This window comes from Nocardioides sp. URHA0020, from assembly GCF_000620705.1.
In the GTDB taxonomy this organism is placed as follows: domain Bacteria; phylum Actinomycetota; class Actinomycetes; order Propionibacteriales; family Nocardioidaceae; genus Nocardioides.
Genome location: NZ_KK211166.1, coordinates 719708 through 775270 on the forward strand (window position 1 = coordinate 719708; position 55563 = coordinate 775270).

57 protein-coding genes and 1 tRNA gene (2 of these 58 only partly in view) are annotated in these 55563 nt (G+C 71.9%); 22 read left to right on the top strand and 36 right to left on the bottom strand.

The features are described 5' to 3' along the window. The 6 genes from N542_RS0107980 to N542_RS0108005 all read right to left on the bottom strand — a co-directional run. A protein-coding gene (locus N542_RS0107980; protein ID WP_028643481.1) for an SDR family oxidoreductase crosses the window boundary here: on the bottom strand, positions 1-634 show its 5' portion. 173 nt of this gene lie to the left of the window's left edge; the window shows 634 of its 807 coding nt (coding positions 1-634); the start codon lies at positions 632-634; its stop codon lies off the left edge, out of view. Beyond that, a complete protein-coding gene (locus N542_RS0107985) occupies positions 631-1716 on the bottom strand; it encodes an NAD(P)H-dependent amine dehydrogenase family protein (protein ID WP_036506674.1) in 1086 nt (361 codons plus the stop codon). The genes N542_RS0107980 and N542_RS0107985 overlap by 4 nt, the downstream gene beginning before the upstream one ends. Before the next feature lie 39 nt (positions 1717-1755). Then, the gene (locus tag N542_RS0107990; protein ID WP_051551493.1) at positions 1756-2928 is read right to left on the bottom strand and encodes an oxidoreductase; all 1173 of its coding nucleotides are present in this window, start codon (positions 2926-2928) and stop codon (positions 1756-1758) included. Between the two features lie 39 nt (positions 2929-2967). Beyond that, positions 2968-3372 (bottom strand): hypothetical protein, encoded by a 405-nt coding sequence (locus N542_RS0107995; RefSeq protein WP_028643484.1) that lies wholly within the window; start codon positions 3370-3372, stop codon positions 2968-2970. 122 nt (positions 3373-3494) lie between these two features. Then, a complete protein-coding gene (locus N542_RS0108000) occupies positions 3495-3956 on the bottom strand; it encodes a hypothetical protein (protein ID WP_036506678.1) in 462 nt (153 codons plus the stop codon). Beyond that, positions 3953-4309: a hypothetical protein gene (locus N542_RS0108005; RefSeq protein ID WP_036506682.1), complete on the bottom strand. Its 357-nt coding sequence runs from the start codon at positions 4307-4309 to the stop codon at positions 3953-3955. Before N542_RS0108005 ends, N542_RS0108000 begins: the two co-directional genes overlap by 4 nt. Here N542_RS0108005 and N542_RS0108010 point away from each other — a divergent pair. Further along, on the top strand, positions 4308-5087 hold the full coding sequence (locus N542_RS0108010) for a putative protein N(5)-glutamine methyltransferase (protein ID WP_028643487.1): 780 nt from the start codon (positions 4308-4310) through the stop codon (positions 5085-5087). The genes N542_RS0108005 and N542_RS0108010 overlap by 2 nt on opposite strands. Before the next feature lie 247 nt (positions 5088-5334). Here N542_RS0108010 and N542_RS0108015 read toward each other — a convergent pair whose 3' ends face one another. Beyond that, positions 5335-6189, bottom strand: coding sequence for an SDR family oxidoreductase (locus N542_RS0108015; protein ID WP_028643488.1), 855 nt, complete (start codon positions 6187-6189; stop codon positions 5335-5337). 125 nt (positions 6190-6314) lie between these two features. Here N542_RS0108015 and N542_RS0108020 point away from each other — a divergent pair, with 125 nt between their 5' ends. The 4 genes from N542_RS0108020 (at position 6315) to N542_RS23895 (ending at position 8418) form a co-directional block, all read left to right on the top strand. Next, entirely contained in the window at positions 6315-6647 is a 333-nt protein-coding gene (locus N542_RS0108020; protein ID WP_028643489.1) for a winged helix-turn-helix transcriptional regulator, read from the top strand. After that, positions 6644-7411 carry an MBL fold metallo-hydrolase gene (locus N542_RS0108025; RefSeq protein ID WP_028643490.1) on the top strand — a complete coding sequence of 256 codons (768 nt, stop codon included), beginning with the start codon at positions 6644-6646 and terminating at the stop codon, positions 7409-7411. Before N542_RS0108020 ends, N542_RS0108025 begins: the two co-directional genes overlap by 4 nt. Positions 7412-7505: 94 nt before the next feature. Further along, positions 7506-8006, top strand: a complete 501-nt coding sequence (locus N542_RS0108030; protein ID WP_028643491.1) for a thioesterase family protein — start codon at positions 7506-7508, stop codon at positions 8004-8006. 4 nt (positions 8007-8010) lie between these two features. Then, the gene (locus N542_RS23895) at positions 8011-8418 is read left to right on the top strand and encodes a DUF6314 family protein (RefSeq protein WP_051551494.1); all 408 of its coding nucleotides are present in this window, start codon (positions 8011-8013) and stop codon (positions 8416-8418) included. A gap of 7 nt (positions 8419-8425) precedes the next feature. Here the strand turns inward: N542_RS23895 and N542_RS26515 are convergent, their stop codons facing one another. Both N542_RS26515 and N542_RS0108045 read right to left on the bottom strand, forming a co-directional pair. Beyond that, positions 8426-8911, bottom strand: a complete 486-nt coding sequence (locus N542_RS26515; RefSeq protein WP_197025890.1) for a response regulator transcription factor — start codon at positions 8909-8911, stop codon at positions 8426-8428. A gap of 265 nt (positions 8912-9176) precedes the next feature. Then, positions 9177-9356, bottom strand: a complete 180-nt coding sequence (locus N542_RS0108045) for a hypothetical protein (RefSeq protein WP_028643492.1) — start codon at positions 9354-9356, stop codon at positions 9177-9179. A gap of 307 nt (positions 9357-9663) precedes the next feature. Between N542_RS0108045 and N542_RS28275 the strand changes: the two genes are divergently transcribed. Both N542_RS28275 and N542_RS0108055 read left to right on the top strand, forming a co-directional pair. Next, positions 9664-9792, top strand: a complete 129-nt coding sequence (locus N542_RS28275; protein ID WP_269319766.1) for a hypothetical protein — start codon at positions 9664-9666, stop codon at positions 9790-9792. After that, positions 9789-10436, top strand: a complete 648-nt coding sequence (locus N542_RS0108055; RefSeq protein ID WP_197025891.1) for a PaaI family thioesterase — start codon at positions 9789-9791, stop codon at positions 10434-10436. Before N542_RS28275 ends, N542_RS0108055 begins: the two co-directional genes overlap by 4 nt. On the opposite strand, the gene N542_RS23905 is transcribed toward N542_RS0108055, so the two are convergent. After that, complete coding sequence (locus N542_RS23905) at positions 10431-11651, bottom strand: flavin-containing monooxygenase (RefSeq protein ID WP_036506688.1); 1221 nt, start codon at positions 11649-11651, stop codon at positions 10431-10433. The genes N542_RS0108055 and N542_RS23905 overlap by 6 nt on opposite strands. Further along, on the bottom strand, positions 11644-12207 hold the full coding sequence (locus tag N542_RS0108065) for an OsmC family protein (RefSeq protein ID WP_028643494.1): 564 nt from the start codon (positions 12205-12207) through the stop codon (positions 11644-11646). Before N542_RS0108065 ends, N542_RS23905 begins: the two co-directional genes overlap by 8 nt. An 80-nt stretch (positions 12208-12287) precedes the next feature. Here N542_RS0108065 and metX point away from each other — a divergent pair, with 80 nt between their 5' ends. Genes metX through N542_RS0108080 form a run of 3 tightly spaced genes read left to right on the top strand, consistent with a single transcriptional unit; the run spans position 12288 to position 15279 of the window. Beyond that, positions 12288-13487, top strand: coding sequence for a homoserine O-acetyltransferase MetX (gene metX, locus N542_RS0108070; protein WP_028643495.1), 1200 nt, complete (start codon positions 12288-12290; stop codon positions 13485-13487). Then, complete coding sequence (locus N542_RS0108075; protein WP_028643496.1) at positions 13484-14797, top strand: O-acetylhomoserine aminocarboxypropyltransferase/cysteine synthase family protein; 1314 nt, start codon at positions 13484-13486, stop codon at positions 14795-14797. Before metX ends, N542_RS0108075 begins: the two co-directional genes overlap by 4 nt. Further along, positions 14794-15279 carry a CoA-binding protein gene (locus N542_RS0108080; RefSeq protein ID WP_081795062.1) on the top strand — a complete coding sequence of 162 codons (486 nt, stop codon included), beginning with the start codon at positions 14794-14796 and terminating at the stop codon, positions 15277-15279. Before N542_RS0108075 ends, N542_RS0108080 begins: the two co-directional genes overlap by 4 nt. A gap of 19 nt (positions 15280-15298) precedes the next feature. Here the strand turns inward: N542_RS0108080 and N542_RS23910 are convergent, their stop codons facing one another. Continuing rightward, positions 15299-16324 (bottom strand): zinc-dependent alcohol dehydrogenase family protein, encoded by a 1026-nt coding sequence (locus N542_RS23910; protein WP_051551496.1) that lies wholly within the window; start codon positions 16322-16324, stop codon positions 15299-15301. Positions 16325-16440: 116 nt separating this feature from the next. Between N542_RS23910 and N542_RS0108090 the strand changes: the two genes are divergently transcribed. Beyond that, positions 16441-16938, top strand: a complete 498-nt coding sequence (locus tag N542_RS0108090) for a nuclear transport factor 2 family protein (protein ID WP_036506691.1) — start codon at positions 16441-16443, stop codon at positions 16936-16938. 15 nt (positions 16939-16953) lie between these two features. Here the strand turns inward: N542_RS0108090 and N542_RS0108095 are convergent, their stop codons facing one another. Together N542_RS0108095 and N542_RS23915 are read right to left on the bottom strand one after the other, a co-directional pair. Next, the gene (locus tag N542_RS0108095) at positions 16954-18387 is read right to left on the bottom strand and encodes a hypothetical protein (RefSeq protein ID WP_028643499.1); all 1434 of its coding nucleotides are present in this window, start codon (positions 18385-18387) and stop codon (positions 16954-16956) included. 117 nt (positions 18388-18504) lie between these two features. Beyond that, on the bottom strand, positions 18505-19941 hold the full coding sequence (locus N542_RS23915) for an MFS transporter (protein WP_051551497.1): 1437 nt from the start codon (positions 19939-19941) through the stop codon (positions 18505-18507). Between the two features lie 116 nt (positions 19942-20057). Here N542_RS23915 and N542_RS23920 point away from each other — a divergent pair, with 116 nt between their 5' ends. From N542_RS23920 to N542_RS0108115, 3 genes are read left to right on the top strand one after another with little or no spacing between them, the layout of a single operon-like run. Further along, on the top strand, positions 20058-20522 hold the full coding sequence (locus N542_RS23920; RefSeq protein WP_051551498.1) for a MarR family winged helix-turn-helix transcriptional regulator: 465 nt from the start codon (positions 20058-20060) through the stop codon (positions 20520-20522). Positions 20523-20550: 28 nt separating this feature from the next. Then, on the top strand, positions 20551-21015 hold the full coding sequence (locus N542_RS0108110; protein ID WP_028643500.1) for a PTS sugar transporter subunit IIA: 465 nt from the start codon (positions 20551-20553) through the stop codon (positions 21013-21015). 44 nt (positions 21016-21059) lie between these two features. Next, positions 21060-21413: a LapA family protein gene (locus N542_RS0108115; protein ID WP_028643501.1), complete on the top strand. Its 354-nt coding sequence runs from the start codon at positions 21060-21062 to the stop codon at positions 21411-21413. 512 nt (positions 21414-21925) lie between these two features. Here N542_RS0108115 and N542_RS26520 read toward each other — a convergent pair. The 12 genes from N542_RS26520 to N542_RS0108175 all read right to left on the bottom strand — a co-directional run bounded on the left by N542_RS26520 (position 21926) and on the right by N542_RS0108175 (position 34671). Continuing rightward, entirely contained in the window at positions 21926-23173 is a 1248-nt protein-coding gene (locus N542_RS26520; protein WP_028643502.1) for an HNH endonuclease signature motif containing protein, read from the bottom strand. A 492-nt stretch (positions 23174-23665) separates the two neighbouring features. After that, positions 23666-24286 (bottom strand): alpha/beta hydrolase, encoded by a 621-nt coding sequence (locus N542_RS23930; RefSeq protein WP_036506694.1) that lies wholly within the window; start codon positions 24284-24286, stop codon positions 23666-23668. An 85-nt stretch (positions 24287-24371) separates the two neighbouring features. Continuing rightward, positions 24372-24908, bottom strand: a complete 537-nt coding sequence (locus N542_RS23935) for a flavin reductase family protein (protein ID WP_036506697.1) — start codon at positions 24906-24908, stop codon at positions 24372-24374. Then, the gene (locus N542_RS0108135; RefSeq protein WP_036506700.1) at positions 24905-25693 is read right to left on the bottom strand and encodes an alpha/beta hydrolase; all 789 of its coding nucleotides are present in this window, start codon (positions 25691-25693) and stop codon (positions 24905-24907) included. Before N542_RS0108135 ends, N542_RS23935 begins: the two co-directional genes overlap by 4 nt. Before the next feature lie 4 nt (positions 25694-25697). Next, on the bottom strand, positions 25698-26735 hold the full coding sequence (locus N542_RS0108140; RefSeq protein ID WP_028643504.1) for an LLM class flavin-dependent oxidoreductase: 1038 nt from the start codon (positions 26733-26735) through the stop codon (positions 25698-25700). A 10-nt stretch (positions 26736-26745) separates the two neighbouring features. Next, complete coding sequence (locus N542_RS0108145; RefSeq protein WP_028643505.1) at positions 26746-28095, bottom strand: LLM class flavin-dependent oxidoreductase; 1350 nt, start codon at positions 28093-28095, stop codon at positions 26746-26748. Between the two features lie 26 nt (positions 28096-28121). Further along, complete coding sequence (locus N542_RS0108150) at positions 28122-28946, bottom strand: ABC transporter ATP-binding protein (protein WP_028643506.1); 825 nt, start codon at positions 28944-28946, stop codon at positions 28122-28124. Then, the gene (locus N542_RS0108155) at positions 28943-29821 is read right to left on the bottom strand and encodes an ABC transporter ATP-binding protein (protein ID WP_028643507.1); all 879 of its coding nucleotides are present in this window, start codon (positions 29819-29821) and stop codon (positions 28943-28945) included. The genes N542_RS0108150 and N542_RS0108155 overlap by 4 nt, the downstream gene beginning before the upstream one ends. Then, complete coding sequence (locus N542_RS0108160; RefSeq protein WP_028643508.1) at positions 29818-30717, bottom strand: ABC transporter permease; 900 nt, start codon at positions 30715-30717, stop codon at positions 29818-29820. Before N542_RS0108160 ends, N542_RS0108155 begins: the two co-directional genes overlap by 4 nt. Position 30718: 1 nt before the next feature. Then, a complete protein-coding gene (locus tag N542_RS0108165) occupies positions 30719-31720 on the bottom strand; it encodes an ABC transporter permease (RefSeq protein ID WP_036506703.1) in 1002 nt (333 codons plus the stop codon). Next, on the bottom strand, positions 31720-33261 hold the full coding sequence (locus tag N542_RS0108170; RefSeq protein WP_036506705.1) for an ABC transporter substrate-binding protein: 1542 nt from the start codon (positions 33259-33261) through the stop codon (positions 31720-31722). Before N542_RS0108170 ends, N542_RS0108165 begins: the two co-directional genes overlap by 1 nt. A gap of 48 nt (positions 33262-33309) precedes the next feature. Then, positions 33310-34671 carry an LLM class flavin-dependent oxidoreductase gene (locus tag N542_RS0108175; protein ID WP_028643511.1) on the bottom strand — a complete coding sequence of 454 codons (1362 nt, stop codon included), beginning with the start codon at positions 34669-34671 and terminating at the stop codon, positions 33310-33312. Between the two features lie 332 nt (positions 34672-35003). Between N542_RS0108175 and N542_RS23940 the strand changes: the two genes are divergently transcribed. Both N542_RS23940 and N542_RS0108190 read left to right on the top strand, forming a co-directional pair. Next, positions 35004-35882 carry a LysR substrate-binding domain-containing protein gene (locus N542_RS23940; protein ID WP_036506707.1) on the top strand — a complete coding sequence of 293 codons (879 nt, stop codon included), beginning with the start codon at positions 35004-35006 and terminating at the stop codon, positions 35880-35882. Then, positions 35882-36418 (top strand): cupin domain-containing protein, encoded by a 537-nt coding sequence (locus N542_RS0108190; protein ID WP_081795063.1) that lies wholly within the window; start codon positions 35882-35884, stop codon positions 36416-36418. Before N542_RS23940 ends, N542_RS0108190 begins: the two co-directional genes overlap by 1 nt. A gap of 4 nt (positions 36419-36422) precedes the next feature. Here the strand turns inward: N542_RS0108190 and N542_RS0108195 are convergent, their stop codons facing one another. Further along, complete coding sequence (locus N542_RS0108195; protein ID WP_028643513.1) at positions 36423-36752, bottom strand: hypothetical protein; 330 nt, start codon at positions 36750-36752, stop codon at positions 36423-36425. 1 nt (position 36753) lies between these two features. Next, the gene (locus N542_RS0108200) at positions 36754-37044 is read right to left on the bottom strand and encodes a YiaA/YiaB family inner membrane protein (RefSeq protein WP_028643514.1); all 291 of its coding nucleotides are present in this window, start codon (positions 37042-37044) and stop codon (positions 36754-36756) included. A gap of 74 nt (positions 37045-37118) precedes the next feature. Between N542_RS0108200 and macS the strand changes: the two genes are divergently transcribed. From macS to N542_RS0108220, 4 genes are all read left to right on the top strand, one after another. Further along, on the top strand, positions 37119-38252 hold the full coding sequence (macS, locus tag N542_RS0108205) for a MacS family sensor histidine kinase (RefSeq protein WP_155992891.1): 1134 nt from the start codon (positions 37119-37121) through the stop codon (positions 38250-38252). A gap of 10 nt (positions 38253-38262) precedes the next feature. Then, positions 38263-38925, top strand: coding sequence for a response regulator (locus N542_RS0108210; RefSeq protein WP_028643516.1), 663 nt, complete (start codon positions 38263-38265; stop codon positions 38923-38925). 161 nt (positions 38926-39086) lie between these two features. Continuing rightward, positions 39087-39482 carry an SHOCT domain-containing protein gene (locus tag N542_RS0108215; protein ID WP_028643517.1) on the top strand — a complete coding sequence of 132 codons (396 nt, stop codon included), beginning with the start codon at positions 39087-39089 and terminating at the stop codon, positions 39480-39482. A 94-nt stretch (positions 39483-39576) separates the two neighbouring features. Continuing rightward, complete coding sequence (locus N542_RS0108220) at positions 39577-40152, top strand: DUF1269 domain-containing protein (RefSeq protein WP_028643518.1); 576 nt, start codon at positions 39577-39579, stop codon at positions 40150-40152. A gap of 92 nt (positions 40153-40244) precedes the next feature. On the opposite strand, the gene N542_RS0108225 is transcribed toward N542_RS0108220, so the two are convergent. The 3 genes from N542_RS0108225 to N542_RS0108235 form a co-directional block, all read right to left on the bottom strand. Beyond that, complete coding sequence (locus N542_RS0108225) at positions 40245-40787, bottom strand: LURP-one-related/scramblase family protein (protein WP_028643519.1); 543 nt, start codon at positions 40785-40787, stop codon at positions 40245-40247. 649 nt (positions 40788-41436) lie between these two features. Then, positions 41437-41509, bottom strand: a tRNA-Thr gene (locus tag N542_RS0108230). A gap of 206 nt (positions 41510-41715) precedes the next feature. Beyond that, complete coding sequence (locus tag N542_RS0108235) at positions 41716-41898, bottom strand: hypothetical protein (protein ID WP_028643520.1); 183 nt, start codon at positions 41896-41898, stop codon at positions 41716-41718. 132 nt (positions 41899-42030) lie between these two features. On the opposite strand from N542_RS0108235, the gene N542_RS0108240 reads away from it, so the two are divergent. Continuing rightward, positions 42031-42948, top strand: a complete 918-nt coding sequence (locus tag N542_RS0108240; RefSeq protein ID WP_028643521.1) for a LysR family transcriptional regulator — start codon at positions 42031-42033, stop codon at positions 42946-42948. 4 nt (positions 42949-42952) lie between these two features. Here the strand turns inward: N542_RS0108240 and N542_RS0108245 are convergent, their stop codons facing one another. The 4 genes from N542_RS0108245 to topA all read right to left on the bottom strand — a co-directional run bounded on the left by N542_RS0108245 (position 42953) and on the right by topA (position 49138). After that, on the bottom strand, positions 42953-44497 hold the full coding sequence (locus tag N542_RS0108245) for an alpha/beta hydrolase (protein ID WP_028643522.1): 1545 nt from the start codon (positions 44495-44497) through the stop codon (positions 42953-42955). Continuing rightward, complete coding sequence (locus N542_RS0108250; RefSeq protein ID WP_028643523.1) at positions 44494-45648, bottom strand: DNA polymerase III subunit delta'; 1155 nt, start codon at positions 45646-45648, stop codon at positions 44494-44496. The genes N542_RS0108245 and N542_RS0108250 overlap by 4 nt, the downstream gene beginning before the upstream one ends. Beyond that, complete coding sequence (gene tmk / locus N542_RS0108255) at positions 45645-46298, bottom strand: dTMP kinase (protein WP_028643524.1); 654 nt, start codon at positions 46296-46298, stop codon at positions 45645-45647. The genes N542_RS0108250 and tmk overlap by 4 nt, the downstream gene beginning before the upstream one ends. A gap of 122 nt (positions 46299-46420) precedes the next feature. Beyond that, positions 46421-49138, bottom strand: a complete 2718-nt coding sequence (topA, locus tag N542_RS0108260) for a type I DNA topoisomerase (RefSeq protein WP_028643525.1) — start codon at positions 49136-49138, stop codon at positions 46421-46423. A 229-nt stretch (positions 49139-49367) separates the two neighbouring features. Here topA and N542_RS0108265 point away from each other — a divergent pair, with 229 nt between their 5' ends. Further along, positions 49368-54338 carry a beta strand repeat-containing protein gene (locus tag N542_RS0108265; RefSeq protein WP_028643526.1) on the top strand — a complete coding sequence of 1657 codons (4971 nt, stop codon included), beginning with the start codon at positions 49368-49370 and terminating at the stop codon, positions 54336-54338. On the opposite strand, the gene N542_RS0108270 is transcribed toward N542_RS0108265, so the two are convergent. Then, a protein-coding gene (locus N542_RS0108270) for a DUF7059 domain-containing protein (RefSeq protein ID WP_051551500.1) crosses the window boundary here: on the bottom strand, positions 54325-55563 show its 3' portion. Its footprint extends 234 nt past the window's final position; the window shows 1239 of its 1473 coding nt (coding positions 235-1473); its start codon lies beyond the right edge, outside the window — the gene reads right to left on this strand; the stop codon is at positions 54325-54327. The two genes, N542_RS0108265 and N542_RS0108270, sit on opposite strands and share 14 nt — an antisense overlap.

Here is a 55563-nt window from a genome sequence, read left to right on the forward strand (position 1 = left end):
GGCCCATCAGCTCGGGCTGACCCGCGACGAACTCCAGCGCGCTGGTCAGGATCGAGCCGACGTAGATGCCGTTGACCCGGATCCGGGGCGAGAGGTCCTGCGCCGCCATCCTGGTCCAGTGCGCGAGCGCGGCCTTGGCGGTGCCGTAGGCGACGAACCCGCGGTCCGCCGTGCGCCCCATCATCGAGCTGATCGTGACGACGCTCTTCTGCCGGCCGTCGTCGTCGGCCAGCATCAGCGGGACGGCGGCCCGGGTCAGCGCGTGCGCGGTGGTCACGTTGAAGCTGAACGACTCGTTGAGGAAGCGGGCACTCGTCTTCATGAACTCCCGCGGGAAGGTGCCGCCCACGTTGTTGACGACGGTGTCCAGGCGGCCGAGCTCGTCGTACGCCGTCTGCGCCAGCCCGGCGACGGCGTCGAGGTCGCTGAGGTCGGCGGGCACGACGACGCAGCGGCGACCGGTCGCGCGGACCTGCTCGGCGACGACGTCGAGCTGCTCGGCGGTGCGGGCGGAGATCAGCACGTCGGCGCCGGCCTCGGCCAGCGCGACGGCGGTGGCGGCCCCGAGGCCGCGGCCCGCGCCGGTGACGATGGCGACCTGGCCGTCGACGGAGAAGCGGTCGAGGATGCTCACGTGGTGCTCACCAGCCCCCGGCCGGTGACCAGCGGGAGGTCCAGCGCGGTGATCAGGCCGCCCCTCGCCTCGACCACCGCGGGCAGCGCGTTGACCAGCCGCTGCGCGGTGGTGATCATGCCGGAGACGTTGTGGTCGCCGTGCTCGCCGTGGTGGGTGAGGTCGAGCCGCATCATCGGCTCGCCGGTGACGATGACCCGGTAGCCACCACCGCCCTCGGCGGGCTGCGGCCACTCCGGCGCCTGGTCCTCGGCGGTGCGGGTGACGTGCTCGAGCACGACGCGCGCGATGCCGTCGACGTTGCCGATCAGCTCGAAGCGGACGGCGCCCATGGTCCCGGCCGCGACATCGCCCGAGACGCTCGGTGTGTCGACCTCCGCGGCGCGCCGCTCGACCCTCTCGACCAGCGGCTCGTCGAGCACGATGTCGAGGCCAGCCGCGATCTGGCGCACGACGCTGCCCCAGGCCATGGTCAGGATGCCCGGCTGCCAGAGCAGCGGCTCGAACTCCATCGGCCGGCCGAAGCCGAACATGTCGCCCATCACCACGGGCTGGTAGTACGTCGAGTAGTCCGCGATCTCCATCACCCGGACCTCGTCGATGCGCTGGCTCAGGCTGGTGAGGGCCAGCGGCAGCAGGTCGTTGGCGTAGCCGGGGTCGATGCCGTTGACGTGCAGGCTGGCACCCGTGCGCCGTCCCGCCTCGGCGAGCCGCTCGAGCATCTCGTCGGGGAGGATCCGCTCCGGCCACTGCAGGAGGACGGGGCCGCTCGAGACCACGTTGATGCCGGCCTCGACGAAGCCGAAGAGGTCCTCGATGCACTCGAACACCCGGTCGTCGGCCATCGCGGTGTGCAGGATCGCGTCGGGCTTCAGCGCCACGAGCGCGTCGCGGTCGGTGGTGGCCCGGATGCCCAGCTCGCGACCCAGGTCGGCCAGGATCCCGGCGTCCTTGCCGTCCTTCTCGGGGTTCGACACCCACACCCCCACCAGCTCCATGCGGGGGTGCGCGTCGATCCCGGCGATGGCGTGCCGCCCGATGGTGCCCGTGGACCAGACGACGACCTTCAGCTTGTCTCCCATGCGCGCCAACCTAGAACACGTTCTAGTTGTTGGGAAGGGTCAGGCCGGCGCGATCACCGGGCACCGCGTGCCCGAGTAGATGGTGGGCACGCACCGGTTGCAGTGGACGCACACGCCCTCGGTCGCGCGGCCGGCCGCGAGCCTGTCGACCAGGTCCGGCTCGCGCAGCAGCGCACGGCCCATCGCGACGAGCTCGAACCCGTCCGCCATCGCCTGCTCCATCGTGTCGACCCGGTTGATCCCGCCGAGCAGCATCAGCGGCATCGTCAGCGCCGCCCGGAAGCGCAGCGCCTTCTCGCGGAAGTAGGCCTCCTCGAAGGGGTACGTCTTCAGGAAGCCCTTGCCCACCGGCGTCTTCATCCCGAGGCGTACGACGAGGGGCATCGTCGCGGCGAACTCCGTCAGCGGCGCCTCGCCCCGGAAGAGGTACATGGGGTTCATCAGCGACGAGCCGCCGCTGAGCTGCAGGGCGTCCAGGGTGCCGTCGGACTCGAGCAGCTGGGCGTACTCGAGCCCCGCGTCCGTCGTCACGCCGCCCTTGAACCCGTCGGAGAGCGACACCTTGGCGGTCACCGCCACCGCGTCGCCGACCTCGTCGCGCACGGCGCGCGCCACCTGGCGCCCGAGCCTGGCCCGGTTGGCCAGCGAGCCGCCGTACTCGTCCTTGCGGCGGTTGAGGCCCGGCGCCAGGAACGACGAGATCAGGTAGCTGTGCGCCATGTGCAGCTCGAGGACGTCGAAGCCCGCGTCGACCAGCGTGCGTGCGGCGGCGACGTACGCCCGGGTGACGCGGGTCAGGTCGGCCTCGGTGGCCGAGCGGATCATCTGCATCGACAGCGGGCTCGGCATCCGCGAGGCGCTGATCGCCCGCACGCCGTTGGAGCGGCCGTTGGCGACCGGTCCCGCGTGGCCGACCTGGCCGGCGATCGCGGCCCCGGTCGCGTGGATGGCCTCGGCCATCCGCGCCAGCCCGGCGCGGGTGTCGGGTCCGACGACGATCTGCTCACGATGCGTCCGTCCCTCCGGCGCGACGGCGAGGTAGGCGACCGTCGTGAGTCCGACGCCGCCGCGCGCCACGGCCAGGTGGTAGTCGATCAACGCGTCGGTCACCTGGCCGTCGGGCGCGCGACCCTCGAAGGTCGCCGCCTTCACCGTCCGGTTGCGGAGCCGGACGGGGCCGAGCTGGGTCGGGGCGAAGACGTCGGGGGGCACGTCCCGCAATCTAGAACACGTTCCAGATCGGCGACAGGCCTAGGCGGCCAGCTCGAACAGCTCCGGGGTGCTGAGCCGGGCCAGCAGCCGGGCCTCGCGCTCGTCGTACGTCGTCTGGTCGCGCAGGATCCGCAGCACGCCGGCGTAGCCCTGGCCCGAGGCCAGCGCGAGCACCAGGGCGTCGGCCCCGAACCGGTCCAGCCACGCCCACAGGGTCCGGGCGTCGATCCCGTGCTGGGCGACCCGGGCCAGGACGAAGTCGACCTGCCGACCGGGCAGCTCCCGGTCGAGGCGGAGCCGGACGTCGCCGAGGTTGGCCAGCGCCGGGTGGCGGCTGACCCGGTGCGCGCGGCGGGCGGCCTCCCCGGCGGGCGAGGCGGGCCGGGTGGCCAGGTAGGCCAGCAGGGCGGCGACGGGGACTCCGAGTGCGATCAGGGTGTTCACGATGGTTCCTCAGGTGGGGGGTCCGGACCGCGTTGTCCGGTGGGACCACCCTGCTGGTCACCACTTGAAGATGACTGGGAGAATGCTTGAATCGCGCTTGCAAGCGCGATCCGACGACTGATTCAGTCGTCAGCCGGCATTCCCGCGGCGCTTTCGCGGCGCTTCCAGCGGTGCAGCCAGAGGAGCCCGGCGATCGGTAGGACGGCCGGCACGAAGCCGTAGCCGATGCCGAAGTCGGACCAGACCGAGGCGTCCGGGAACCAGTGCCGCTCGACCAGGCTGAGCGTGCCGACGGTGAGGACCCCGGCCAGCTCGATCCAGAGCATCACGCTCGCGAACCCGGTCCGGCCCGCCGAGGCCTCCCGGATCGCGTACCACCCCAGCGCGTAGGTCACCGCCGCGGCCAGCGAGAGCCAGTAGGCGACGGGCGCCTCGTCGTACTGCGTCGTCAGCTGCACCAGGGCACGCGCGCCGGCGGCCAGGGCGAAGAGCGCGTAGAAGGCGAGCAGCACCTTGTGCGGCCCGCTGCGCGGAGCGTCGGCGGGCTCGGTGACGTCGGTGGGGCGAGTAGGGCCAGTGCTCATGCCGTCATCTCCAGTCGTACGGCGACCACGGCGATCGCCAGCGCGGCGACCGCGACCACCCCCGACGACCAGACCGCGCGGTCGTCCCTGATCGACTGCATCGCGATCGGCAGCACGCACACCGACGCGATCAGGTAGCCGACGTACGTCGACGTCGAGTCGGGGCCGTCGCCGCTGAAGGCCCCGAGCCCCGCCAGGGCGCGGACCACGAGCAGCGCCTCCAGCATCCAGACCATCTGGTCCAGCCAGCCCGGCCGCTCCCCGTGGCGCAGCGCCACGACCAGGGCCAGGACGACGACCAGCACGGCGTACCCGACCACGATGACGGTGATCTGGGTGGAGACGCTCGGCATGGGAGCATCATCGACCATGCCGTACGCCGAGCTCGTCGCCACCCTCCGCTCGGCCGGGTGCGTCTTCGCCGAGGACGAGGCCCGCGTGCTGACCGAGGCGGCTCGTGACGACGCCGAGCTGGCGGCGATGCTCGCGAGACGGGTCGCGGGCGAGCCGCTGGAGCTGGTGGTCGGGTTCGCGGCGTTCTGCGGGCTCCGGATCGCGGTCGCGCCGGGGGTCTTCGTGCCGCGACAGCGCTCGGCGGCCCTGGTCCGAGCGGCCGCTGCCGGGCTCTCCTCCGGCGAGGTCGCCGTCGACCTGTGCTGCGGCACCGGCGCTCTGGGCGCGGCGCTGCTGGCCGCCGTACCCGGGCTCGAGGTGTACGCCGCGGACGTCGACCCGGACGCGGTCGCCTGCGCGCGGCGCAACCTGCCCGCGGAGCGGGTCTTCCTGGGGGACCTCTACTCGGCCCTGCCCGACGGGCTGCGCGGACGCGTCTGCGTGCTGGTGGTCAACGCGCCGTACGTGCCGACCGACGACATCGCCCTGATGCCGCCGGAGGCTCGCGACCACGAGCACCGCGTCGCGCTCGACGGTGGGACTGACGGGCTCGACGTGCAGCGCGGGGTCGTTGCCGGAGCGACCGACTGGCTGGCACCGGGCGGGCGGCTGCTCATCGAGACCAGCGCCGCGCAGTCGTCCCGGACCGCCGGGCTGATGACCGCCGCCGGCCTGGCCGCCGAGGTCGTGCGCGACGAGGACGTCGACGGCACCGTGGTGGTCGGGACGCTGCGCTGAGGGTCGACCGAGGGTGGTTTCGAGGCTCGCTCCGCTCGCACCTCAACCACCGTGGTCGGGACGCTGCGCTGAGGGTCGACCGAGGGTGGTTTCGAGGCTCGCTCCGCTCGCACCTCAACCACCGTGGTCGGGACGCTGCGCTGAGGGTGGTTCCGAGGCTCGCTCCGCTCGCACCTCAACCACCGTGGTCGGTGGTTGAGGTGCGAAGGCGCCCTGGCGCCTGAGCCTCGAAACCACCCGCACGGACTCAGCTCCAGGAGCCGACGGTCTCCGCGAGCGGGACGGTGGGGCGACCGATCAGCTGGGAGAGGTGACCGGTGGTCACGCCGAGCACGCCCTCGGCCGCGTTCTGGTCGAGCGCCACGACGAAGCCGGCGGTCCCCTCGTCGAGGCCCGCACCGACCAGCGCCGCGTGGTGCTCCGCCGGCGTGAGCCGCTGGTAGGCGACCTCGCGGCCGAGCACGTCGGTGAGCACTGCGGCGAGCTCGTCGAAGCTCCACGCCACGTCGCCGGAGAGCTCGTAGACCGCGTTGTCGTGGCCGTCGGTGCTGAGCACGACCGCTGCCGCGTCGGCGAAGTCCGCTCGCGGCGCACTCGCGATCCGGCCGTCCCCGGCGCTGCCCGCGACCACGCCCGTGGCGCGCGCCTGGTCGACGGTCGGGACGTAGTTCTCGGTGTACCAGCCGTTGCGCAGGAACGTGAACGGCAGGCCGCTGTCGCGGATCACCCGCTCGGTCGCGGCGTGCTCGGGCGCGAGCACCAGCGTGGTGTCGTCGGCGGCCGGCGCACTCGTGTAGACGATGCGCGCGGCACCGGAGCGCTTGGCCAGCTCCACCACCGCGGTGTGCTGCGGCACGCGCTGGCCGACCTCGCTGCCGGACACGAGCAGGACGACGTCGCCGGCGGCGAGCCACGGCGCCGACTCGGGGACGTCGTCGAAGTCGAGCGTCTCGACCCGGACGCCGCGCTCGGCGAGGTCCGACAGCCTCTCCACCGAGCGACCGGTCGCGACGATCTCGGCCGGGTCGACCCCGCGCTCCAGCAACGACTCGACGACGAGACGGCCCAGCTGGCCGGTGGCTCCGGTGACGACGTACGACATGACAACCTCACAGTTCAGGGGTGGTGCGGACGTCCACTGGAACGACCCCACCGGGCCACGCCTTCCCGATCGGGGGTACCCACTTCAAAGTGGGGTACCCACCTCCAGGTGAGTACCCTGGCCCCATGAGTGCCGCCCGCGAGCTCCAGCTCGACACCGCCTGTCCGGACACCCGCGCGCTGGTCGAGCACGTCACCAGCAAGTGGGGCGTGCTGGTGCTGCTCGCGCTCGACGGTCGGACGCTGCGCTGGAGCGAGCTCAAGCGCGAGATCGCCGGGGTCAGCGAGAAGATGCTGATCCAGAGCCTGCAGACCCTCGAGGCCGATGGGCTGGTGCGGCGCGAGGCGCTGCCCGTCGTACCCCCTCATGTCGAGTACTCGCTCACGCCCGCCGGTGACGACGCGGTCGCGCTGCTCGCCCCCCTGGTGCACTGGGCGTCCCAGCGGGTGCGCGCTTGACCAGCGACCTCGCCCTCACCTGGTGGGGCCACGCATCGGCGACCGTCACGCTCGGCGGGGCCCGGGTCGCGGTCGACCCGCTGCTCAGCGACCGGCTCTTCCACCTGCGCCGCTACGCCGCCCACCCGACGGACGAGGCGACCGAGGCGGACGTCGTCCTGATCTCGCACCTGCACCACGACCACCTGCACCTGCCCTCGCTGCGACGGTTCGGCCGCGACGTCCCGATCGTGGTGCCACGCGGCGGCGAGTCGCTGCTCCGGCGCCTGGGCGCCGAGCGGGTGCTGCCGGCGGATCCGAGTGACGTGCTCGAGGTCGGCGGTACGACGATCCGCGTGCTCGCCGCCACCCACGACGGCGGTCGTGGCCCGCACACGAAGGTCACCGGCCCGCCCCTCGGCTTCCGGGTGGACGCCGCCGGCCGCTCCCTCTGGTTCCCCGGCGACACCGAGCTGCGCGAGGACATGTACGACGTGGGCCGGGTCGACCTGGCCCTCATCCCCGTGGGCGGCTGGGGGCCGACGCTCGAGGACGGGCACATGGACCCGGTGGCCGGCGCAGCCGCGGTCGCGCGGGTCGGCGCCGACGTCGCGGTGCCCGTCCACTGGGGCACGTTCTGGCCGATCGGGCTGCGCCGGCTCGCCCGGGCCAACCACCAGCGGCTCTTCGTCACGCCCGGGGACCGGTTCGTCTCGGCGCTCGCGGACCTCGCCCCCGGCGTACGCCCGGTCCTGGCGACGCCCGGCGTGACCCTCACCTGCTGACGCGCGAGTGCCGGACCCGGCCGCGCTCTGTCACGGCGCCCCGGGTCGTGGGCCGACGTCCGGGCGGATGCCGCGGGCCAGTACCGTCGCGGTTGTGACCACTGCTTACCCGTCGTACGACGAGCTCGTCGCCCTGCCCTCCTACGCACCGCAGGCCGTGCCGACGGCGTTCGAGGACATCAACGGCCACCTCAACATCCGGCACTACGTCGGCATCGCGAGCGAGGGCCTCGACGAGTCGCTGCTCGAGGTCGGCATCGCCCAGAACTGGCCGACGGTCGCCGGGCACGGCGTCTTCACCGCCGAGCACCACATGACGTACCTCTCCGAGCTGCGCACCGGCGACCGCATCTCGGTGCGGGTCCGGCTGGTGGGCCGCTCGGCGCGCGCCGCCCACGTCGTCGCCTACCTCCTCGACGACAGCCACCAGAAGGTCAGCTACGTGATGGAGGAGATCTTCCTCCACATCGACATGGCCAGCCGGCGCACCGCGGACTGGCCCGACGACGTCGCCGCCGCCCTCGACAAGCGCGCTGCCGCCGACGCCGAGCTCGCCTGGCAGCCGACGTTGTCCGGCTCGATGGCCCTGCGCTGAGTCGTTGCTCCCGACCGACCTGCTCGGCACCTGGGCCCTGACCCGGGTGGTCGACGACCACAGAGCGGGCGAGCGACACGACGTGGTCGGCACCGCCGAGCTCACCGCGGTGTCGCCCGACCGGGTGCGCTGGACCGAGAGCGGCACGATGACCTGGCCCGGCCACGCGGTGCCGGTCAGCCGCACCCTGTACGTCGTACGCGAGGACGACTGGTGGGTGCAGTTCGAGGACGGCCGGCCCTTCCACCCCTGGACGGTCGGTCGGCAGGTCGACCACCCGTGCGCGCCGGACCACTACCGCGGCCTCATCGAGGTCGACGCGGGGCCGGCGCTGACGTGGACGGCGACCTGGGACGCGATCGGGCCCGAGAAGGACTACCGGATGGTCACCGTGCACTCCGGGCGCTGTTGAACGCCGTTCAACGCCAGCCGGTGCCGTGCCGGTGCCACCACACGGCCGCCTGGGCGCGGCTGGTGACGCCGATCTTGCGGTACGCCGAGCGCACGTAGGTCTTCACCGAGTTGATGCTGACGTAGACCCGGTCGGCGATCTCCTGGTTGGTCAGGCCCTGCCCGATCAGGACCAGCATCTGCACCTCGCGGGAGCTCAGCCCGAGGGGGTGGCCGGGACCCGCCTGCCGACCCGCGGCCGCCGACTCGACCAGCGACACGAGCTGCTCGACGCCGAGCCGGAGCGGCACCCACCCGACGGCGCCGGTACGACGCAGCACCGTCTCGGCGTCCTCGCTCTCCCCGTCGGCGTCGTACAGCACGACGTCGACCGCCTTGGCCGTCTCGTCGACCACGACGACCCGGTGCGCCTGCTCCGAGAGCATCCGGCGGAGCCCCTGCGTGACGGCGTTGTCGGGACTGGCGATGGCCAGCCGCACAGGGGCCCCGGGCATGGTCCGATCCTCCCGAGGAGCCCCGGGTGTCAGCCACCGGGACTCACCACCCAAAGGGGTGAAAATTCAGCCACCGTGCACGAGAGCCCCTCCTCCGCGGTCGCGGAGAGGGGCTCTCGAGGTGGTACTTCTCGGCCTCTCCCGTCACTTCTCGGCCGTTGCAACGCCCGAGAAGTGCGGCAATCCCCGGTGAACCGGGGATTCCCGCACTCGGGATCCCCGGCTGGAGATGCCCGGCACCGGCGGTCCCCGCACGGGGGCCCGATCACGCCGCGCGACTGAGCTCGCGCTCGGCCGGGCCGGCGACGGTGACGAGGTCGTGGGCGGTCGTCGTGCGCCCGGAGTCGCGCAGGGCGACGACGACGGCGGCGACCGCCGCGCTGGCGACGAGGGCCGCGAACACGACGAAGGCGTATCCGAAGGCGACGAGGGTGGTGTCGATCATGGCTGTTCTCCTGGGTCGGCGGGCCGGGGGTGGTGGCCCGTGGTGGGTGGTGCCGGGGTGTTCCCGGCAGGCACCACCGTGCCGCGGTGTCCTTGGGGCCGACTGGGAGCCGACTGGGAAGCCGACCGCAGCCGACCGGGCCCCTGACCGCGCAGCCGACCGCGAAGCCGACCGGACCGAGGCATCGAGCCTCTATGCTCTGGCGCACGACGACGGACGGAGGCGTCGTACCGCCTCGCCGAGGTGGGCACCGGCTCCACCGCCTGGGGGCGCTCCTCTCCCCGGCCGGCCCGACCTCGGCGACCTGATGTTCGCGGCGCTGCGCGGCCTCGCGCTCGACCAGATGATCCTGGTCCGCGAGATCGACAGCCGCCGCGAGCGGGCGCTGCTGGTCGACGTCCTCACCCACCACCTCACCGACAGGAGCACCCCGTGAGCGACTTCGGCGGGTTCGTGCACGACGAGATCCCCAACCACGAGGTGGACCGCATCGAGGCGGCGTACGCGCCGCTGACGGCCGCGGTGCGCGAGCTCGTCGACGCCACGATCCGGACCACGGTCTCGCCCGAGGAGGCCGGCCTGGCGCTCGCCGAGGTCGAGGCGGTGGTGGCGCGGCTGCGCAAGGAGCAGCTGCCCGGACCGGCCGGGGTGCGGTTCAACTCCGAGGGTCGCGGGTGGAACTGGGGCAACGCCGCGGTCGGCCTGCGCAACGCCATCGCGCCGCCGCTGGAGATCACCCACGTGCGCTCCGGGCTCTCCCACGCCTCGGCCGACCTCGGCGCGGCCTACGAAGGACCCCCGGGACTCGTCCACGGCGGCGTGACCGCACTGCTGCTCGACCACCTGATGGGCGAGACCGCCGCGGCCGCCTTCACCCGGATCACCTTCACCGGGACGCTCACGCTGGTCTACCGCCGGGGCACTCCCCTCGGCCCGGTGCGCCTCGACGCGCGCATCGACCGCGAGGAGGGTCGCAAGGTCTGGGTGGTGGCCTCGATCGGCGACGCCGAGGGCCCCACCGTCGAGGCCGAGGGCCTCTTCATCATCCCGAGGTGGGCGGTCCCGGAGGAGCAGTCATGACCGACCCAGCCAGCCGGCGAGGTGATCCACCACCTCACGGGCGTCGTCCTCGATGCCGTGGATGAAGGTCGACTTGCGGCGCCGCAGCACCGGCAGTCCCAGCGCGTAGAGCCCCGGGCTGTCCACGACTCCGCCGTCGTGGCGCAGCTGGCCCTTGCCGTCGACGACGGGCACGTCGAGCCAGGAGTAGTCGGGTCGGTAGCCGGTCGCCCAGACGACGGTGCCGATCTCCCCGCTGGTGAGGTCGAGCTGCAGGCGGCTGGTGGCCGGGGCCCGGGTCGGCTCCGGCCGCTCGCCCGTGGCGCCGTCCGCCGCCCACGCGTCGAAGCCGTCGAGCAGGCGCTGCTGCTTGAGGTCCGCGAGCGCGAAGACGTTGCGCAGCCCGCCGGAGAAGAGTGCGGTGCCGTCGCGGAGCGCCGACCAGCGACCGACGAGGTCGACGCCCAGGTCGGTGAGCGCGTTGAGGTCGAGGGTCGCGCGCTCGGGGGTGCCGACGAGCTGGGGCGAGGGCAGCCTGCGGGCCCGGACGAGGTCGTCGACCTCGTCGTACCTCTGGCCCCAGATGCCCGACTCCTCCATCCACCAGAGCACGTCGCGGCCTTGGTAGGTGCGCGGCATCCGGGTGTGCTCGCCCACCGACAAGGTGACCGGCCGCCCCGAGCGCCGGATCTCGGAGGCGAGCTGGACGCCGGTCGCGGACGCGCCCACGACCAGCACGCCGCCCTCGGCGAGCCGGTCGGGGCTGCGGTAGTCGAACGCCGTGACCTGCTCGACCGAGGCGGGCAGGCCGGCCGCCAGGCCGGGCACCGACGGTCGGTTGCAGGCACCGGTCGCGAGCACCACGGATCCCGCGCGGATCGCGCCCTGGTCCGTGGCGACGTCGTAGCCGGCCTCGGTACGGCGTACCGAGGTCACCGTGACGCCGGTGCGGACCGGGGCCTGTGACCCGACCGCGAAGTCCGCGATGAAGTCGCCCACCTCGGTGGCCGACATGTAGCCGTCGGGGTCGGCTCCGGAGTACGCGTGCCCCGGCAGTCGGCTCAGCCAGTTCGGGGTGAGCAGCCGCAGGGACTCCCACCGCTCGCGGCGCCACGAGTTCGCGACCTCGCCGCGCTCGACGACGACGTGGTCGATCGAGCGCTCGGTGAGGAAGTGGCTCGCCGCCAGCCCCGCATGGCCGGCGCCGATGACGACGGTGCTGGTGACCTCAGACAACCTCGACGGTCACATCAGTCGGGTTGGTGAGCGCGTCGAAGACCGCCGAGCGCTTCTGCGACTGCGCCACCAGCGCCTCGATCTCCTGCTGCGACGCGTCCGCGTCAATCTTGAAGGTCACCTTGATGTCGTTGAAGCCGTTGCGGACGTCGCTGTCGGCGCCGAGGATGCCGCGGATGTCGTGGTTGCCCTCGACCGACGCCTCGACCGAGCGCAGCTGGATGCCGCGGTTCTGCGCGACCGACGCGACGCCGGCGCTCAGGCAGCTGGACAGCCCGACCAGGAGGTACTCGATCGGGGTGATGCCGTTGTCCTCCGCGGCGAAGACCGCCGGGTGGTCGGCGTCGAAGACGTGCTCGGCCGCGTGGCTCTGCTCCTCCCCGAGGCCGAAGAAGGGCTGGACCTTGACCTGGGTGTGCACGCCGTTCTGCCACTGCGACGTCGCGCGCCAGGTGAACTGCGCGGCCTCGGGGGCGCCCTTGAGCACCTCGCGCGCGTCGAGCAGTGCCTGGACGTTGACGCCGTTGTCGGCGACGGGGCTCTCGGTGGTGGTCATGTCGCCACACCTCTCTGCAGTCGATTTTGTCTAGCGGACTTATGGACAATGAAAGCAGGTACAGGTCTAGCATCGCCAGCATGTCAACGGTCGAGACGCGTGCGGGATCCGTGGGGGTGGTCCGGACCCGGCACCTCGACCTCCCGGGGCCGGTCCAGCTCGACTGCGGTCGCACCCTCGAGGGGGTGCGCGTCGCCTACGAGACGTACGGCGAGCTCTCGGCGGCGCGCGACAACGTGATCCTCGTCTGCCACGCGCTCAGCGGCGACGCCCACGCCGCCGGGACCAGCGCCACCCGGGTCGAGGCGAGCACCCGCGACGGCTTCGTCGCCGAGGACCGTGACGGGTCGGCGCCGTCCGGCTTGGGCTGGTGGGACGGGATGATCGGTCCCGGCAAGGCCTTCGACACCGACCACTACTACGTGGTCTCGACCAACCTGCTCGGCGGCTGCAGCGGCACCACCGGGCCCTCGTCGACCGACCCGGCCACCGGCGCGGCGTACGGCGCGGACTTCCCGGTCATCACCGTGGCCGACATGGTGCGCGTCGAGCGGGCCTTCCTCGACGTCCTCGGGATCGAGCGGCTGGCCGCCGTCGCCGGCGGGTCGCTCGGCGGGATGCAGGCGCTCGAGTGGGCGGTGTCCCATCCCGACCAGGTCGACTCGATCGTCGTCATCGCCAGCACCCACGCCCTGCACCCGCAGGGCGTCGCCTGGAACGCGATCGCGCGCGAGGCGATCCGGGCCGACCCCGACTGGCAGGGCGGCCGCTACTACGGCACCGGTCGCCGGCCCGACGCCGGGATGGGCGTCGCCCGCATGGTCGGGCACATCACCTATCTCTCGGCGCCGGCGCTCGAGGAGAAGTTCCACCGGCGCCTGCAGTTCTCCGACGACCTGCGCTACACGATCACCGAGCCGGAGTTCGAGGTCGAGAACTACCTGCGCCACCAGGCGGACTCGTTCGTACGCCGCTTCGACGCCAACACCTACCTCTACCTCTCCCGGGCCCTGTCGTACTTCGACCTGGCCCGCCAGTACGGCGAGGGCTCGCTCGAGCGGGCCCTCTCCGAGGTGACCGCGCGGACGCTGCTGATCGCCTTCAGCTCCGACTGGCTCTACCCGCCGGCCGGGTCGCACGAGATCCACGACGCCCTGCAGGCCCTGGGCAAGCCCGTCGACCTGCAGGTCATCGACGCGCCGTACGGTCATGACTGCTTCCTGCTCGAGGAAGCCCGACAGACTCCCCTGATCCGCGACTTCCTGAGAGTTGGCACATGAGCGAGCCCCGGGTCGAGGACGACCACGACTTCGGCTTCGAGACCCGGCAGCTGCACGCCGGGCAGCGTCCGGACCCCAACACCGGCGCCCGCGCGGTGCCGATCTTCCAGACGACGAGCTACGTCTTCGAGGACCCCGAGTCGGCGGCGGCGTACTTCAACCTCCAGGAGTACGGCAACACCTACTCCCGGATCATGAACCCCACGGTCGCGGTGCTCGAGGAGCGGGTGGCCAACCTCGAGGGCGGCGCCGGTGCGGTGGCCTTCGCCAGCGGCATCGCGGCCCAGGCGGCCGCGCTCTTCACGCTGCTCGAGCCCGGCGACCACCTCGTCTCGTCGCAGGCGCTGTACGGCGGGACGGTCAACCAGCTCAAGCACCTGCTGCGCAAGATGAACGTCGAGCTCACCTGGGTCGACCCCGACGACCCGGAGGGATGGCGGGCCGCCGTGCGCCCGACGACGAAGGCGTTCTTCGCCGAGACGATCGGCAACCCCGCCGGCAACGTGCTCGACATCGAGGTCGTCGCCACCATCGCGCACGAGCACGACCTGCCGCTCATCGTCGACAACACGTTCGCGACGCCGTACCTCTGCCGGCCGATCGAGTGGGGCGCCGACATCGTCGTCCACTCGGCGACGAAGTTCATCGGCGGCCACGGCACGAGCATCGGTGGCGTCGTGGTCGAGGCGGGCACCTTCGACTGGTCCAACGGCCGCTACCCGGTGATCGCCGAGCCGTCGCCGGCCTACCACGGGCTGAAGTTCCACGAGACCTTCGGCACCTACGGCTACCTGATGAAGCTGCGCGCCGAGACGCTGCGCGACCTCGGCGCTGCGCTCTCGCCGTTCAACGCGTTCCTGCTGCTGCAGGGACTCGAGACGCTGTCGCTGCGGATGGACCGCCACGTCAGCAACGCGCTCGAGGTCGCGACGTTCCTCGAGTCGCACGAGCTGGCGTCGAGGGTCACGTACGCCGGCCTGCCGAGCAGCCGCTACCGGACGCTGGTCGAGAAGTACCTGCCGGCCGGGCCGGGCGCGGTCTTCTCCTTTGACTGTGCCGGCGGGAGGGCGGGCGGCACCGGCCTGATCACCGGGCTCACGCTGTGGTCGCACCTGGCCAACGTCGGCGACGCGAAGAGCCTCGTCATCCATCCGGCCAGCACGACGCACCGCCAGCTCAGCGACGAGGAACTCAGCGCCGCCGGTGTCGGGCCCGGCACGGTGCGGCTCTCCGTCGGCACCGAGTCGGTCGCGGACCTGATCTGGGACCTCGACACCGCCCTCGCCCGCGTCGGGAAGGTGATCGCGTGACGACCGACCTCGCCCGCTACCAGGACCCCCTGACGATCCAGCGGGTGCTGCACGGCGCCAGGACCATCGCCGTGGTCGGACTCTCCGGCAACGAGCTCCGCGCCAGCTACTTCGTCGCCTACTACCTCAAGCGGCACGGCTACCGGGTGATCCCGGTCAACCCGCGCGAGACCGAGATCCTCGGCGAGACGTCGTACCCGACCCTGCGCGACGTGCCGGAGCCGATCGACATCGTCAACGTCTTCCGCGCGCCGGACGCCCTGCCGGAGATCGCCCGCGACACCGTCGCGATCGGCGCCTCGGCCCTGTGGTGCCAGTTCGGCGTCATCAACGACGAGGGCAACCGGATCGCCGAGGACGGCGGCGTCACGGTGGTCGTCGACCGGTGCCTGAAGATCGAGCACGCGCGGTACGTCGGCCGGATGCACTGGCTCGGCTTCAACACCCAGCGGATCACCTCGGTGCGCACCGGGCTGCAGTAGGCCGCTCCCGGTCGGAGGGTCAGCCGGACGGGGGTACGACGAGCCCGACCTTGCCGACGTGACCGGCGGCGGCGACCAGCGCGATGGCGTCCTCGGCCTCGCGCCAGTCAAAGGTGTGGCTCAGGTGCGGGTGGATCCGCGCGTCGGCGACGGCCGCAGCCATCGCCCGGTGGTCGGCGACGCTGCCGACGGTCACCCCCGCGACCCGGATGTTGCGCAGCATCACGTGCGTGATCGGCAGCTCCGCCGAGCCCATGCCGCTGACGACACCGACGACCGCCACGGTCCCGCCGTACCGCACGGCGCGGATCGATGTCGGGAGCGTCTGCTCGCCGGCGACGTCGACCACGAGGTCGGCGCCGACGTCCCCGGTCAGCTCGCGGACGCTCAGGTGCCAGTCGGGGTGGGTGTTGTAGTTGACCATCTCGTCGGCGCCGAGTCTCCCGGCGATCGCGAGCTTGTCGTCCGACGAGCTCAGCACGATGACCCGAGCGCCGCGGGCCTTGGCGAGCTGCAGCACGAAGAGCGACACACCGCCGGTACCCATCGCCACCACCACGCTGCCCGGCCCGATGCCGGCGAGCTCGAGCGCGCTCCACGCCGTCGTTCCCGCGCAGGGCAGGCTCGCGGCCTCGACGTCGTCCAGGTGCGGCGGCGTGGGCACCAGCTCGTCGGCCCGGCAGATCCGCTGCTCCTGCAACCACCCGTCGCCGGTGTCGCCCGGCACCTCGGTGACGAGGTCCTCGTCGATGGGGCCGGCCTGCCAGCGGGGGTAGAAGCTGCCGATCACCCGGTCCCCGACCGCCCAACCCTCGACGCCGGGCCCGGTCTCGGTGATGACGCCGGCGCCGTCGGTCATGGGCACCCGAGGCAGCGGACCGGGGATGAACCCGAGCGCGTTGGCGTAGTCGTGGTAGTTCACCCCGACCCCACGCACCTCGACCCGCACCTCCCCCGACCCGAGCGGCGCGGCCTCGCGCGAGACCTCCACCCACGGCTCGCCGGGCTGGACCATCGTGAGTGCGCGGTGTCGTACGGCGGTCATGGACGTCCTCCGGAGCCGATCGGTGAGCGGGCGACCCGCGTCGCGGCGCTCGTTGTCCTGGTCCCGGTATTAGAACAGGTTCCACTTTCGGCGGCAGGCCCCTACAGTCCCTGGACATGAGCGCTTACTCCCGCGAGGAGCTCGAGTCCGCCTTCCGGGACTACCAGGCCGAGGTCGACCGGATCGCCGGGTCCGGCGACTGGGCGAGGTTCGCGGACCTCTTCACCGCGGACGCGACGTACGTCGAGCACGCCTACGGCAGCTTCAGCGGGCGCGAGGCGATCCGCGACTGGATCACCAGCACCATGACGGCCTTCCCGGGTCGCGAGATGCCGCACTTCCCGATCACGTGGCACCTGGTCGACGAGGAGCGCGGCCGCATCGTCTGCGACGTCTACAACCAGCTGCACGACCCCGGCGACGGGCAGGACCACGGCGCCAGCAACATCACGATCCTGACGTACGCCGGCGACGGTCTCTGGTCGTGCGAGGAGGACATCTACAACCCGGCGACGTTCCTCCGTGCGGTCACGAGGTGGTGCCGGGTCGCGCAGCAGCACGACCGGATGACCCCGGAGGCCGACGCCTGGATGGAGATGTTCGGGGGCCGCTGAGCTCCGCCCGCGCCGTCAGCGCACGCGCAGGGTAACCCGAGCGCTGGCATAGCCGGAGCGGACCGCCGTCGCCACCAGGCGCCCGGCGTGGACCGACCTGCGGAACGTGATGACGCACTTCCCGCGGGACCCGGTCGTGCAGTGCCGGGCACCGACCCGGACCCGGGCCCCGGACACGGCCTCGCCGGCGTCGCGGACCGTGAAGGTCACCGTCCTGCGCACGCCGTGACGCCACCTCGCCGGGCTGGCCGCCAGCGTCAGGCCGGCGAGCACCTGGCTGTGCCAGAAGCCGTTGCCGACCTGGATGACGACGTCACCGCGCCCGGTGCTGCCCTCGAGCGACAGGTCGTGGACGGCGGCGCTCCCGCGCGGCATCCCCAGGGTGCGCCACGGACCCTGCAGCAGCGCGCTGCGGCTGGTGCGCATGGCCCGGACCCGCGGGATGTTGTCGGCCCAGGCCGTCCACAGCCGGCCGGCGGGACCGGCGCTCAGCGCGATGGCGGTGGCGTACCGGCTGGCCGTCACGTTGAGGACCCGGCTCGTGCCCACCTTCCACAGCCGGACGTAGCTGCACGTGGGGTAGCCGACGCAGTACGCCGCGTAGACGCCGCCACCGACGCGAGCCGCGAGCGCGACGCGGCCGGTCGCGAGCGAGTCGGCGCCGCGACTCGACGCAGGAGCCTTGCGGATCGGACCGAGCGACGGATGGATCTGCCGCACGAAGGTCCCGTTGGTGCTGGCCGAGCCGCCGTTGGCGTACCAGCCCAGCCACACCTTGCTGCCGTCACGCACCATCGCCAGGTTGTAGACGCAGCAGCCCGCGACCTCGAAGGACTGGTCGGGATCGCCCTCACCCGTGCCGACGTGCCAGGTGATCGTCGAGTTGAGCGGGTACGCCGCGATCGGCGTGCCGTCCGCCAGCGTGGTCGCCGCGGTGCCGTAGCTGCCGTACGCCTCGTGGCTCTGCCCCACCGCTGCCGTCGGCAGCGCCCACGAGGCCCCGGTCGCGGACGAGGTCGCGGTGTACATCCGCCCATCGGACCAGTAGCCCGCACCGGTGGTGCGCTGTCCACCGAACACCACGCGCAGCCCACCGCCGGGTCCCCCGATCACGGCCGGGGTGGAGTCCACGACCGACCACGGCCCCGCGAGCACGTCCTGCCTGCTGGCCACCGTGCCGTTGGCCCGGATCGCGGTGTGCCCGAGCTGCTGGGCGCTGCCCACGCCCTTCGGGTAGACGACGTGCAGGACGCCGTTGGGCGTGCGGTAGAGGCTCGAGTGGTACGTCGTACCGCTGCCGCCGGTCGAGATCTTGGTCCAGGTCCCGGGACCACCGCGGTCACGGTCCGGTGGTGCCGCGGAGGCCGCGCTCCCGGCGGCACTCAGGCCGCCGGTGAGCACGAGCGACGCCACCGCGACGCCGTAGAGAGCACTCCGCTGCAACCGCATGACGAGACCTCCGGGATCGATGGATCAACCGGTCCCACGATGCGCTCGACCCCCGCCGGGCGCATGACCCACGCGGGTCACTCGTCCTGGCGGGTGCGACGCCTCAGCGTGAGGCGCTCAGGCGGAGGGACGCTCCGACCTCGGGATCGTCAGGGCGACCGCGGCACCGAGGAACGCTGCGAACGTGGCCACCAGGAAGCAGATCTTGAACGCGCCCTCGGTCGGGATCTCGAAGCCGCCGATCAGGGACGTCTGGCCGGTCAGGATCACCGCCATCACCGCCGCCGCGACCGTCGTGCCGATCGAGCGCATCAGCGAGTTGATGCCGACCGCGGACCCGGCCTCGGTCATCGGCACGGCGTCCATGATCAGGGTCGGCATCGCGGCGTACCCGATGCCGACTCCCGCGGAGCAGACCAGCGACGCGACCAGGACCTGCCAGGGGGCGCTCATCAGGAAGAAGGAGAGCAGGTAGCCGGAGCCGAGGACCGCGGCGCCGAGTGCGAGGGCGTACTTCGCGCCGAACGTGCGCATCAGCCAGCTCGCGACCGGCGCGAACGCCAGCATCATCAGGCCACCGGGCGCCATCCAGAGCCCGGCCGCCAGCAGGGTCTGGTCTAGCCCGAAGCCGGTCTCCGCGGGCAGCTGGAGCAGCTGCGGGAAGACGATCGCCTGGGCCATCATCCCGAACCCGATGGCGATGGCGGCGATGTTGGTGAGCAGCACCGGCCTGCGGGCGGTCACCCGCAGGTCGCACAGCGGCTCGCTGCGGCGCAGCTCGAACCAGCCCCACGCCAGCAGCACGACGATGCCGAGGGCGATGCTGGCGATCGTGCGCCCGGAGGTCCAGCCCCAGGTGTTGCCCTTCGTGATGCCGACGAGCAGGGCGACCAGGCCGACCGCGAGACCGACCGCGCCGCCGAAGTCGAAGGTGCCCTCGTGGCCGTCGTGCACGTGCGGCACGATGAAGACGGAGCCGAGCCCGACCAGGACGGCGAGTCCGGTGGCCACCCAGAAGAGCGCGTGCCAGTCGCCGGTCTGGACGATCCACGCCGACAGCGGCAGCCCGATCGCGCCGCCCACACCGAGCGTCGCGCTCATCGCGGCGACCGCGGTCGTGGCCATGGCCGGCGGGACGACCTCGCGCATCAGGCTGATGCCGACGGGGATGAAACCCATCGCCAGGCCCTGCAGCCCGCGGCCCGCGAGGACCGGGACCAGCGAGTCGGACAGCGCGCAGACGAGCGAGCCGGCCAGCATCAGCAGCGAGCTGCCGACGAGCACCCGCTGCTTGCCGAAGAGGTCGCCCAGGCGTCCGGCGATCGGCATCGCGACCGCGGCGCCGAGCAGCGTGATCGTGACGACCCAGGACGCGTTGGCGGCGGAGGTGTTCAGGAGCTGGGGCAGCTCGGTCTGGATCGGGATGACGAGCGTCTGCATCAGCGCGACGCTCATGCCGCTGAAGCACAGGAAGATCACCGTCAACAGCGCCGAGGAGCGCTCCTGGACGACGAGCGGCTCCACGTCGTTCGCGGTCTTCACGGTGTCGGTCACAGATCCTCCAGCTTCGAGCGGCTCCGGTCCTCCGGAGACCCGTGCATCTTACATATGTAACTTGCACATCGCGGGTATCGTCGGTCACACCGAGAGGTACGGCGGCGAGGAGCGACATGGCTGGCAAGGTCGGGACAACCACGGTGGAGCCCACCCTGCTGTCGGCGCTCGCCGACGAGCTGATGCGCCTCGGCCGCCGGCGGCACGTGAACGTCGACGGGACCGAGCTCGACATGTCGGCGTTCAAGCTGCTGTGGATCCTGTCCGACGACTCGCCGCGGACGCTCCGCGAGCTCGCGGACGAGCTCGACCTCGAACTGTCGACGATCAACCGGCAGGTCAACGCCGCCGTACGCGCCGGTCTGCTCGAGCGGTTCTCGGTGCCCGACGGCCCCAGCAAGCCGGTGCGTCCCACCGACGAGGGGCGACGCCTCTACCAGCACGACTCCGCCATCCACGCCGACCTGCTGCGGTCGGTGCTCGCCGAGATGGGGGCCGACCCGGCGCGCGAGCTGATCCAGGGCATGCGCTCCTTCAACGACGCCTACGAGCGCCGGGCCCCCCGGCGGACTCGGGCCTGAAACACGCGTGCCTTAGGCTCGGGCTGCCATGAACGACACCTCGCCGGTCACCACGCCGACCATCGCCAGCCTCGACCAGGACCTGGGCGCCGACGCCGCTTCGGTCATCCGCTCGCTCGCCGCACTGCTGCACGACGACGGCCGCGTCAGTGACGTCGACGTCTTCGTCGACGCGGCGCTCGCCCGCGAGGCGCTCGGCTCGACCGTGCTCCCCGGCGGCATCGCGATGCCGCACGCCCGCAGCCACGCGGTCGCCACCCAGTCGGTCGCCGTCGCCCGCCTGCCCGAGCCGGTGGCCTTCTCGGCCGGCGCGGAGCCGGTCCGCCTGGTCCTGCTGCTCGCCTCCCCCGGCGGCGACTCCGCGGGCTACCTCGCGCTGCTGCAGAAGATCGCGACCGCCTGCGTGAAGTACTCGTTCGTCGCCGACCTCCTCGACGCCCGCTCGCCGGAGGCCCTCTCCGAGCTCGTCGCCAAGGCCGTCTCCGGCCGCTGACGGCGTCCGGCGTACGCCGGTCCCCGAGGGGGTACCCCCTCCACATGGCCGACCCCACCCCGACTCCGACCGACCCGACGCCGATCGATCCGACGCCGGTGGACCCGACGCCACCCACCACGCCGGGACCGCCTCCGCGTGAGACGAAGGACCCGCTCCGGCGATCGCGCACCAGCGGCGCCTTCGTCGGCGTCGTCCTGCTGGGTCTGCTGCTCCTGCTGCTGATCGTTTTCATCGCGCAGAACACCCAGACCGTGCGGGTCTCCTTCCTCGCCTGGGAGGGCACCACCCCGCTCGCGGTCGCCCTGCTCATCGCGACCGTCTCCGGCATCCTGCTCACCGCCGCCGCCGGCCTGCTCCGGATCTGGCAGCTCCGCCGACGGGTCAAGCACTCCTAGCCGTCCGCGCCCGCGCGTCCGGCGCCCCGGGGCTCGGGCTGGACCTGCGCCGGGGTGCCCGGCCTCCTGAAGGTGGACGGCCCACCGCCGCCTCAGTGGTTGAGGAGGCGCGCCAACGCCGCCTCGAGGGCGGTCGCGTCCGGTGGTTGAGGAGGCGCGCCAGCGCCGTCTCGTGGACGGTCACCCCCCGATGGTTGAGGAGGCGCACCAGCGCCGTCTCGAGGGCGGTCGGCCCCGGTGGTTGAGGAGGCGCGCCAGCGCCGTCTCGCGGGCGGTCGGCCCCGGTGGTTGAGGAGGCGCGCCAGCACCGCCTCCAAACCCCGGCACGCCCGGTGGTTGAGGAGGCGCGCCAGCACCGCCTCCAAACCCCCGCATCCCCGATGGTTGAGGAGGCGCGCCAGCGCCGTCTCGAAACCCCGCGCCCCGGTGGTTGAGGAGGCGCGCCAGCGCCGTCTCGAAACCCCCGCAGCGTAGGCAGGGCAACGTGCGCGCACGTTGTCGGCCTTGTCGGCCTATTGGCGTCGGGTGAAGGTGACCTTGCCGTTGTGGTGCTTTGCCATCTCGTAGGTCGGGTCGTGTGCTCGGGCGTGGTGTCTCGGGCAGAGGAGTCCGGCGTTGTGGAGGTCGGAAGGGCCGCCGTCGGTCCATCTGGTCCAGTGGTGGGCGTGGCACATCCACGGTGGCCAGTCGCAGCCCTCGGTGACGCAGCCACTGTCGCGGAGGCTGATGGCTGTGAGCTGGGCCTTGGTGAAGAACCGTCTGGCTCTGCCGACGTCGAGGACTTGCGAGTCGGCGCCGAGGACGACGGGGATGATCTTGGCTGTGCACGCGAGCCGGCGGGCTGCGGCTGGGCTGATGCGTTCTCCGGTGTCGAGCACTCCGGCGTTCTCGAGCCGGCCGAGGAGGGTGTCAAGGCCGATGGTGACCACGATGGTCGCGTCCCTGCCGCCAACCTGGGGCAGGTCCTTGGCGCTGATCCTTTCGATGAGCTCGGCGAACGCTCGGCCCATCCGCTCGGGTCCGGGTCTGCGTTCGACGCCGGGTCCGTGGGTGGCGGCGAGGTGTTTGGGTGCGGCGAGCGCGAGGAGCATCTTCTTCAGCTCTGCTGCCTGCAGGGCCGGGAGGGTGAAGCGTCCGTGGACCTTGCCGTGCCCGTCGTCGCTCATCGTGAGCCGGCAGGCTTGTGTTGCTTTGGCTTCTTCTCGTTCGAGGAGGTCGGACTCGTGCTGGTCGGCGAGGTCGGGTGCGATGACCTCGAGGAGTCGGCGTCCGAGGATGGTGAGGCGCTTCGCGTCGTGCTCTTCCGCGGCGGTGACGAGGTGCTCCTCGGCCTTGATCAGCAGCCCCGGGTCCAGACCGTCAGGGAGCGCCGTGATCGACCGGATGATCACGTCCGCCTGCTCAAGACGCAGGTCACCGCATGCGAGCGCTGACCGGACCCGGTCGTAGATGGCGAGGTCATGGCCGAGCTGGACCGTGCGTGCCGCTGCCGGACGAGTCTGCCTGGTCTGGTGCGCCAGCCAGTTCGCGGTGCTCGTGGCTCCCACGTCGGTGCCGACCTCCACCTCGTCGGCGTGCGCAGCGACCCGGGTCTTCAGCTCGACGACGCGGGCTTCGAGCCGGGTGATGTCGATGAGCGCAGTGGCCGTCTCGGAAGTGTCCATGGACCACATCGCAGCGTCGACGACCTGGTCGAGATCATGGTGGGCGTGCGCGATCGCCTTGGCCACCTGGTGTCGTGGGGTGGCGATCGTGGTCATGGTTCTAGCCAAGCACTGACCACCGACAGTGAGAGGCTCAGAACCCCTGTTTCCACAGGGTTCTGGGTCACGAAGAGGTCACGATCCGAGGGGCTCATCCACACCGGGATCGAGCGTCTGTGGAGGGTCATCCATCAGCGTTCTAACCACGCGGACGAGGTGTCTCTGGGTGGTGGTTTCGAGGCTCGGCGCTGGCGCGCCTCGCACCTCAACCACCGGTAGGTCGGCGGGCGACCGCAACCACCGCTCGCCGTACCCGCGTAGTCAGCCTGTCGGCGAACGACCCGAGCGGACCTGGATGCCATGCTCGTTGCCCTGTCTTCGCTGCGGGGGTTTCGAGGCTCGGGCCTGGCGGCCCTCGCACCTCAACCACCGGGGTTGAAAGCGCGCTCATCGCCCTGCCTTCGCTGCGGGGGTTTCGAGGCTCGGCGCTAGCGCGCCTCGCACCTCAACCACCGGCACCTCAACCACCGGGCTCCAACACCCGAGCGATCAACCCGCAGGGGCGAGCACGGAGGACAGGACGAAGTCGGTCGCGGCTCGCTCGAAGCTGCCGCCGTGGCTGAGCATCGCGTGCTTGCCGCCCTCGATCGGCAGGAAGGTGACGTCGGTGGTCTCCGCGAGGGCGGAGACGACGGCCTTGGCGCGATCCGGGGAGGCGACCCGGTCCTCGGTGCCGTGCACCACGAGCACCGCGCGACCGGAGAGGTCGGCACGGTCCGTCGGGTAGACCCACGGGTTGAGCGCGACGACGGCGCGTACGCCGTCGAGCCCGCCGGCGAGCAGCGCCGCGCGGCCGCCGAGCGAGTGCCCGACCAGGCCGACGGGGACGTCGCCGTACCGCTCCCGCACCTCGCCCAGCGCCCAGGCGACATCGGCGACCGGCGTCGTCGTGGTGTCCCAGCCGCGGTGGGAGTTCAGCAACCGCAGCACAGCCACCCGTCCACGTCCGGCCCGCGCGATCCGACGTGCCACCGGCACCATCCGCAGCACCGACAGCTGGGCCGGGCTCACCGTCGTGCGGCCCGCCCGGGAGGCACCGCCGTGCAGCACGAGGATCACGGCCTCGGGCCGGGAGGGTGCATACGTCGTGATGAGGTGGGCTGCGGGCACAGACCCAGTCTGGCCGGGCGCCCCAAGCCGCGGCCCGACGATCGTGATCCCCCGACCGACCTCACGACCAACCTCACGGCCGACCTCAGGACGGCCGCTGCAGCCCGAACTTGCTGCGGTGGAAGACCAGGGGCAGCGAGTGGTCCACGTGCTGCACGGCGTGCAGCCGCAGCAGCACGATGGTGTGGTCGCCCGCCTCGAGCTCGCGGTAGATCGTCGTGTCGAAGGTCGCCAACCCCTCGTCCAGGGTGACCGCGCCCTCCGAGGTCACGGTCAGGTCGAGGCCGTCGAAGCGCTGGTCGACCCGGCCCGCCAGCTGCCGGGCGACCGATCCGTGGTGGTCGGCCAGCACGGTGACGCCCAGGTGCGACGCCCGCCTGAGGTCCGGCCAGGTCTTCGAGGTGTTGGCCACGGAGAAGGAGACCAGCGGCGGGTCGAGGCTCACCGAGGTGAACGAGCTCGCCGCGAGGCCGACGTACGAGCCGGCCACCTCCGCGGCGACCGCGACGACGCCGCTCGGGAAGATCCCGAAGGCCTGGCGCAGCTGGGCCGGGTCGAGGTCCTGGTTGGTGGCGAACGTGGTCGGGAGCTGGGTGGGGACGTCGGCAGGATAGGTCGTCACCAGGCACTCGATTCGACAGCGATCACGGGCACGAGCTCCTGGCGCAGTGCCTCCAGGAAGGTGACGACCTCCGCGGCCACCGACCGGTGCTGCTGGTCGTTGAGGACGTCGTGGTGGGCTCCGCGCACCACGGACAGGCGAGCCTGCGACAGCGCGGCGGCCGTCCGGGCGAGCGCCGGGCGGTCCGCCAGCGGGTCGGCGTCGCCGACGAGGATCAGCTGCGGCAGGTCGAGCGAGCCGGCGTACGCCGCGTCGAGCAGCGCGTCGGGCAGCGGGGTGCTGAGCGCGCCCCGCTCGGCGTGCTCGGACAGCACTCCTCGGTGCACCGCGCACGACGTGCGCACCTCGAGCTCGTCGTCCCAGGCCGAGCCGGCGGCGACCGCGGCGCGGCCGGGCAGGCCGGCGAGCACCACGGCGTCGGGCCACCACGACGAGAGCCGGTCGCCCCGGGCGAGCAGGGCGGCCACGGCGGCGGCGCCCGAGTCGGAGGCCACGACGACGAGCGGTCGCGCCAGCCCGTCGAGGGACGCGGCCGACTCCACCGCGTCGCCGAGGGCGCTCGCCAGGGCGGCCAGCGTCGCGGCGAGGTCGTCGGGGTCGATGGACGGCGGGTCCACGACCTGCACCCGGTAGGCGTCGGCGGCGACGCGGGTCGCGAACCGGCGGTACGCCGCGCGGGCCTCTCCTCGTCCCGGCACCACGACGACGGTGCCGCGGGTGCGCAGCCCGGCGGGCGGGTGGTAGTCGGTGTCGGCCTGCTCGATGCGTTCGGTGGTCTGGGTCATCGCTTCACACTCCTGCGAGCTGACGCTCGGTCGCGGGCTGCCAGCCCAGGGCGGGTGCCACCTCGGTCGCGATCAGCTCGAGGGCCCGGATCGCGGCGTCGTGGTCGGGGACGGCGGGGTTGAACTGGGTGATCAGGTCGGTCGCGACCGGCAGCACCTGCTCGCGCTGCAGGGCGGCCACGATCTCGTCGGGGTGTCCGTAGAACGCGTGGAAGCGGCGCAGCGCGTCCTCGACGTCGACGACACCGGGCAGCCCGCGGGCGGCGGCCATCCGGGTCGCAGCGGCACTGACGTCGTCAGCGATCTGCGCGAGCGCCGTCCGTCGGTCCGCGGCCGGGAACACGAACCTGGAGAGCCCCACCCGGGGCCGACGCGGTCGCTGCCAGGCCCCGAGGAACTCGTCGGCCCACGGCCGCTGCACCTCGTCGGTGGGCGCGTCGTAGCCGTAGGCGGCGCGGTTGAGCAGCAGGTTGGAGCCCTCGCCGGCCGCGTACGCCGCACCCGGGCCGCTGAAGACCCCCTGCCAGATCCGGTCGCCGAAGCCGGCGGGCTCGGGCTGGATCCGGAAGCCGGGCGTGCCGACCTCCTCGGCGGCCAGTGCCTGGCGCAGCACGGCGAGGTTCTCGCTCGTCAGCTCCCGCTTGCGACCGAGGTCGCGACCGAAGGCGGCGTACTCGAGATCGCTGTAACCGCTGCCGACGCCGATCTCGACACGACCACCGCTGAGGGTGTCGACCACGGCGACGTCCTCCGCCAGCCGGACCGGGTCCTCGAGCGGCAGGATCGTGATCGCGGTGCCGAGCCGGATGCGGGTCGTCCGCGCCGCCGCGTGGGCGAGGAAGGTCCACGGTGACGAGAGGCCGCCGCCGCCGTCGGGCACGTGGTGCTGGGCGACCCACCCGACGTCGAAGCCGAGCTCCTCGGCGACGACGAAGAGCTCCTGGGCGTTGCGGTACGTCGTGGTCAGGTCGCTGCCGCGTCCCTGGACGTGGGTCAGGAAGCCCAGGCGGAAGCGGGGCTCCTCGGTGCTCTCGTTGCTCATCACGCCCTCCTCAGGCGCCCACGGCGCCGACGTACTCGCGCTCCTGGGTGTGGCGGTTGACCGGGATCGGCAGGCCGAGGTTGCCGCGCAGCGTGTCGGCCTCGTACTCGGTGCGGAAGAGACCGCGCTGCTGCAGGATCGGCACGACCGAGTCGACGAAGTAGTCGAGCTCCTCGTTGGTGCGGAAGGCCAGGTTGATGCCGTCGAACGTGCCGGCGTCGAACCAGGCCTGGATGCGGTCGGCCACCGTCGTCGGCGAGCCGACGAACGGGGACTGGCGGACCTCGGCCGCCGACTCCGCGACCTGGCGCAGCGTCAGGTTGCCCTCGCGGGCCCGCTCGATGATCTTCGTCGCGGCGGTCCGGCCGCCGCGCTGGGCCAGGGAGGCGACGTCCGGGAACGGCGCGTCGAGGTCGTGCTGGCTGAAGTCGTAGGCGCCGAAGGAGCGACCGAGCAGCGCCAGGTGCCGGTCGAGGTCGTTGTCCTCGGCGGCGATCTCGCGCTCGCGTCGCTGGGCCGCCTCGTCCGTCGGCGCGACGACCGGTCCACCATGGATGAAGACCTTGATGTGGTCGGGGTTGCGACCGTACGACGCCGTACGCCGCTTGATGTCCGCGTAGTACTCCTGCGCCGCCGCCAACGAGCCGCCGGGCGCGTAGATCCCCTCCGCCACCCGGGCAGCGAGGTCGCGACCCTCCTCCGAGACGCCCGCCTGGAAGATCACCGGCTGGCCCTGCGGGGAGCGCGAGACGTTGAGCGGACCCGCGACCTTGAAGTGCTCGCCGACGTGGTTGAGCTCGTGCAGCTTCGTCGGGTCGAGGAAGGTGTTGGCGGCCACGTCGGCCGGGAAGGCGTCGTCCTCGTAGGAGTCCCACAGCCCACGCGCGACCTCGACGAACTCCAGCGCCCGCCCGTAGCGGGTCGCGTAGTCGGCGTGCTCGTCCAGCCCGTAGTTGCGCGAGGTGCCGGTGTCGAAGCTGGTGACGACGTTCCACCCGGCCCGCCCGCCGCTGATCAGGTCGAGCGAGGCGAAGCGGCGGGCCAGGTTGAAGGGCGAGTTGTACGTCGAGCTCGCCGTGCCCACCAGTCCGACGTGGCGGGTGTGCGTGGCCACCGCCGAGAGCAGGGTCAGCGGCTCCAGGCGGTTGAGGTAGTGCGCGGGGTAGGTCGAGTTGATGAACTGGCTGTCGACGATGAAGAGCGCGTCGAAGAGGGCGTGCTCGGCAGCCTGCGCCTGCTGGATGTAGTAGTTGATGTCGATGCTCGCGTCCTTGGCGACACGCGGGTCCTTCCACAGGCCGTGCTGGCCGGGGCCGCCGACGCCGTACGGGTGGAGAGCGAGGTGGAGCTTGCGGGACATGCGGGGTCCTCTCGATCGGAAGTGGGTCAGACGCTGAGCAGCGCCCGGAGCTCCTCGCGCTCGGCGCGGGTGGCCGACGCTGCGCGGAGGGTGGGAGCAGAGCTGACGAGCAGGCGCGTGTAGGGGTGGTCGGGCTCGTTGATGACGGCGGCAGCGGCGCCCACCTCGACCAGCTCGCCCTGGTAGAGCACGGCGATCCGGTCGGCGATCCCGGCGACGGATCCGAGGTCGTGGGAGATGAAGACCAGCGCGACCCCCGAGCCGCGGAGCTCCTTGAGGATCTCGAGGACCTGCACCCGGTTGGCCGAGTCCAGCGCGCTGACCGGCTCGTCGAGGACGATCAGCCGCGGCTCGGTCACCAGCGCCCGGGCGACGGCGACCCGCTGCCGCTGGCCGCCGGAGATCTCGCCCGGCACCTTGGGGAGCAGGTCGGCCGAGAGGTGCACCCGGTCCAGGAAGGTCCGGGCCCGGGCCACCGCCTCGCGGCGCGACACGCCCTGGATCAGCAGCGGCTCGACCAAGGAGTCCTCGATCGTGAGGTCGGGGTCCAGGCTGCGCAACGGGTCCTGGAAGACGTACTGCACGACGCCACGGCGACGCAGCCGGCGCCACTGGCGCTCGCGGTAGCCGCTGACGTCCTCGCCGTCGATGACGATCCGGCCGCCCGAGCTCGGCACCAGGCCGAGCACCGCGCGCGCCAGGGTCGACTTGCCCGACCCGGTCTCGCCGATCAGCCCGACCGTCTCGCCGGCCGACACGTCGAGCGAGACGCCCTGGAGCGCCTGCCGACGCCGGCGACGCAGGCCGTAGTGGACGTCGAGGTCGCTGACCTGCAGGACGGGCGCGGTCATGACGCCTGCTCCTCGGGCACGTTCTTCCCCTTCACGAACCGGTGGAGGCCGTACTGCTCGTGCTCGTCGATGAGCAGACGGGTGTAGTCGTGCTCGGGGCGGTAGAGCACCTGCGAGGTGGGCCCGTGCTCGACGACCGCGCCGTCGCGCATCACCAGGACCTCCTCGCACAGCTGGGCGACGACCGCGAGGTCGTGGGAGACCACGACCAGTGCCAGCCCGGTGCTGTCGCGCAGGTCGGCGAGCAGGTCGAGGATCTCGGCCTGCACGGTCACGTCGAGGGCGGTGGTCGCCTCGTCCGCGATCAGCACCTGGGGGTCGGCCGCGCAGGCCGCGGCGATCAGGATCCTCTGCAGCATGCCGCCGGAGAGCTCGTGGGGGTACTGGCTGTAGACGAGCTCGGGCTGGCGCAGGTGCACCGCCTGGAGGAGCTCGATCGCACGGTGGCGGGCCTCACGCCGCTTGAGCCCCTTCTTCACCCGCAGCACCTCGGCGACCTGGGGGCCGACCTGGATCGACGGGTTCAGGTACGACGCGGGGTCCTGGAAGACGGCGCTGATCGTGCTGCCCCGCAGGGCCGTCCACTCACGGCTGCCGAGCGTCGAGATGTCGGCCCCGGCGATCTCGATGCTGCCGGAGGTGACGGCGAGGTTGGCCGGCAGGATGCCCAGCGCCGCCCGGCAGGTGAGGGTCTTGCCGCTCCCGGACTCCCCCACGACGCCCACGACCTTGCCGGGGGTCAGCTCGAGGCTGACGCCGTGCACGATCTCGGCGCCGGTGTGCGGGTTGCCGATGCGTACGTCGCGCAGACTCAGCACCGGGTCGACGGTGGGCGCCGGTCGTACGGCGGCGGGCTTCTCGGACAACAGGGTCATCGGGCACCTCCGGAGTGGGCGGTCGCGTTCTGGTCGGACGCGTCGTGCGCGGACCGCACGTCGCGCCGGTGGGTCACGAACGCCCGGCCGGCCTCGCCGGAGACGTCGCGGATCGTGTCGGCGAGCAGGTTGCTCGCCCAGACGGTGAGCATGATCAGGATCGCCGGGGCGAGCGGCGCCCACGGCTGGTAGTCGAGGTAGCCGAGGTCCGAGGCGAGCAGGCCACCCCAGGTCGGCGCCGGTGGCTGCACACCGATCCCGAGGAAGGTGAGGCTCGAGACGATGATGAAGCCGACGCCGATGGTCTGCGCCAGCGCGATCGCGATCGGCGGCAGCACCTTGGCCCACACGTGCCGGCGCACGACCCAGCCGACGGAGGCGCCGGAGATGATCGCGGCCTCGACGTACTGCGACCGCGCGACGGCGAGCGTCGCCGCCCGCGAGACGCGGTAGAAGAGCGGCGAGACCAGCACGCCGGTCACGAGCATCGCCTGGGTCAGGCCGTTGCCCAGCAGGGCCGTGACCGCGACCGCGAAGAGCAGGAACGGCAGCGCGACCAGGGTGTCGGCCAGGCGCAGCGTGCCCCACTCGAAGACCCGGCCGAGGTAGACGGACAGGATGCCCGGGACCGCGCCGACCCCGAGCGCCACGAGCGCCACCTCGAGCGAGGCCAGCACGCTGACCCGGGACCCGTCGAGCAGGCGGCTGAACGTGTCGCGGCCCAGGTAGTCGGTGCCCAGCCAGTGCGACCAGGACACGCTGGCCAGGGTGTTGTCGCTGGTGGCCAGCGGGTCCTGCGGCGCGAGCACCGGGCCCAGTGCGGCCAGCAGTGCGATCAGGACCAGCAGCCCGACCGCGATCCGGCCGGACGGCAGGGAGAGGACTCGGCGGACCACGTCACACCCCCCGCTGCGAGGCCGGCGTGACGCGGGCCAGCACGAGGTTCACGAGCAGGTTGAAGGAGACGACCATCAAGATCGAGACCACGAGCACTCCTTGGACGGCAGGGACGTCACCGGCCTGGGCCGAGTCGTTGGCGAAGCGGCCGAAGCCCTGGAGCCCGAAGATCCACTCCGTGACCACCGAGGCGCCGACCAGCGACGGGAACTTCAGGCCGAGCGTCGCCACCGCCGGCCCCATGGCGTTGCGGAGCACGTGGACGAAGAAGATCCGGCGCGCGCCGAGCCCCCGCACGAGCGCGCCGGAGACGTAGTTCTCGCGGTAGGCTGCGATCAGGCCGCTGCGCAGCTGGCGCGCGACGTCGGCGACCACGTCGAAGCTCAGGGCGACCGCGGGCAGCAGGATGTGCGAGAGCCACGGCGACACCCCGTCCGCGAGCGGGACGTAGCCCGCCGACGGGAACCAGCCCAGGCCGACCGCGAAGATCGTCACCAGCACGATGCCGACCACGAACGCCGGCATCACCGACACGATCGTCACGAAGCCGGTGATCGCCCGGTCGACCCACGTCGTACGCCGCAGGGCAGCCACCGTGCCGAGCACGAAGCCCGCCACGATGCCGATCCCCATCGCCAGCAGGGCGATGGAGAGGCTGACCCCGAGACCCAGCCCGATCAGGGTCGACACGTCGGCGCCGTTGACCCAGCTGGTGCCGAGGTCGCCGTGCAGCACGCCGGTGAACCAGGTCCAGTACTGCTCGAGGAACGGCTGGTCCAGCCCCCACTGGCTCTCGACGCGCGCGACCGCCTCGGGCGTCGCGTCCTCGCCGAGCTGGATGTGGGCCGGGCTGAGGCCGCTCAGCGAGCGCAGGGCGAAGGTCACGAACGTCGCCAGCAGGAAGACCGGGACGACGATCGCGACCGACTTCGTCACCGTCACCAGGGTGCGGACGGCGCCGTGCCGCACCCTGGCGACGGTGACCAAGGTGGCGACCGCCATCAGTCGTCCCCGATGGTCACGCCGGTCCAGTCGACGTGGCCGGGGATGGGAGTGAGGTCGGAGATCTTCTTGGTCTTGGTGAAGAGGTTCGGCGAGGAGTAGGTGAAGACGAGCGCGCCGCTCTTCAGGCCGGCCCGGGTCGCCGCCTGCAGGACCTGGGGGTAGTCGGCCGCGTCCAGCGGCGTCTGCCGCACCTTGGCGACGGCTGCCTCGAAACCGGCGGGCTCGTACGGCGTGCTCAGGTTCAGCGGGCCGTCCGGGCCGAAGTGGGCCGTGAGCGTCTGGACCGCAGAGTCACGACCGGTGGTGCCGTAGAGCGAGAGCGTCAGGTCCTTGGCGAAGAACGGGGTGGCCCAGTTCTTGTCGACCTTGATGTTCACCTTGATGCCGACGGCACCGAGCTGGGACTGGACGATCTCCGCCTCGGGCGTGGCCGCGGGGATCACCAGGTCGAGCTTGACCTGACCTTGCTTGTAGCCCGCCTCGGTGAGCAGCTGCTTGGCCTTCTCCGGGTCGTAGGGGTAGGGGTCCTCCGACTGCGGGTCGTAGGCGACGTACTCCTTCGGGAAGGGCTGGTCGGTGACCGCGCCGTACCCGAAGGTCAGCTTGTCGACGAACTCCTGGCGGTCGACCGCGTAGCGCACGGCGTCGACGACCTTCGGGTCGGTGAAGGGCTTCTTGTTCACGTTGATGCTGATGTTGGAGGCGTTGAAGCCGGGCTGGACGAAGACGTCGAGCCCGGCCTTCTTGGCCGCCCCCGCCTGGCTCGGGTCGAGGTCGGCGAAGTTGTAGACCCCCGTCTTCAGGCCGTTGACGACCGTCGAGGCGTCGGGGGCCGAGACCAGCTCCACCTTGTCGATGTGGATGTTCTTCGCGTCCCAGTAGTCGGGGTTCTTCTCGAGCACGGCCTTGGTGCCGGGCACCAGCTGGGTGATGGTGAAGGGACCCGCGCCGATCGGCGCCTGGTCGAGCTTCTCCGGGTCGGCGGCGGCCCGGGGACTGGCCACCTGCAGCACGCGCTCGCCGAGGAGCTGCGGGATCTGGTAGTCGACCTGGCTCAGGTCGAGGACCACGTCGAGACCGTCGGCGGTGACCGTCTTGATGGACGTCAGGTCACCGAAGAGCGCCGAGTTCTTCTGCTTCTGCGCCCGCTCGATCGCGTCCTTGATCGCGGTGCCGTCGACCGGCGTCCCGTCGGTGAACTTCAGGCCCTTGCGGAGGTGGAAGGTGACCTGGTCCCCGGCCGCGTTGTAGTCCCAGCTCTCGGCCAGGTCCGGGACGGCCTTGCCGTCCTTGTCGGTGCGCGTCAGCGAGGCGTAGACGAGGGCGAGCTGGCGGAACTGGGCGCCGCTGCCCGAGACCACCGGGTCCCAGTGGGTGGGGAAGTAGGACGAGGCCCACTTCAGGGTGGCGTCGCCACCGCTGGCCCCCGAGGCGCTGCTGTCACCGCCGCACGCGGCGAGGGTGGTCGAGAGCGAGAGGGCGAGCACGGCGCCGAGTGCTGCGCCGCGGAGACGGTGGGTGGTGTGTCGCAGGGACATGATGAGTCTTTCTGTGGAAGCCGAGATGGAGGTGGGTGCGGAGGGAGCTCAGGAGACGAGCACGGGCTCGTCCTGGGGTGCGGCCGCGCGCGCCGCGGTGTAGCGGTTCTCGGGCTCGGGGAGGCCGAGGTTGCCGCGCAGGGTGGTCGACTCGTACTCGCTGCGCACGACACCGCGCTCGCGCAGGATCGGGAGCACCCGGTCGGTGAAGAGCGCGAACTCGCTCGCGGCGTTGACCGAGATGCTGATGCCGTCGAACGCGCCGGCGTCGTACCAGGTCTGGATGGCGTCGGCGACCGTCGCGGGCGAGCCGACGAACGGCGAGCTCCACGACTGGCTGAACCGCTCGACGACCTGGCGCAGCGTCAGGCCCTCGTCGCGGGCCAGCTTGGTGATCGCGTTGGCCTGGGTGCGGAAGCTGCGCTCGCCCGCGTCACCGACGTCGGGGAAGGCGGCGTCCAGGTCGTACTGGCTGAAGTCGTGCCAGCCGAACGGCCGGCCCAGCTCCTTGAGGCCGCGCTCGAAGCTCTTGCTGCCCAGGATCGCGTCCTGCTTGGCCCGAGCCTCCTCGTCGGTCTCGCCGATGATCGGGAAGATGCCCGGCATGATCAGGACGTGGTCGGGGTTGCGGCCCTTGGCCGCGGCCCGCTCTCGCAGCTCGGTGCGGAAGGCCTGCGCCTGCTCCAGGGTGGCGGCGTGGGTGAAGATCGCGTCGGCGATCTCGGCGCCCAGGTCCCGGCCTTCCTCGGAGTCACCGGCCTGGAAGATCACCGGGTGCGCCTGCGGTGAGCGCTCCAGGTTGAGCGGCCCGACGACCGAGAAGTGCTCGCCCCGGTGGTCGAGCGTGTGCAGCTTGGTCGGGTCCAGGAAGACCCCGGTCTCCTTGTCGCGCGGGAGGGCGTCGGCCTCGTAGGAGTCCCACAGGCCCTGCGACACCCGCACGTGCTCGAGCGCCCGGCCGTACCTCGTCGGGTAGTCGAAGTGCTCGTCGCGGCTGTAGTTGCCGGCCGTGCCCGCGTCACCGCTGGTGACGACGTTCCAGCCGGCCCGCCCCCGGCTGATGTGGTCGAGCGAGGCGAACCGCCGCGCCAGGTTGAAGGGCGAGTTGTACGACGTGGTCGCGGTGCCCACCAGCCCGATGTGGTGGGTCTGCAGGGCGAGGGCCGAGAGCAGCGTGAGCGGCTCCAGCCGGCTGAGGTAGTGGTGCGGGGAGTCGGGGGTGATGAACTGGCTGTCGACGATGAAGACCAGGTCGAACTTGGCCGCCTCGGCCTCCTGGGCCCGGGCGACGTACCAGTCGACGTCGACGCTCGCGTCGGCCGGGATCTCGGGGTCGAGCCAGGTGCGGTGCTGGCCGGGCCCTCCGACGCCGAGCAGGATCGCGCCGAGCTTGAGGGTGCGACGGGACATGGGGATACCTCTCTGGGTATGACGGCTGGGCGCCGCGGCAGGGTGCCGGGCGCGGGCGACGGACGGGCGACGGACTCGAAGCGAGAGGTCCGGCGTCGGGAGCGGGAGAAGGTCAGGCGGTCGTCAGGTGCGAGTGCTCAGCAGCCGCGACAGCCGGTGGCTCCGTGACGCGCGAGGTCGAGCCACCGACGACAGACCAGCATCAGGCGCTGGTGCGTGGTGTGCTGGTCCATGGTCACAAGCATGATGGCGGCTTCCCGGGAGTGTCCAACGATGTTTCATGATGGCGATCGATCATCAACTGTGATGCTTAGTCTAGTAGCCTACTAGACATGAACCACATACTGGACATCGCGCCGCTGCGCAGCCTGGTCGCGGTCGCCGATCGCGGCGGCTTCCAGCGGGCCGCGACGTCCCTCCACCTCAGCCAGGGCGCCGTGAGCCAGCACGTACGGCGACTGGAGGCCGCGGTCGGCCGGCCCCTGGTGGAGCGGGTCGGTCGGGGCTCGCAGTTCACCCCCGACGGCGAGCAGCTGCTCAGCCATGCCCGCCGCATCCTGGCGACCCACGACGAGGCGCTGCGCAGCTTCGGCGTCGAGACCGAGGAGACGCTGGTCATCGGCTCGACCGAGCACGCCGCCGCGCAGCTGCTGCCCTACCTGGCGGCGGCGCTGGAGGAGACGCTGCCCGACCACAACGTGCGCTTCCGCATCGACCGCGGCACGGCGCTGCGCGAAGGCGTCGCGGCGGGTCGGCTCGACCTCGCCCTGCTGCTCGGTCCCGCGGAGGACCCGCGCGCCACCCCGGTCGGTGAGCTGGAGCTCACCTGGTACGCCGCCCCGGGATGGAGCCGGCCGCCCGATCCCCTGCCCCTGGTGGCCTTTGACGCACCCTGCGCCCTGAGGAGCCGAGCGCTCGAGACGCTCTCGGAGGCCGGCGTCGCGGCCGTGGTGGGGGCCGAGGCCAACCAGCTGGCCGGCGTGCACGCCGCCGTCAGCGCCGGTCTCGGCGTCGCCCTGATGGCGACGCTCGGCCAGACTCCCTCGGGCGTCGAGTCCCGTGCCGACCTCCCGCGAGCGCACCCGCTGCCGCTGGCGGTCTGGGCGCGCGAGGGGCTCGGCGCCGACATCGCGTCACTGGCCGCCGCAGCCCTGCAACGCCTGCTCACCGACCCGCAGATCACCGACCTCACGTACGCCGAAGGAGCCTGATGTCCACCTCACCCCAGCCGAAGCACGTGCCTGCCGGCTCCACCGACTCCGAGCTGGTCCGTACGCCGAGCGGCGTGCTGGTGCCGGCGGTGATCGACCCCTTCCACCGGGCCCTGCACCGGGTCGCGCCCAGCGGCCTGATCGGCCAGACCACCCAGACCGCCGGCATGAGGCGGCTGGAGGCGATCAGCGGCAAGACGGTGGGCGCTCACCATCTCTGGATGGGCCAGACCCACGTGCCGGCGTCGACCGCGTCGGCCAACCACCACCACGGCGCCTCGGAGACCGCGATCTACGTGGTCTCGGGCAACCCGGCGTTCGTCTTCCTCGACGTCGACGGCGAGGAGCCGACGGAGACCCGGATCGAGGCGGGGCCCGGCGACTACATCTTCGTGCCGCCGTACGTGCCGCACCGCGAGGAGAACCCGGACCCGGACGTCGAGGCCGTCGTGGTCATCGCCCGCACGACCCAGGAGGCGATCGTGGTCAACCTCGACGGCCTCGACTGGTCGGGCGTGGACCTCGGCACGACCTGACCGGTCAGTCGACGCGGTGCCAGCCGGCGGGGACGTGGAGGTTGTCGTTGAGGCAGTCCTCCTCGTCGCCGCTGCCGTGCCGGATCAGGGTCCAGCCGCGCTTGTCGCAGTTGTAGGCCATCGGCCGGTTGCCGAGCGGGTCCCAGGTCACACCGGTCGGCAGGGTGGCGTCGACGGGGTAGCACGCGCTGCCGGCCGGCGCCTCACCGTGCGAGCACACCCACTCGTCGCCCATCGGGTCGACGACGTAGAGGAACGCCAGCCCGAGGAGGGGTGCGGCGACGACTCCGGCGACGACCAGCGCGGCCACGAGGATCCAGCGGTTGCGCGTCACGTCAGCCGACCTCCTTGAACGGGTTGTGGTCGGCGAGGATCCGGTCGACACGCGCCTGGTCGAGGCGGGACACGACGTACTGGCTCTCCTGGGCGTCGCGGACGCACTTGGCCAGCGCGAAGGACGAGGTCGTCAGGAAGAGGGTGCCGAGGGCGAGGAAGGCCTTGGGCCAGGGGTCGGCGGGGAGGTAGAAGATGGCGACCATCATGGTCAGCAGCGCGATGCCGAAGGCGAGCGCCGACTGGGCGAAGAAGGCGGTGGTGTTCTTGGCGGCGGGGGTCGGGGTGTCCATGACCGGGAGTCTGGTCGCGGCGCCCACCGCCTGACATCAGCACGGATACTCAGCTTGCTGCGAGACTGCGCCGTGTGAGCTCGTGGACGTCCTCTGCCTCGATCGCCGTCAAGGACCGGATGTTCCGGGCGCTCGCGGCCCTGCGCATCGTCGTCCTCGTCAACTCCGTCGCCCTGAACCTCTACCGCATCGACGAGTTCACCCGACCGGTCGCCGCCGTGGTCTGCCTGTCGGTGATGGTCGCGTGGACCGCCTTCACCACGTGGGCGTACGCCGACCAGGCCCGCCGCGGCTTCCCGCTCCTGGCCGCCGACCTGGCGGTGGCGCTGGCGCTCCTGCTGCTCACGCCCTGGGTCAAGGGTCCGGACTTCAGCACCAGCCTGCCGGGCTTCTGGGTGATGGGCGCCCTCTTCGCGTGGGCGGTGCAGTACCGGCTGGTGGGCGGGCTGGTGGCCGGCGTCCTGCTCGCCGCGGCCGACCTCCTGCGCCAGGACATCATCGACTCCTCCGACTACGGCAACACCTTCCTGCTGGTGATCGGCGGGACGATCGTCGGCTTCATGTGCGACTCCCTGCAGCAGATGGCCACCGAGCGCGACGTGGCCGAGCGCTCCGCGGCGATGGCGGCCGAACGTGCTCGGCTGGCTCGCGCCGTCCACGACGGCGTGCTCCAGGTCCTGGCCCTCGTGCAGCGCCGCGGCCGGGAGCTGGGCGGCGCGGCCGCCGAGCTGGGCCGGCTGGCAGGGGAGCAGGAGCGTGAGCTGCGGGGCCTGATCCACGCGCAGGAGGCCGTGGAGACCGTTGGCGGCGGCGAGACCGTGGACCTGGTCGCGGAGCTGGCCCGGCTCGAGCGACAGTCGGTCACGGTGGCGACGCCGGGCTCCCCGGTCGAGGTCCCGGCCGGTACGGCGTACGAGCTCGCGGCCGTGACGCGGGCCTGCCTCGACAACGTGCGGGTGCACGTGGGCGAGGACGCGGGGGCCTGGGTGCTGCTGCAGGCCTTCCCGGACCGGCTCGAGCTGTCGGTGCGCGACGACGGGCCCGGCATCGCGGACGGTCGGCTCGAGGAGGCGGCGGCGCAGGGCCGGCTCGGGGTCAGCGAGTCGATCCGTGGGCGGATCGCGGACCTCGGCGGCACCGCCGAGCTGGTGACGGGATCGTTCGGGACCGAGTGGGAGTTCGTCGTACCGCGCACGGAGAGGTCTTAGGGTCGTCGCCATGAGCGACTCCGAGGCGCCGATCCGGGTGATGGTCGTCGACGACCACCCGCTGTGGCGCGACGCCGTCGAGCGCGACCTGGCCGCGGCCGGCCTAGACGTGGTCGCCGTGGCCTCCGACGGACGCTCCGCGCTGGCCCGCTTCCCGGCCGCCCGGCCGCAGGTGGTCGTGCTCGACCTGCAGATCCCGGAGCCTGACGGCGTCGCGGTCACCGCCGAGATGGTGCAGGTGGACCCGTCGGTGCGGGTGCTCATCCTGTCCGCGTCCGGCGAGCACGCCGACGTCCTCGCGGCGGTGAAGGCAGGTGCCACGGGCTACCTGGTGAAGTCGGCGTCCCGCGAGGAGCTGCTGAGCGCCGTCCGACGCGTGGCGCACGGCGACCCGGTCTTCACGCCGGGCCTGGCGGGGCTGGTGCTCGGCGAGTTCCAGCGGATGTCGGACGCCCCCGAGCCCGGGCCGCCGGACACCGGGCTGACCGAGCGCGAGACCGAGGTGCTGAAGATGGTCGCCAAGGGCCTGTCCTACCGGCAGATCGCCGAGCGCCTCGTGCTCTCCCACCGCACCGTGCAGAACCACGTCCAGAACACGCTGCGCAAGCTGCAGCTGCACAACCGCGTCGAGCTCACCCGCTTCGCCATCGAGCACGGACTCGACGCCGAGTAGGTGGCGGTGACCCGGGGAGGCGACGTCCCCGACGCCTCGCGCCAGTGAGTCCGGGCAGGAAGACCCCACCCTGTCGCGGGTGAGGTGGAGCAACCCCTCGGCCTGCCACACTCCAGCCACATCCCGGGCGCGACACGCCCCATCTGCGGAAGAGGTACGCCATGGACTCCATGACCAACGACTTCGGAGAGGTTCTCCTCTGGTCGTTCTGGTTCTTCATCTGGATCGCCGCACTCATGGTGTGGTTCCGGTGCCTGTTCGACCTGTTCGGCGACCACACGCTGAGCGGGTGGGGCAAGGCCGGATGGGCGATCCTGCTCATCTTCGTCCCCTGGGTCGGCGCGCTGATCTACCTGATCGCGCGGGGTCGCAGCATGACCGAGCGGCAGATGGCGAAGGCGGCAGAGCTGCAGGCCGCGCAGGCGGACTACGTCCGGGAGGTGGCCGGCACCTCGAACTCCGCCGCCGACCAGATCGCCACCGCCAAGGCCCTGCTCGACTCGGGAGCCATCGACCAGTCCGAGTTCGACACCCTGAAGGCCAAGGCGCTGGTCTGAGGGCCTGCCACGCCGCCCACCCCTACCCGGTGGAGCTGCCCCACCACACGCTCGCCGAGCGTGGGTACCACCCTGGCGAAGGAGCCGCACCATCATGTCTGACGAGTCCACCACCTCCGACCTCGAGGTCACCGCTGCCGCCGTCTCGGACGGCGCCTACTCCCTGATTGTCGCCGACTTCAGCGACACCGACATGGCTTGGGAGGCGTACGAGGCACTCAAGTCCGTCGAGGACGGCCGCACCGTCGAGATCGAGGGCGTCGTGGTCGTGAAGCGGTCCGCCGAGGGCACGCTCGAGATCCTCAAGGCGACCGACCACAGCACGAAGTCGGGTCTCACGTGGGGCCTGGTCGGAGGGATCGCGCTCGGCGTCGTCTTCCCGCCCTCGATCCTCGGCAGCGCCGCTGTCGTGGGCTCCGCCGGCGCCCTTGCCGGCAAGCTGCGCCAGCGCCACCACCACGCCGAGCTCGAGCAGCAGCTCGAGCTCGCGATCCCGCCCGGGCACTCCGGCCTGCTCGCCCTGGTCTCCGACCCCGGCGCGGTCCGGATCCGCCAGGCGCTCGAGCGTGCGGATGCGATCGTCGAGTCCGCCATCGACAAGGTCGAGGCCGACGACATCAAGGCCGCCGCCAAGGAGGCCGAGCGGACCGAGGCGAGCTCCGGCAGCTGACCGGGGCCCCCCGCAGCCGAGGTGCGCGCGGCTGCGGGGTCGCCTCATCCGGCGACGGCCGAGATCTGGTGAGGGGGCCCGGGTCGGCAGGATCAGCCGAGATCGTGCGACAACGAGTCCACCACGACGGCGATCGCCAGCATCAGGGCCGGGTTCTCGCCGGGGCTGATCTCCACACCGTACGTGTCGGCGATCCGGAACCACTTCTTCGAGACCTCGGCGATCTTGTCACCGCCCCGGCTGATCTTGTACTCGTGGTCGACGATGTTGCCCTGGACATCGAGGTCCTCGCCGTTGACCACATCGACCTTGTAGCGGTCCCGCAGGGGCGAGATCATCGCCTTCTTCACGGTGGCGAGGGTCTCGCCGGCGGCGTCCTCGATCGACATCGTGTCGCGGATCGAGAGCTTGCGCTCCTGGATCTTCATCAGCTCGTGACCGGAGGCGTCCTCGATGAGCAGCGTCTTGCGGATCCGCAGCGCCTTGCCGTTGACCTTGAACGCCCGCTCGCCGTGCTCGTCCTCGATCCAGTAGTCATCTCCGATCGAGACGAGCTTCTCCCGCATCCGGTACGTCGTGCTCCCGCGGCCGCCGCGGTCGTCTCGGCGGTCCTGTCGTCGATCCCTGAGTCCCATAGGGACAACCTCGTGCACCTGAGCCCTGCTGTGATCGCCTGATCCGGGTGAGCAGCACGCAGGATGCGCTCCGCGGTCGATGTTGCAGGAATCGAATGGGCCAGATCGGTGACCGAGGACCGTCGCTAACCGATTCGGGTAACCCTCAACAGCGGGAAACTTACTCGCCCCGGCTGACGACGGCGCCTCGTCCTCTCAAAGGGGGGAGGGCGGGGCGTCCCCCACGTCCGGACCTCGCCATCACGCGGTCGTGAGCGCACCCGACGACAGCCGCGGCGCTGCGCAACGGAAGTCGCCCATGTGGAGGATGAGCCACCGGGCCTCCGGCGGTACGTTGGGAGCCGGCGCGCCTCCGTCCTCATTCCCCCGTGGGAGACGGAGGCGCGTCCTGTGAGCTCGGTGTCAATAGTCGAAAGACGTCGTGTTCGAATCCCGCAGCGAGGCGTAGCGTTCCGCGCACGGCCCCTCGCGGGCCGGACGATGGACGCCGGTCGACGAGCTCCTGGTGGGGGAACCAGGTTCGTTCGGGGGACGACGGACGTGGGTTGGTCCGACCGAGACGCTGCCGGCCCGAGATGGCGGCGAGGACGTCGGCACCTGGAGAACGGCCCCTGGCCTGCAGTGCTGCAGGTCAGGGGCCGTTCGACGGAGCCGCCTGTCAGAATCGAACTGACGACCTTCTCATTACGAGTGAGATGCTCTACCGACTGAGCTAAGGCGGCGTGCTGCCCCGGGCGACTGCGAGCGGTCCCCGGGCAACGCCGGGAAGTATACGGAGCGCCGACCTCGGTCGCGAAACCGGCGTCGCCCCCGCCGCTCGGACCCGAAATGCACGATGCCCGGATCGCACAGATCCGGGCATTGCGGGCCCCGTCCGGACGACGAACGCGACGACGTCGTACGGCGGGCAGCGTGGGTGAGCCGGGGCTCAGGCGGCGAGCGCGACCTTCGAGGTCGACACGCTCTTCTTGCCGGTCACCAGGCTCTGGTCGGCGCCGCACCAGCAGGTGAAGGCGACGACGATGCCGTGGTCGGTGTTGGTCATCGCGGTGACCATGCTCGGGAAGATGAGCTGGCGCTTCTCGCACGCGGTGCACTGGTGGTCGAACATGGGGGGACCTCCCTCTCGATGGCCTTGGACGCTTCGTCCGAGCGTCTCCGAGTTCCATGGTTCAACATCTGTATCCATAGGGGTAGCCTTTCTTTCCTTCGGAAACCACAGGCCTCCCCTATGGTTGTGACCGTGCTCTCCCTCCACCAGCTGACCTGCTTCCTCGCGACGTACGAACAGGGCTCGCTGACCGCGGCCGCCGAGGAGCTGGGCTACGCGCAGCCGTCGGTCTCCGAGCAGATCCGGTCCCTGGAGAAGTCCCTCGGCGTCCAGCTCTTCCGCCGGGTCGGGCGCGGCGTCGTGCCCACCACGGTCGCCGACACCCTGCGACCGCACGCCGAGCGGGTGCTCGCCGCGGTGGAGGAGGCGCAGCAGTCGGTGCAGCGGGTGAAGAGCCTCGAGACCGGCACGATCCGGTTCGGCATGTTCGGCACGGCTCGGCTGTACGCCGGCGCGGGGCTCGTCGCCGACGTGCTGTCGCGCTATCCCGGCGTGCGCGTGGAGCTGATCGGGCAGAACTCGATGGACGTGCAGGAGGACCTGCGCCGGGGCCGGCTGGAGGCGGCCATGATCGCCGTGCCGTCGGTCAACAGCGAGGGGCTCGAGGTCACGCCGATCGCGCGCGACGAGCTCGTCTACATCAGCCGCGACCCGGCGCGGCTGGAGACACCGGTGACCGCGCACCGGCTCGCGCTCGCGTCGCTGGTGATGCCGGAGACGACCTGGCGCGCCGACGACTCGACCCGCAAGGTGCTGCGCCAGATGCTGCACGAGACCGGCCGCAACCCGCAGACCCGGATCGAGGTCGAGGACGTCGAGACCGCGGTGGAGCTGGTCGGCATGGGCTACGCCGACTCGGTGGTCCCGAAGGGCGCGGCCCTGCAGCTCCTCCCCCGGCTCGCGCCGGGCGCCGGGTGGGCCTCACTGCGACCGCGGCAGTACGACACGTTCGCGATCGTGCACCGCGCCGGCGCCACGCTGTCCATCGCCGCGCAGCTGATGATCGAGCTCGCGACCGCCCGGATCCGCGCCATCGCCGACCCGCTGTGAGCCGTCAGCAGGAGAGCCCGTCGTCGGGCACGGTGCCGGCCAGGTAGTAGGCGTCGACGGCCCGGTCGACGCACTTGTTGCCCTCCGTGTAGCCGGTGTGACCGTCACCGTCGCGACTGACCAGGACGCCCGAGTCGAGCTCCGCGGCGAGGCTCTTGGCCCAGACGTACGGCGTCGCCGGGTCGCGCGTCGTCCCGATCACCACGATCGGGGCCGCGCCCGTGGCGGTGATCGTGCGGGCCGGCTCGGTCGACCTCGCCTGCATGCCGCCGCAGCTGGTCTGCCCCCAGGCGAAGACGGTGCCGAAGGTCGGGGACGCCTGCTCGAAGTCCGAGAGGCTGGCCGGGACCTTCGCGGCCGGGATCGCCCACGGGTCGTCGAGGCAGCTGATGGCGTAGAAGGCCTCGCTGCCGTTGTCGGTGTAGCCGTTGCGGCCGCGTCCCGAGTAGATGTCGGAGAAGGACAGCAGGGTCGACCCGTCGCCGTCGAACGCCTGCTGCAGCCCCATCGTCAGCGCCGACCAGGAGTCGCGGCTGTAGAGCGGCAGCACCGTGCCGTAGAAGGCGTTGCCGACCTCGAGCCGGCGGTCGCCGGCGGGGATCGGCTGCTCGTCGACGTCCTCGAAGAACCGCTGCATCCGCGCGAGCCCGGCGTCGAGGCTGTCGCCGAGGAAGCAGTCCCCGCCGTCCACGCAGTCCTGGACGTAGGCGCGCAGCGCCGTCTCGAAGCCGCCGGCCTGCCCGAGGCTGAGGTCGCGCGAGCTCAGGGCGACGTCGATGGCACCGTCGAGGACCATCCGGCCGACCCGGTCGGGGAAGAGGTCGGCGTACGTCGCGCCGAGCTTGGTGCCGTAGGAGGCGCCGTAGTACGTCATCTCCGACTCGCCGAGAGCGGCCCGCAGCACGTCCATGTCACGGGCGGCCTCGACGGTGGTGATGTGGGAGGCGAGCTCACCGGACCTCTCGACGCAGCCCCGCCCGAGCTCGTCGGCGAAGCCCACGTAGGTGGCCACCTCGGCCGGGGTGTCCGGGTCGGGGTCCTGCGCGATGTAGGCGTCGAGGTCGCTGTCGGAGAGGCAGTCGACCGGGTCGCTGTCGCCGGTGCCGCGCGGGTCGAAGCCCACCACGTCGTAGGCATCGCTGACCTCGGGCGAGAAGACGAGTCCGGAGCGCGCGTAGTCGGTGCCGGCCGCCCCGGGCCCGCCCGGGTTGACCACGACGGACCCGATCCGCTTGTCGGGGTCGCCGGCCGGGACCTTGAGCACCTCGAGCGCGATCCGGCGACCGGCCGGCTTGCGGTAGTCGAGCGGCACCTCGAGGCGGCTGCACAGCGCGCCGGAGCGGCACGGCTCCCAGGCCAGGCGCTGCGAGTAGTAGGCGGCGAGCGCCGGGGTGGGGGCGTCGGTCGCCCCGGGACCGGGCGTGGTCGTGGGGACCGGCGGCGGCGCGGGCGAGGTGGCGTCACTGCCCCCGAGCACCGCGAGCGCGGCGACCCCGATGCCGGTGATCGCGAGCATGACCACGAGGACGAGCGCGACGATGCGGGTCATCCGGTCCGCACCTCCGGCGCGACCAGCGCCAGCATCATCGACTCCAGGGCGAGCGCGGGTTGCACGTTGAACTCCAGCATCTGCTCGCGGGCCTCGAAGACGGCGGCGATCCGACGCAGCTGGGCCTCCGGCGTGCCGGTGCGGGCCAGCAGCTCGATGTCGCCCCGGATCTCCTCGTTGACCAGTGTGCCGGGTGCCCCCGCGGAGACCGCGATCGCGTCGCGGTAGACCGAGACCAGGTCCATCAGGCCGCGGTCGACGACGTCGAGGTGCCGACGCTTCGCGCGGGTCTTCTGGTCCTTCTCCATGTCGCGCAGGACCGGGGCGTACTCCCGGGGCCGACGGCCGCGCTCCACCACGCCGTACGCCGCGTCGAGGTCGGCCTTGTCGCGCGCGTCGAGCTCGGAGGTGATCGCGTCGGCCTCCTGCTTCGCGACGTCGTTGAGCGTGGTCGCGCGGGTCATGCAGGCGCCGAGCGAGGTGAGCTGGGCGGGGATCGCCACCACCTCGCGGCGCCGGTTGCGGGTGTCCTCGTCGCGCGCGAGCGCCCGGGCGCGGCCGATGTGACCCTGGCTGGCCCGGGCGGCGTACGAGGCCAGCGCCTCGTTGACGCCGGCGGTGCGGACCAGGAAGTCGGCGACCGCCTCGGCGGTCGGGGTCGTGAGCGTGATCAGCCGGCAGCGCGAGCGGATCGTGGGGAGCACGTCGTCGACGGTGGGCGTGCAGAGCATCCACACGGTGCGCTCGGCCGGCTCCTCGATCGCCTTGAGCAGCGCGTTGCAGGCGCCCTCGGTCAGCCGGTCGGCGTCCTCGATGATCACGATCTGCCAGCGCGGGCCGACCGGGCTGAGCGCGGAGCGCCGGACGAGGTCGCGCACCTCCTTGATGCCGATCGAGAGCCGTTCGGTGCGGATCACGGAGACGTCGGCGTGCGAGCCGGCGAGCACGGTGTGGCAGGCGTGGCAGGTGCCGCAGCCGGCGGGGTCCTCCGCGCACTGCAGCGCCGCGGCGAATGCGACCGCGGCGTTGGACCGCCCCGATCCGGGCGGCCCGGTGAAGAGGAAGGCATGGCTCATGCCGTGCCCGGCAGCCGCCGCCTGCAGCGCCTCGACGGCCCTGCGCTGGCCCACCAGGTCGTCCCAGACGCTCATCGGCGCACCGCCTGCGCGAGGAGCGGGCCGACCCGGTCGCGGACCTGCGCGGCGATCTCGTCGATGTCGGCGCGGGCGTCGAGGACCAGGTAGTGCTCCGGGTCGGCCTGCGCCATCGCGACGAACGCCGCACGCACGCGCTCGTGGAACTCCACCGACTCGCCCTCGATGCGGTCGCGCCCGGCGAACCGGCTCAAGCCGTGCCGCGGGTCGAGGTCGAGCACGACGGTGAGGTGGGGACGCAGGTCGTGGGTGGCCCACCGCGCGACGTGCTCCACCTCCTCGACCAGCAGGGACCGGCCGGCGCCCTGGTAGGCCAGCGTGGAGTCGACGTAGCGGTCGGTGATCACGACGTCACCGCGACCGAGGGCGGGCACCACGACGGTGTCGACGTGCTCGGCCTTGTCGGCGGCGTAGAGCAGGGTCTCGGTGCGGTCGGCGAGCTGACCGGTCTCGGGGCTGAGCACGATCCGGCGCAGCTCGCGGCCGACGATCGTGTCACCGGGCTCGAAGGTGAGGAGCACGGCGTACCCCTGCTCCTGGAGCCAGTCGCGCAGGATCCCGGACTGGGTCGACTTGCCCGACCCCTCGCCACCCTCGAAGCACACGAAGACCCCGGTGTCGGCGTACGTGCCGGGCCAGGTGCTCATCTCGGGGTCCCCGCGGAGGCGTGGGCGAAGCGAGCGGCTTCGAGGGGTGGGGTCACGGCGTACAGAGTAGGCGGCGCTGCCGACCTCGCCCCGCCGACGCCCGCTCCCGGGCCGACGCGACGTCAGGCCTTCTTGGCGGCAGCCTTCTTGGTGGTCTTCTTCGCGGCCGTCTTCTTCGCCGTCGTCTTCGTGGCAGCAGCCTTCTTGGCGGGCGCCTTCTTCGCGCCCTTCTTGGCCGCCTTCTTGGCGGGACCCTTGGCCCGGCGCTCGGCGAGCAGCTCGGCGGCCCGCTCGAGGGTGAGCGCCTCGATCGAGTCGTCCTTGCGGAGCGTGGCGTTGTACTCCCCGTCGGTGACGTACTCGCCGAAGCGACCCGCCTTGACCACGACCGGCTGGCCGGAGACGGGGTCGTTGCCGAGCTCCTTGAGCGGCGGGGCCGCGGCGGCGCGGCCGCGCTGCTTGGGCTGGGCGTAGATCCGCAGCGCCTCGTCGAGGGTGATCGTCAGCAGCTGGTCCTCGGAGGTCAGCGACCGGGAGTCGGTGCCCTTCTTGAGGTACGGGCCGTAGCGGCCGTTCTGCGCGGTGATCTCCTCGCCGGACTCGGGGTCGGCGCCGACGACGCGCGGGAGCGACAGCAGCTTGAGCGCGTCCTCGAGGGTGATCGTGTCGAGCGACATCGACTTGAAGAGCGAGCCCGTGCGCGGTCGGTCGTTCTTCTTCGCGTCCTCGGGCAGCACCTCGGTGACGTAGGCGCCGTACCGACCGTTCTTCGCCACGATCTGGAGGCCGGAGTCCGGGTGCACCCCGAGCTCGATCTCCTCGCCCGCCGGGTTGGCCAGCAGCTCCTTGGCCTTCTCGAGCGTGAGCTCGTCCGGCGGCAGGTCGTCGGGCACGTTGGCACGCACGGCGAACGGCGTGCCCTCGTCGTCGGGACCCTCGAGGTAGGGGCCGTAGCGGCCGACGCGGAGGTTGATGCCGTTCTCCGGCACGCCGACCGGGAAGGTCGCCAGCTCGCGCGCGTCGATGTCGCCGAGCCCGTCGACGAGCGGCTTGAGACCGGTCACGGTGTCGGAGCCGTAGTAGAACTCCGAGAGCTCGGTGCTGCGGTCCTTACGACCGCCCGCGATCTCGTCGAGGATGTCCTCCATCCCGGCGGTGAACTCGTAGGACACCTGCCGCGGGAAGTGCTCCTCGAGGAGCCGGATGACCGAGAAGGCCAGCCAGGCGGGCACCAGCGCGGTGCCCTTCTTGTAGACGTAGCCGCGGTTGATGATCGTGCCGATGATCGAGGCGTACGTCGAGGGACGCCCGATCTCGCGGTCCTCGAGCTCCTTGATGAGCGAGGCCTCGGTGTAGCGGGCCGGCGGCTTCGTCTCGTGGCCGTTGGCGCCGAGCGAGGCGGCCGAGACCGGGTCGCCCTCGTGCAGGTCGGGCAGCGGCACCTGGTCGTCGTCGCTGCGCTTGCCGCCCTCGGTCCCCTCGACGTACGCCTTGAGGAACCCGTGGAAGGTGATCACGCGACCGGACGCACCGAAGACCACGTCGCGCCCGTCGGCGGCGGCGCCACCGAGGCGCACCGTGACCGACTGGCCGACCGCGTCCTTCATCTGCGAGGCGACGGTGCGCATCCAGATCAGCTCGTAGAGCCGGAACTGCTCGCCGGTCAGGCCCGTCTGCGCCGGCGTGCGGAAGGTCTCGCCGGCCGGACGGATCGCCTCGTGCGCCTCCTGGGCGTTCTTGACCTTGCTGGCGTACGTGCGGGGGGCGTCGGTCAGGTACTCCGCGCCGTACAGCTCGCGCACCTGCGCCCGGGCCGCGCCGACGGCGCCACCGGACAGCGTGGTCGAGTCGGTGCGCATGTAGGTGATGAAGCCGTTCTCGTACAGCCGCTGCGCGACCGACATCGCCGCCGACGTGGTCATCCCGAGCTTGCGGCTGGCCTCCTGCTGGAGCGTGGTCGTGCGGAACGGCGCGTACGGCGAGCGCCGGTAGGGCTTGGCCTCCACCGAGCGGACGTCGAACGTCGTGTCGCCGAGCGCCGCGACCAGCGCCTCGGCGCCGGTGCGGTCGAGGTGGACCCGCTCGCCCTTCTTGCTCTTGAGCAGCCCGTCGGGGCCGAAGTCCGAGCCGCCGGCGACCCGGCCGCCGTCGATGGAGTAGAGCTTGGCCGGGAACATCCGGGGCTCCTTGGAGGCGCCGGCGTCGAAGGTGCCCTCGAGGTCCCAGTACGACGCCGCCCGGAACGCCATCCGCTCGCGCTCCTTGGCGACCACCAGGCGGGTGGCCACGGACTGCACGCGTCCGGCGGAGAGGCCGGACATGACCTTCTTCCACAGGACGGGGCTGACCTCGTAGCCGTAGAGGCGGTCGAGGATGCGCCGCGCCTCCTGCGCCTCGACCAGGTCCATGTCGAGCTCGCGCGGGTTGTCGGCGGCCTCGAGGATGGCGGCCTTGGTGATCTCGTGGAAGACCATCCGCTTGACCGGGATGCCCGCCTTGGGCTTCAGCTCGTCGAGGAGGTGCCAGGCGATCGCCTCGCCCTCGCGGTCCTCATCGGTGGCGAGGTAGAGCTCGTCGGCGTCCTTGAGCAGGCCCTTGAGCTTGGAGATGTGGGCCTTCTTGTCGCGCGGCACCACGTAGTAGGGCTCGAAGCCGTTGTCGACGTCGACCGCGAGGCGACCCCACGGCTTGTCCTTGATCTTCGCCGGGGTGTCCGCCGCGTTGTTCGGGAGGTCGCGGATGTGGCCGATGGAGGACTCGACGACGTACCCCGAGCCGAGGTACCCGCCGATCGTGCGGGCCTTCGCCGGAGACTCGACGATCACCAACTTGTGTGCCACGTGTGACTTCTCTCTGCTCCCTGCCGGCTTGCGGAGCGCCCATGAGGGCTCCCGGCCGAACACGGTAGCGCGTGCCGCGCCATCCCCATTCCCGGCCGTTCTCCCGAAAGACGCCCCACGACCTTCCGATCAGTGGTCTAGTCGCTCCTGCCAAGACTGTCAGGACGCCGCGCCGATGCGTTCCGCCAGCGAGAATTGCGCCTGACATCAATGCCCCTGGAGGCACCGCATGCCCTCGTCATCCGCCGGCTCGCGCCTGCGCCGTCTCGTCGCGCTCCTCGGTGCCCTCGTGCTCCTGCCGCTGGCGGTGGTCGTGGCCGCCGCGCCCGCGCAGGCCACGCCGAACACCGCGTCCGGGTCGGTGTACGACGCACTCGGCGACCCGCTGACCGGCGTCACCGTGACGGCCCGGCCGGCGCCGGCGTACACCACGAAGGCGGCGACGACCACGACGATCGCCGGCGGTGGCTACTCGCTCCCGCTCTCGGCGGGCACGTACCGGCTCGAGTTCGTGAAGGCCGGCTACCAGACGGCGTTCTACGGCGGGGAGGCCCCCGTCGACGTCGTCGTCGACGGCTCCGGGGACATCGCCGTCGACGGGGAGCCGGTCGAGGACAACGTGCTCGACGACGTGACCCTGACGAGCCAGCTCGAGCACACCCTGACCGGCACCGTCACCAACGGGAGCACCGGGCTGTCCGGCATCGCGGTCGAGATCTTCGCCTTCGGCGACGACGAGACGCCGCTCGACTCAGCCACCACCAACGGCTCCGGCAGCTACAGCCTCACCGTGCCCAGCGGCCGCTACGAGCTCCACTACACCGATCCCACGAGCACCTACCTACCCACGTCGTACGGCGGCGCCACCCCGACCGAGGTCATCGTGGCCGCGAACGGCGGTCTCTCCACCAGCGGGGGCCCGATCGCCTGCACGAGCCTGTGCGCGGTCACGCTGACCAAGCCGGCCGTGGATCAGGAGTTCCCCATCGCGGGCCAGGTCGTCGACGCGGGCGGCGACCCCGTCGGCGCGGTCCACGTCGCCGTGACCCCCGTCGGCGCGAGCAGCGACTCGGGTGCCGACGACACGACGACCGCCGGCGAGCAGCTCGGCGTCTACAGCGCCTCGGTCCTGCCCGGCACCTACCGGGTCAGCTTCTCCAAGACCGGCTGGGTCTCCACCAGGTACGGCGGTCAGGCCAGCCCGTCGACCGTCACCGTGTCCGCGACCGGCATCCTCTCCGTCGCGCCGACCGAGGACCTGTCGGGCAACCGGCTCAACGACGTCGCGCTCGCGAGCCAGCCCTTCGCCGTGTCCGGCGACGTCCACGCGGCCGGCACCGGCAACCCGATCGAGGGGATCACGGTGCGCGCGCTGCCCCGCGACTCCACCGACCCGGCAACGGTCGTCGACACCGACACGACCAGCGCCGCCGGCACCTTCACGCTGGCCCTCCCGGTCGGCGCCTACGACCTCGAGTACACCGACAACGACACCGACGCCCCGACCTACACGTCGACCACGGTGCCGGACGTCCGGGTCGCCCAGGGAGGCACGCTGTACGTCGCCGGGGACGAGGTCGCCGGTCTCGCGGTCGTCACCCTCGACGTCTCCAGCGCGGACACGCCGCACCCGGTGTCCGGGTCGGTCGTCGACGCCAACGGCGCCGACATCGACGGCCTGTCCGTCGCTGCCGTGCCCGTCGGTGCCGGCACGGGCGACGAGGACGAGACCGGGGCCGACGGCGTGCTCGGCGACCATGGCCGCTACCGCCTGCTGCTGAAGCCCGGCGCGTACAACATCACCATCGAGGGCGGCTCGGCCTGGCAGGACACGACGTACCCCGGCGGCGACGCCCCGACGGCGCTGGTCAGCGTCCAGCTGAACGGCAGCGTGCTCGTGAACGGCGCCGAGATGGTCACCGGCGACCTCGGCGAGACGGTGGCCGCAGGCAAGGTCGAGTACCCGCTCAGTGGCACCGTGACCGACGGGACCACCGGCCTTCCGGGGATCACCGTCACGGCGTACGCACCCGACGACCTCGTGACCCCCCTCGCCACCACGACGAGCAGCGGCGCCGCTGGCGCCTGGTCGCTGGCCAGCCCCGAGGGCCTGGTGGTCGGCTCGTACGTCGTCCAGCTCTCCGGGACCTCCGGCGGCACGACGTACGACAGGACCTACGTCGGCGGCAGCACCCCGAGCTCGATCGAGATGGCCCAGGGCGGCGTCGCGAAGGTGAACGGGTCGCCGGTCACGGACAACGCTCTGCTCCCCGTCGTCCTCGTCCCGTCGTCCGCCGACCAGCCGCATCCGGTCCTCGGCGAGGTCGTCGACGCCAACGGCGACCCGATCGACGGAGTGATGGTGACCGGCCTCCCGCAGGGCGGTCACGGCGCCCAGGCCACGAGCCACACCGGCGCGGACGGCGAGCTCGGCGACCACGGCCGCTACCGGCTGCCGCTGAAGGCGGGCACCTACCGCATCGCCTTCTCGCTCACCGGCTTCAGCGCGACCACCTACCCGGGAGGGGACCTGACCCCGGTCGACGTCGTCGTCGAGCTGGACGGCACGGTCCGGGTGGCCGGCGCCGCCGTGCCGGGCGGCGAGCTCGGTGACGTCGAGCTCTCCGACTCCAGCGGCACCACCACCATCTCGGGTCGGGTCACCAGCGAGGGCAGCGGCGTCGGCGGGATCGTGGTCGAGGTCTTCCCCGAGGGTGGACAGCTCACCGACGCGACCCGTGTCGGGCAGGCCACCACGCCGGCCGACGGCACGTGGTCGGTCGGCAGTCTCACGATCGGCGAGTACACGGTCCGCTTCACCGACAACGGCGTCAGCGACCCGGTCTACAACCAGACCTTCTACGGCGGCAGCGACCTGGCGTCGTCGACCCCGGTCAAGGTGGGGCAGGGCGACCAGGTGTCGGTGAGCGAGGTCCCGAAGCCCGGCGGCGCACTGGGCGACACCGCGACGACGGTGGCGACCAGCGACACCACGTACGCCGTCGTCGGCGAGCTGGACGACGAAGCCGGTGACCCCATCGACGGCGCCACCGTGACCGCCGTCCCGCAGAGCCCGACGCCGCTCGCCAACCAGGCCACCGACACGAGCGGCGCCGACGGTGAGCTGGGCGACCACGGCCGCTACCGGCTGGCCCTGAAGCCCGGGACGTACCACCTCACGTACACGGCTCCCGGCTTCACCGGCGCCACCTACCCGGGCGCGGGCGAGACGGTCGTCCCGGTGACGGTCGCGATCGGCGGCGCCATCACGCCCGACGCGCTCGAGCCGATGACGCTCGCGCAGGCCACGGGGACCACGGCACTGTCCGGCCGGGTCACCTCCGCGGGAGCCGGCGTCAACGGGATCACCGTCGACGTCCTCCCCGAGGACGACACGACCGCGGCTCCGGTCAAGACGGTCACGACGAGCACGGTGTCCGGCGCGGCCGGCAGCTGGTCCGCGAGCGGGCTCAAGATCGGCGTCTACACGATCCGCTTCACCGACAACGTGCCGGCACTCCCGAACTACATCCAGACCTTCCTCGGCGGCGCCGACCTCGCGTCGTCCACGCCCGTCAAGGTCGGTCAGGGCAGCAGCGTCACGATCGACGGCGTGCCGCAGCCGGGCGGCGCGCTGGGCAGCACCGTCATCGCCGCGGAGACCGTCGAGACGACGTACCCGTTGCTGGGTGACGTGACCGACCCCAATGGCGACCCCCTCCCGGAGGTCACGGTGACGGCGGTGCCGAAGGCCGGCGGTGCCCTCACCGACACCGCCTCCACCGACACCGACGGGGCCTACGCCCTGCACCTGCGGGCCGGGACCTACGAGATCGAGTTCAGCAGGACGGGGTACACGACCGGCTACTACCTGAACGCCGACGACGCGCGCGCCCAGGTCGTCGTCACCTCGAGCGGCGCGACCATCAGCGAGGACCCGGTCCCCGACCGCACCCTGGACTCCTTCACGCTGCGCAGCCCGGCGAAGCACCCGCTGACCGGCCGCGTGCTGGGCGCCGGATCCCCGCTGACCGGCATCACCGTGCGAGCGGTCCCGGAGGACACGACGCTCGCGACCGTGACCACCACGTCCGCGGGCGGCGGCACGTTCACGCTGCAGCTCCCGGTCGGCACCTACCGGATCGAGTACGTCGGCCGCACCATCGGCAGCGCCACCTGGGACGGCACGTTCTACGGCGGCAGCGAGAGCCCCTCGTCCGTCAAGGTCGCGACGGGCGGCAGCATCACCGTCGTCGACGGTGCCGACGTCACCTCCGGCCTGGCCGACGTGACCCTGCAGAAGTCGACCGGGACGTACCTGATCCGGGGGTCCGTCAGCGACGAGGCCGGCGACCCGCTCGCCGGCGCGACGGTGAGGGCGTTCAAGGCCGGCACCACCACCCTGGCCGGCACCGCCACGACCGAGGTCGACGGCGAGTACGCGGTCGAGGTGCCGGTCGGCAAGTATTCCCTGCGCTTCGAGAAGGCCGGCAAGGCCACGACCTGGCTCACCAACGCCAGCTCCGACACCGGGGCCCACGCGATCGTCACGGTGGCACCCGGCGGCGCGCTCACGGCCCCCGGGGTCGAGGTCGAGGCAGGCGTCCTGGAGGACGTCCAGCTGCTGCTGAGCGCGGCGACCTTCAAGACGCTGCCCCGGCTGACCGGCGCGGCCGTCGTGGGCAGGACGGTCACGGCGAAGTTCGGGGCCTTCAACGGACCCACGCTCGACCAGGACCTGGTGACGGTGGAGTGGTTCCTCGACGGGAGGCCGGCCGACGACTTCTCCGACGGCGACTACTTCCAGAAGTTCCTGGTGACCGCCGCGGCGGCGACCAAGAGGCTCAGCTTCCGACTCACCATCGAGTACCCGAACGACCCGGGCGGCCTGCACGCCGCGACCGTCTTCACCAGCAAGGCGGTGACGGTGCCCAAGGCCACCGCGACGGTGAAGGGCACCTACCAGCGGAAGAAGCTCACCGTCACCGTCAAGGTGCCGACCCTGAAGGGGCCCACCGGCACCGTGGTCGTCAAGGACGGCAAGAGGAAGGTCGCCACGATCAAGCTCAAGGCCAAGAACAAGGGCAAGGTGGTCGTGAGGCTCAAGCTCAAGCGCGGCAAGCACAAGCTCACGCTGACCTACTCGGGCACCACGACCGTCAAGGCCGCGAAGGCGACCGTCAAGGTCAAGGTCCGGTAGTCAGGAACCCCTCGGCGACGAGCTCACGCACGGCCGGGAGGTAGGTCGTCTCGGTCTGCGCGGGGTCGAGGTCGAGCAGGTCGGCCAGCGCACCGAGGATCTGGCCGACCGAGAGCTCGCCGTCGCAGGCGCCGACCAGGGCCGCCTCGACGGTGTCGGCCTGCCGCGCGCGGCGCAGCCCGCGCTGCTGGCGCAGCACGACGGCCTCGGGGTCGGCCGCGCCGGGCGCACCGACGGTCTCCTGCTGGATGTCGGTGCGCACGACGAGGCGGGAGTCCAGGCCGACCGTGACGTCACCGGCGCTCGCCCAGGCGTGCAGCGCGGGCGCGATCGGCTGCTCGACGTCGTACGGCCACTCGAGCAGCTCGCGCCTCGGCTGCGCGGCGCCCGAGCGGCGCAGGTTGATCCAGCCGAAGCCCACCGCCTCGATGCCCTGCTGCTCGAACCAGGAGACCCAGGTGTCGTAGCGGGTCGCGTAGTCGGGACCACCGTGCTGGCCGGCGTCCTTGAGCCAGAGCTCGACGTACGACGCCGGGTCGACGACCTCGCGCTGGACGACGTAGAGGTCGCACTCGGGATCGGCCCAGGAGGCCAGCCGGTCCTGCCAGTCCTGGCCGGTCGGGATCACCCAGTTGGCCAGGACCTGGCACCAGCCACCCTCGGTGAGGTGGTCCGGGGCCGTCCGGACGATGTGCTCGACCACCCGGTCCCCGGGTAGGCCGGAGTCGCGGTAGACCAGGCGCTCGCCGGTCGCCGGGGAGATGACGAACGGCGGGTTGGTGGAGATCAGGTCGAAGCGCTCGCCCGCCACCGGCTCGAAGAACGAGCCGGCGCGTACGTCGACCGGCGTGCGGACGTCGTTGAGCGTCACGTTGAAGCGGGCCAGCCGCAGCGCGCGCTCGTTGACGTCGGTGGCCACCACGGCCGTGCTGTGGCCCGCGAGGTGCAGGGCCTGGACGCCGCAGCCGGTGCCGAGGTCGAGCGAGCGGCCGACGGGCTCGCGGATCGTGAGCTGGGCCAGGGACGTCGAGGCGGAGCTGATCCCGAGGACATGGTCGGGCCCGACCAGGTTGGGCCCGCCGTCGAGGCCCGGCGTGAGGTCGCTGACGACCCACAGGCTGTCGCCGTCGGCGGCGTACGGGCGCACGTCGAGGCGGGCCGCGACCTCGCCGACGGACCGCTCGACGAAGCCCTCGACGGCGAGCCGGTCGACCAGGCCGGGCAG

Coding starts and splice junctions, on each gene's coding strand:
- N542_RS0108165 (WP_036506703.1), bottom strand. CDS start 31,720: ATGGCGGTCGCCACCTTGGTCACCGTCGCCAGGGTGCGGCACGGCGCC.
- N542_RS26520 (WP_028643502.1), bottom strand. CDS start 23,173: ATGACCACGATCGCCACCCCACGACACCAGGTGGCCAAGGCGATCGCG.
- N542_RS0108000 (WP_036506678.1), bottom strand. CDS start 3,956: ATGAGCACTGGCCCTACTCGCCCCACCGACGTCACCGAGCCCGCCGAC.
- N542_RS0108015 (WP_028643488.1), bottom strand. CDS start 6,189: ATGTCGTACGTCGTCACCGGAGCCACCGGCCAGCTGGGCCGTCTCGTC.
- N542_RS0108170 (WP_036506705.1), bottom strand. CDS start 33,261: ATGTCCCTGCGACACACCACCCACCGTCTCCGCGGCGCAGCACTCGGC.
- N542_RS23940 (WP_036506707.1), top strand. CDS start 35,004: ATGAACCACATACTGGACATCGCGCCGCTGCGCAGCCTGGTCGCGGTC.
- N542_RS0108145 (WP_028643505.1), bottom strand. CDS start 28,095: ATGTCCCGCAAGCTCCACCTCGCTCTCCACCCGTACGGCGTCGGCGGC.
- N542_RS0108200 (WP_028643514.1), bottom strand. CDS start 37,044: ATGGACACCCCGACCCCCGCCGCCAAGAACACCACCGCCTTCTTCGCC.
- N542_RS0108110 (WP_028643500.1), top strand. CDS start 20,551: ATGAACGACACCTCGCCGGTCACCACGCCGACCATCGCCAGCCTCGAC.
- N542_RS0108045 (WP_028643492.1), bottom strand. CDS start 9,356: ATGATCGACACCACCCTCGTCGCCTTCGGATACGCCTTCGTCGTGTTC.
- N542_RS0108235 (WP_028643520.1), bottom strand. CDS start 41,898: ATGTTCGACCACCAGTGCACCGCGTGCGAGAAGCGCCAGCTCATCTTC.
- N542_RS0108190 (WP_081795063.1), top strand. CDS start 35,882: ATGTCCACCTCACCCCAGCCGAAGCACGTGCCTGCCGGCTCCACCGAC.
- N542_RS0108210 (WP_028643516.1), top strand. CDS start 38,263: ATGAGCGACTCCGAGGCGCCGATCCGGGTGATGGTCGTCGACGACCAC.
- N542_RS0107985 (WP_036506674.1), bottom strand. CDS start 1,716: ATGGGAGACAAGCTGAAGGTCGTCGTCTGGTCCACGGGCACCATCGGG.
- N542_RS0108150 (WP_028643506.1), bottom strand. CDS start 28,946: ATGACCGCGCCCGTCCTGCAGGTCAGCGACCTCGACGTCCACTACGGC.
- N542_RS0108020 (WP_028643489.1), top strand. CDS start 6,315: ATGAGTGCCGCCCGCGAGCTCCAGCTCGACACCGCCTGTCCGGACACC.
- N542_RS0108135 (WP_036506700.1), bottom strand. CDS start 25,693: ATGACCCAGACCACCGAACGCATCGAGCAGGCCGACACCGACTACCAC.
- N542_RS0108005 (WP_036506682.1), bottom strand. CDS start 4,309: ATGCCGAGCGTCTCCACCCAGATCACCGTCATCGTGGTCGGGTACGCC.
- N542_RS0108075 (WP_028643496.1), top strand. CDS start 13,484: ATGAGCGAGCCCCGGGTCGAGGACGACCACGACTTCGGCTTCGAGACC.
- tmk (WP_028643524.1), bottom strand. CDS start 46,298: ATGAGCACCTGGCCCGGCACGTACGCCGACACCGGGGTCTTCGTGTGC.
- N542_RS0108065 (WP_028643494.1), bottom strand. CDS start 12,207: ATGACCACCACCGAGAGCCCCGTCGCCGACAACGGCGTCAACGTCCAG.
- N542_RS0108265 (WP_028643526.1), top strand. CDS start 49,368: ATGCCCTCGTCATCCGCCGGCTCGCGCCTGCGCCGTCTCGTCGCGCTC.
- N542_RS0108155 (WP_028643507.1), bottom strand. CDS start 29,821: ATGACCCTGTTGTCCGAGAAGCCCGCCGCCGTACGACCGGCGCCCACC.
- N542_RS0108090 (WP_036506691.1), top strand. CDS start 16,441: ATGAGCGCTTACTCCCGCGAGGAGCTCGAGTCCGCCTTCCGGGACTAC.
- N542_RS0108175 (WP_028643511.1), bottom strand. CDS start 34,671: ATGTCCCGTCGCACCCTCAAGCTCGGCGCGATCCTGCTCGGCGTCGGA.
- N542_RS0108220 (WP_028643518.1), top strand. CDS start 39,577: ATGTCTGACGAGTCCACCACCTCCGACCTCGAGGTCACCGCTGCCGCC.
- N542_RS0108095 (WP_028643499.1), bottom strand. CDS start 18,387: ATGCGGTTGCAGCGGAGTGCTCTCTACGGCGTCGCGGTGGCGTCGCTC.
- N542_RS28275 (WP_269319766.1), top strand. CDS start 9,664: ATGTTCGCGGCGCTGCGCGGCCTCGCGCTCGACCAGATGATCCTGGTC.
- N542_RS0108245 (WP_028643522.1), bottom strand. CDS start 44,497: ATGACCCGCATCGTCGCGCTCGTCCTCGTGGTCATGCTCGCGATCACC.
- N542_RS23920 (WP_051551498.1), top strand. CDS start 20,058: ATGGCTGGCAAGGTCGGGACAACCACGGTGGAGCCCACCCTGCTGTCG.
- N542_RS0108250 (WP_028643523.1), bottom strand. CDS start 45,648: ATGAGCGTCTGGGACGACCTGGTGGGCCAGCGCAGGGCCGTCGAGGCG.
- metX (WP_028643495.1), top strand. CDS start 12,288: ATGTCAACGGTCGAGACGCGTGCGGGATCCGTGGGGGTGGTCCGGACC.
- N542_RS23910 (WP_051551496.1), bottom strand. CDS start 16,324: ATGACCGCCGTACGACACCGCGCACTCACGATGGTCCAGCCCGGCGAG.
- N542_RS0108115 (WP_028643501.1), top strand. CDS start 21,060: ATGGCCGACCCCACCCCGACTCCGACCGACCCGACGCCGATCGATCCG.
- N542_RS0108215 (WP_028643517.1), top strand. CDS start 39,087: ATGGACTCCATGACCAACGACTTCGGAGAGGTTCTCCTCTGGTCGTTC.
- N542_RS0108225 (WP_028643519.1), bottom strand. CDS start 40,787: ATGGGACTCAGGGATCGACGACAGGACCGCCGAGACGACCGCGGCGGC.
- N542_RS0108010 (WP_028643487.1), top strand. CDS start 4,308: ATGGGAGCATCATCGACCATGCCGTACGCCGAGCTCGTCGCCACCCTC.
- N542_RS0108140 (WP_028643504.1), bottom strand. CDS start 26,735: ATGAGCAACGAGAGCACCGAGGAGCCCCGCTTCCGCCTGGGCTTCCTG.
- N542_RS26515 (WP_197025890.1), bottom strand. CDS start 8,911: ATGCCCGGGGCCCCTGTGCGGCTGGCCATCGCCAGTCCCGACAACGCC.